59 protein-coding genes (2 of these 59 running past the window's edge) are annotated in these 57,671 nt (G+C 41.1%); 33 read left to right on the top strand and 26 right to left on the bottom strand.

Annotated elements, in window-relative coordinates:
- The 3 genes from WG989_RS12990 to WG989_RS12980 all read right to left on the bottom strand — a co-directional run.
- Positions 1–541 carry the 5' portion of a response regulator gene (locus WG989_RS12990; RefSeq protein ID WP_340429965.1) on the bottom strand. 146 nt of this gene lie to the left of the window's left edge, so the window shows 541 of its 687 coding nt (coding positions 1–541); its start codon is at positions 539–541; the stop codon falls past the left edge of the window.
- The gene (locus tag WG989_RS12985) at positions 534–1,661 is read right to left on the bottom strand and encodes a sensor histidine kinase (RefSeq protein ID WP_340429963.1); all 1,128 of its coding nucleotides are present in this window, start codon (positions 1,659–1,661) and stop codon (positions 534–536) included. Before WG989_RS12985 ends, WG989_RS12990 begins: the two co-directional genes overlap by 8 nt.
- Positions 1,662–1,778: 117 nt before the next feature.
- On the bottom strand, positions 1,779–2,765 hold the full coding sequence (locus WG989_RS12980) for a GlxA family transcriptional regulator (protein ID WP_340429961.1): 987 nt from the start codon (positions 2,763–2,765) through the stop codon (positions 1,779–1,781).
- A gap of 148 nt (positions 2,766–2,913) precedes the next feature.
- On the opposite strand from WG989_RS12980, the gene WG989_RS12975 reads away from it, so the two are divergent.
- The 10 genes from WG989_RS12975 (at position 2,914) to queG (ending at position 8,389) form a co-directional block, all read left to right on the top strand.
- Positions 2,914–3,438, top strand: a complete 525-nt coding sequence (locus WG989_RS12975; RefSeq protein WP_340429960.1) for a DinB family protein — start codon at positions 2,914–2,916, stop codon at positions 3,436–3,438.
- A 9-nt stretch (positions 3,439–3,447) separates the two neighbouring features.
- Complete coding sequence (locus WG989_RS12970) at positions 3,448–3,663, top strand: hypothetical protein (protein WP_340429959.1); 216 nt, start codon at positions 3,448–3,450, stop codon at positions 3,661–3,663.
- A gap of 45 nt (positions 3,664–3,708) precedes the next feature.
- Entirely contained in the window at positions 3,709–4,242 is a 534-nt protein-coding gene (locus tag WG989_RS12965) for an SRPBCC family protein (RefSeq protein ID WP_340429958.1), read from the top strand.
- Positions 4,243–4,247: 5 nt separating this feature from the next.
- The gene (locus tag WG989_RS12960; RefSeq protein WP_340429956.1) at positions 4,248–4,622 is read left to right on the top strand and encodes a DUF1801 domain-containing protein; all 375 of its coding nucleotides are present in this window, start codon (positions 4,248–4,250) and stop codon (positions 4,620–4,622) included.
- A 17-nt stretch (positions 4,623–4,639) separates the two neighbouring features.
- Positions 4,640–5,083: an SRPBCC family protein gene (locus tag WG989_RS12955; RefSeq protein ID WP_340429954.1), complete on the top strand. Its 444-nt coding sequence runs from the start codon at positions 4,640–4,642 to the stop codon at positions 5,081–5,083.
- Positions 5,084–5,092: 9 nt separating this feature from the next.
- Positions 5,093–5,503, top strand: a complete 411-nt coding sequence (locus WG989_RS12950; RefSeq protein ID WP_340429952.1) for a VOC family protein — start codon at positions 5,093–5,095, stop codon at positions 5,501–5,503.
- A 28-nt stretch (positions 5,504–5,531) separates the two neighbouring features.
- On the top strand, positions 5,532–5,948 hold the full coding sequence (locus WG989_RS12945; protein WP_340429950.1) for a VOC family protein: 417 nt from the start codon (positions 5,532–5,534) through the stop codon (positions 5,946–5,948).
- A 76-nt stretch (positions 5,949–6,024) separates the two neighbouring features.
- Positions 6,025–7,038, top strand: coding sequence for a serine hydrolase domain-containing protein (locus tag WG989_RS12940; protein WP_340429948.1), 1,014 nt, complete (start codon positions 6,025–6,027; stop codon positions 7,036–7,038).
- Between the two features lie 39 nt (positions 7,039–7,077).
- A complete protein-coding gene (locus WG989_RS12935; protein WP_340429946.1) occupies positions 7,078–7,419 on the top strand; it encodes a hypothetical protein in 342 nt (113 codons plus the stop codon).
- A 40-nt stretch (positions 7,420–7,459) separates the two neighbouring features.
- A complete protein-coding gene (queG, locus tag WG989_RS12930; RefSeq protein WP_340429945.1) occupies positions 7,460–8,389 on the top strand; it encodes a tRNA epoxyqueuosine(34) reductase QueG in 930 nt (309 codons plus the stop codon).
- 35 nt (positions 8,390–8,424) lie between these two features.
- Here the strand turns inward: queG and WG989_RS12925 are convergent, their stop codons facing one another.
- The 7 genes from WG989_RS12925 to WG989_RS12895 form a co-directional block, all read right to left on the bottom strand.
- The gene (locus WG989_RS12925) at positions 8,425–8,997 is read right to left on the bottom strand and encodes a hypothetical protein (RefSeq protein ID WP_340429944.1); all 573 of its coding nucleotides are present in this window, start codon (positions 8,995–8,997) and stop codon (positions 8,425–8,427) included.
- A 42-nt stretch (positions 8,998–9,039) separates the two neighbouring features.
- On the bottom strand, positions 9,040–10,290 hold the full coding sequence (locus WG989_RS12920) for an LVIVD repeat-containing protein (RefSeq protein ID WP_340429942.1): 1,251 nt from the start codon (positions 10,288–10,290) through the stop codon (positions 9,040–9,042).
- 155 nt (positions 10,291–10,445) lie between these two features.
- The gene (locus WG989_RS12915; RefSeq protein ID WP_340429940.1) at positions 10,446–12,011 is read right to left on the bottom strand and encodes an outer membrane beta-barrel protein; all 1,566 of its coding nucleotides are present in this window, start codon (positions 12,009–12,011) and stop codon (positions 10,446–10,448) included.
- Entirely contained in the window at positions 11,992–12,561 is a 570-nt protein-coding gene (locus WG989_RS12910; RefSeq protein WP_340429938.1) for an RNA polymerase sigma factor, read from the bottom strand. Before WG989_RS12910 ends, WG989_RS12915 begins: the two co-directional genes overlap by 20 nt.
- A 128-nt stretch (positions 12,562–12,689) precedes the next feature.
- On the bottom strand, positions 12,690–13,988 hold the full coding sequence (locus WG989_RS12905; protein WP_340429936.1) for a RagB/SusD family nutrient uptake outer membrane protein: 1,299 nt from the start codon (positions 13,986–13,988) through the stop codon (positions 12,690–12,692).
- A 23-nt stretch (positions 13,989–14,011) separates the two neighbouring features.
- On the bottom strand, positions 14,012–17,125 hold the full coding sequence (locus tag WG989_RS12900; RefSeq protein ID WP_340429934.1) for a SusC/RagA family TonB-linked outer membrane protein: 3,114 nt from the start codon (positions 17,123–17,125) through the stop codon (positions 14,012–14,014).
- A 36-nt stretch (positions 17,126–17,161) separates the two neighbouring features.
- Positions 17,162–17,908 (bottom strand): DeoR/GlpR family DNA-binding transcription regulator, encoded by a 747-nt coding sequence (locus tag WG989_RS12895; protein ID WP_340429932.1) that lies wholly within the window; start codon positions 17,906–17,908, stop codon positions 17,162–17,164.
- A 171-nt stretch (positions 17,909–18,079) separates the two neighbouring features.
- Between WG989_RS12895 and WG989_RS12890 the strand changes: the two genes are divergently transcribed.
- A complete protein-coding gene (locus WG989_RS12890) occupies positions 18,080–19,270 on the top strand; it encodes an anhydro-N-acetylmuramic acid kinase (RefSeq protein ID WP_340429931.1) in 1,191 nt (396 codons plus the stop codon).
- Here the strand turns inward: WG989_RS12890 and WG989_RS12885 are convergent.
- Positions 19,254–19,829, bottom strand: a complete 576-nt coding sequence (locus WG989_RS12885; protein WP_340429930.1) for an SRPBCC family protein — start codon at positions 19,827–19,829, stop codon at positions 19,254–19,256. The genes WG989_RS12890 and WG989_RS12885 overlap by 17 nt on opposite strands.
- A gap of 61 nt (positions 19,830–19,890) precedes the next feature.
- A complete protein-coding gene (locus WG989_RS12880; RefSeq protein WP_340429929.1) occupies positions 19,891–20,997 on the bottom strand; it encodes an ABC transporter permease in 1,107 nt (368 codons plus the stop codon).
- A gap of 103 nt (positions 20,998–21,100) precedes the next feature.
- Here WG989_RS12880 and folK point away from each other — a divergent pair, with 103 nt between their 5' ends.
- From folK to WG989_RS12855, 5 genes are all read left to right on the top strand, one after another.
- Positions 21,101–21,586 carry a 2-amino-4-hydroxy-6-hydroxymethyldihydropteridine diphosphokinase gene (folK, locus tag WG989_RS12875; protein ID WP_340429928.1) on the top strand — a complete coding sequence of 162 codons (486 nt, stop codon included), beginning with the start codon at positions 21,101–21,103 and terminating at the stop codon, positions 21,584–21,586.
- Positions 21,587–21,700: 114 nt separating this feature from the next.
- Positions 21,701–22,333 carry a deoxynucleoside kinase gene (locus tag WG989_RS12870; protein ID WP_340429927.1) on the top strand — a complete coding sequence of 211 codons (633 nt, stop codon included), beginning with the start codon at positions 21,701–21,703 and terminating at the stop codon, positions 22,331–22,333.
- A gap of 48 nt (positions 22,334–22,381) precedes the next feature.
- Complete coding sequence (locus tag WG989_RS12865; protein WP_340429926.1) at positions 22,382–23,623, top strand: MFS transporter; 1,242 nt, start codon at positions 22,382–22,384, stop codon at positions 23,621–23,623.
- Between the two features lie 64 nt (positions 23,624–23,687).
- The gene (locus tag WG989_RS12860) at positions 23,688–24,584 is read left to right on the top strand and encodes an MBL fold metallo-hydrolase (RefSeq protein ID WP_340429925.1); all 897 of its coding nucleotides are present in this window, start codon (positions 23,688–23,690) and stop codon (positions 24,582–24,584) included.
- Positions 24,585–24,588: 4 nt separating this feature from the next.
- Entirely contained in the window at positions 24,589–24,771 is a 183-nt protein-coding gene (locus tag WG989_RS12855; protein ID WP_340429924.1) for a hypothetical protein, read from the top strand.
- Positions 24,772–24,804: 33 nt separating this feature from the next.
- Here the strand turns inward: WG989_RS12855 and WG989_RS12850 are convergent, their stop codons facing one another.
- On the bottom strand, positions 24,805–25,362 hold the full coding sequence (locus WG989_RS12850) for a UbiX family flavin prenyltransferase (RefSeq protein ID WP_340429923.1): 558 nt from the start codon (positions 25,360–25,362) through the stop codon (positions 24,805–24,807).
- 38 nt (positions 25,363–25,400) lie between these two features.
- Between WG989_RS12850 and WG989_RS12845 the strand changes: the two genes are divergently transcribed.
- A complete protein-coding gene (locus WG989_RS12845; RefSeq protein WP_340429921.1) occupies positions 25,401–25,934 on the top strand; it encodes a thioredoxin family protein in 534 nt (177 codons plus the stop codon).
- A 344-nt stretch (positions 25,935–26,278) separates the two neighbouring features.
- On the opposite strand, the gene WG989_RS12840 is transcribed toward WG989_RS12845, so the two are convergent.
- Entirely contained in the window at positions 26,279–26,713 is a 435-nt protein-coding gene (locus WG989_RS12840; RefSeq protein ID WP_340429920.1) for a hypothetical protein, read from the bottom strand.
- A gap of 156 nt (positions 26,714–26,869) precedes the next feature.
- Complete coding sequence (locus tag WG989_RS12835) at positions 26,870–27,352, bottom strand: YkgJ family cysteine cluster protein (protein WP_340429919.1); 483 nt, start codon at positions 27,350–27,352, stop codon at positions 26,870–26,872.
- Between the two features lie 164 nt (positions 27,353–27,516).
- On the opposite strand from WG989_RS12835, the gene WG989_RS12830 reads away from it, so the two are divergent.
- From WG989_RS12830 to WG989_RS12815, 4 genes are all read left to right on the top strand, one after another.
- On the top strand, positions 27,517–27,837 hold the full coding sequence (locus WG989_RS12830; RefSeq protein ID WP_340429918.1) for an ArsR/SmtB family transcription factor: 321 nt from the start codon (positions 27,517–27,519) through the stop codon (positions 27,835–27,837).
- Positions 27,834–28,328, top strand: coding sequence for an SRPBCC family protein (locus WG989_RS12825; RefSeq protein WP_340429916.1), 495 nt, complete (start codon positions 27,834–27,836; stop codon positions 28,326–28,328). The genes WG989_RS12830 and WG989_RS12825 overlap by 4 nt, the downstream gene beginning before the upstream one ends.
- 290 nt (positions 28,329–28,618) lie before the next feature.
- Positions 28,619–31,483, top strand: coding sequence for an aminomethyl-transferring glycine dehydrogenase (gene gcvP, locus WG989_RS12820; RefSeq protein WP_340429915.1), 2,865 nt, complete (start codon positions 28,619–28,621; stop codon positions 31,481–31,483).
- A gap of 105 nt (positions 31,484–31,588) precedes the next feature.
- Positions 31,589–32,533, top strand: a complete 945-nt coding sequence (locus WG989_RS12815; RefSeq protein WP_340429914.1) for a DUF4034 domain-containing protein — start codon at positions 31,589–31,591, stop codon at positions 32,531–32,533.
- 36 nt (positions 32,534–32,569) lie between these two features.
- Here the strand turns inward: WG989_RS12815 and WG989_RS12810 are convergent, their stop codons facing one another.
- Both WG989_RS12810 and WG989_RS12805 read right to left on the bottom strand, forming a co-directional pair.
- Positions 32,570–33,373, bottom strand: coding sequence for a DUF5694 domain-containing protein (locus tag WG989_RS12810; protein WP_340429913.1), 804 nt, complete (start codon positions 33,371–33,373; stop codon positions 32,570–32,572).
- Positions 33,374–33,450: 77 nt separating this feature from the next.
- Positions 33,451–35,169: an amidohydrolase family protein gene (locus WG989_RS12805; protein ID WP_340429912.1), complete on the bottom strand. Its 1,719-nt coding sequence runs from the start codon at positions 35,167–35,169 to the stop codon at positions 33,451–33,453.
- A gap of 148 nt (positions 35,170–35,317) precedes the next feature.
- Here WG989_RS12805 and WG989_RS12800 point away from each other — a divergent pair, with 148 nt between their 5' ends.
- Positions 35,318–37,309 (top strand): T9SS type B sorting domain-containing protein, encoded by a 1,992-nt coding sequence (locus WG989_RS12800; protein WP_340429911.1) that lies wholly within the window; start codon positions 35,318–35,320, stop codon positions 37,307–37,309.
- A gap of 8 nt (positions 37,310–37,317) precedes the next feature.
- On the opposite strand, the gene WG989_RS12795 is transcribed toward WG989_RS12800, so the two are convergent.
- The gene (locus WG989_RS12795) at positions 37,318–37,695 is read right to left on the bottom strand and encodes a DoxX family protein (protein ID WP_340429910.1); all 378 of its coding nucleotides are present in this window, start codon (positions 37,693–37,695) and stop codon (positions 37,318–37,320) included.
- A 222-nt stretch (positions 37,696–37,917) separates the two neighbouring features.
- On the opposite strand from WG989_RS12795, the gene WG989_RS12790 reads away from it, so the two are divergent.
- The 4 genes from WG989_RS12790 to WG989_RS12775 all read left to right on the top strand — a co-directional run bounded on the left by WG989_RS12790 (position 37,918) and on the right by WG989_RS12775 (position 42,564).
- Positions 37,918–38,793, top strand: a complete 876-nt coding sequence (locus WG989_RS12790) for a dienelactone hydrolase family protein (protein WP_340429909.1) — start codon at positions 37,918–37,920, stop codon at positions 38,791–38,793.
- Between the two features lie 150 nt (positions 38,794–38,943).
- Positions 38,944–40,848 carry a family 10 glycosylhydrolase gene (locus tag WG989_RS12785; protein WP_340429908.1) on the top strand — a complete coding sequence of 635 codons (1,905 nt, stop codon included), beginning with the start codon at positions 38,944–38,946 and terminating at the stop codon, positions 40,846–40,848.
- 146 nt (positions 40,849–40,994) lie between these two features.
- Positions 40,995–41,498 carry a free L-methionine (R)-S-oxide reductase MsrC gene (gene msrC, locus WG989_RS12780; RefSeq protein ID WP_340429907.1) on the top strand — a complete coding sequence of 168 codons (504 nt, stop codon included), beginning with the start codon at positions 40,995–40,997 and terminating at the stop codon, positions 41,496–41,498.
- 10 nt (positions 41,499–41,508) lie between these two features.
- Positions 41,509–42,564, top strand: coding sequence for a saccharopine dehydrogenase family protein (locus tag WG989_RS12775; RefSeq protein ID WP_340429905.1), 1,056 nt, complete (start codon positions 41,509–41,511; stop codon positions 42,562–42,564).
- On the opposite strand, the gene WG989_RS12770 is transcribed toward WG989_RS12775, so the two are convergent.
- Positions 42,561–43,118, bottom strand: a complete 558-nt coding sequence (locus WG989_RS12770) for a hypothetical protein (protein ID WP_340429904.1) — start codon at positions 43,116–43,118, stop codon at positions 42,561–42,563. The genes WG989_RS12775 and WG989_RS12770 overlap by 4 nt on opposite strands.
- Here WG989_RS12770 and WG989_RS12765 point away from each other — a divergent pair.
- The 3 genes from WG989_RS12765 to WG989_RS12755 all read left to right on the top strand — a co-directional run bounded on the left by WG989_RS12765 (position 43,088) and on the right by WG989_RS12755 (position 46,599).
- A complete protein-coding gene (locus WG989_RS12765; protein WP_340431700.1) occupies positions 43,088–43,831 on the top strand; it encodes a J domain-containing protein in 744 nt (247 codons plus the stop codon). The two genes, WG989_RS12770 and WG989_RS12765, sit on opposite strands and share 31 nt — an antisense overlap.
- Positions 43,832–43,947: 116 nt before the next feature.
- A complete protein-coding gene (locus tag WG989_RS12760) occupies positions 43,948–44,502 on the top strand; it encodes a fasciclin domain-containing protein (protein WP_340429902.1) in 555 nt (184 codons plus the stop codon).
- Positions 44,503–44,670: 168 nt separating this feature from the next.
- Positions 44,671–46,599 (top strand): ABC-F family ATP-binding cassette domain-containing protein, encoded by a 1,929-nt coding sequence (locus tag WG989_RS12755; RefSeq protein WP_340429900.1) that lies wholly within the window; start codon positions 44,671–44,673, stop codon positions 46,597–46,599.
- A 59-nt stretch (positions 46,600–46,658) separates the two neighbouring features.
- On the opposite strand, the gene WG989_RS12750 is transcribed toward WG989_RS12755, so the two are convergent.
- The 6 genes from WG989_RS12750 to WG989_RS12725 all read right to left on the bottom strand — a co-directional run bounded on the left by WG989_RS12750 (position 46,659) and on the right by WG989_RS12725 (position 52,551).
- Positions 46,659–47,801: a fasciclin domain-containing protein gene (locus tag WG989_RS12750; RefSeq protein WP_340429898.1), complete on the bottom strand. Its 1,143-nt coding sequence runs from the start codon at positions 47,799–47,801 to the stop codon at positions 46,659–46,661.
- Between the two features lie 120 nt (positions 47,802–47,921).
- On the bottom strand, positions 47,922–48,356 hold the full coding sequence (locus WG989_RS12745) for an acyl-CoA thioesterase (RefSeq protein ID WP_340429896.1): 435 nt from the start codon (positions 48,354–48,356) through the stop codon (positions 47,922–47,924).
- A 122-nt stretch (positions 48,357–48,478) separates the two neighbouring features.
- A complete protein-coding gene (tnpA, locus tag WG989_RS12740) occupies positions 48,479–48,940 on the bottom strand; it encodes an IS200/IS605 family transposase (protein ID WP_340429894.1) in 462 nt (153 codons plus the stop codon).
- Between the two features lie 402 nt (positions 48,941–49,342).
- Positions 49,343–51,001: an alpha-glucan family phosphorylase gene (gene glgP, locus WG989_RS12735; RefSeq protein WP_340429892.1), complete on the bottom strand. Its 1,659-nt coding sequence runs from the start codon at positions 50,999–51,001 to the stop codon at positions 49,343–49,345.
- Between the two features lie 84 nt (positions 51,002–51,085).
- A complete protein-coding gene (locus WG989_RS12730) occupies positions 51,086–51,478 on the bottom strand; it encodes a RidA family protein (protein ID WP_340429890.1) in 393 nt (130 codons plus the stop codon).
- A gap of 131 nt (positions 51,479–51,609) precedes the next feature.
- Positions 51,610–52,551 (bottom strand): hypothetical protein, encoded by a 942-nt coding sequence (locus tag WG989_RS12725; RefSeq protein ID WP_340429888.1) that lies wholly within the window; start codon positions 52,549–52,551, stop codon positions 51,610–51,612.
- A gap of 306 nt (positions 52,552–52,857) precedes the next feature.
- Here WG989_RS12725 and WG989_RS12720 point away from each other — a divergent pair, with 306 nt between their 5' ends.
- From WG989_RS12720 to WG989_RS12705, 4 genes are all read left to right on the top strand, one after another.
- Positions 52,858–53,517, top strand: a complete 660-nt coding sequence (locus tag WG989_RS12720) for a metal-dependent transcriptional regulator (RefSeq protein WP_340429887.1) — start codon at positions 52,858–52,860, stop codon at positions 53,515–53,517.
- A 2-nt stretch (positions 53,518–53,519) separates the two neighbouring features.
- Positions 53,520–54,344, top strand: coding sequence for a ZIP family metal transporter (locus tag WG989_RS12715; protein ID WP_340429886.1), 825 nt, complete (start codon positions 53,520–53,522; stop codon positions 54,342–54,344).
- Between the two features lie 332 nt (positions 54,345–54,676).
- Entirely contained in the window at positions 54,677–55,471 is a 795-nt protein-coding gene (locus WG989_RS12710; RefSeq protein ID WP_340429884.1) for a 3-keto-disaccharide hydrolase, read from the top strand.
- A gap of 43 nt (positions 55,472–55,514) precedes the next feature.
- Entirely contained in the window at positions 55,515–56,699 is a 1,185-nt protein-coding gene (locus WG989_RS12705) for a serine hydrolase domain-containing protein (protein ID WP_340429882.1), read from the top strand.
- A 19-nt stretch (positions 56,700–56,718) separates the two neighbouring features.
- On the opposite strand, the gene WG989_RS12700 is transcribed toward WG989_RS12705, so the two are convergent.
- Positions 56,719–57,671, bottom strand: the 3' portion of a protein-coding gene (locus WG989_RS12700; protein WP_340429881.1) for a sensor histidine kinase. It continues 250 nt past the right edge of the window; the window shows 953 of its 1,203 coding nt (coding positions 251–1,203); its start codon lies off the right edge, out of view; it ends in the stop codon at positions 56,719–56,721.

The raw sequence follows: 57,671 nt of genomic DNA, 5'->3' as shown, positions 1-57,671 counted from the left end.
CTTCACGTAAGAGGTATTGATGCGTTAATACTTTACCTTCCTGTTGTGCAAAAAGGCGGAGTAGTTTATATTCTGTTGCAGTAAGTTTTATTAATTCATTCTCTTTCTTTACTGTTCTTGCTGCCAAATCAATTTGCAATGCACCGCAATCGATCAATGGATTGCTTTCTTCAGTAGCTGAACTACGCAATGCAGAACGGATGCGGGCCAGCAATTCACCAGTACGAAATGGCTTTACCAGATAATCATTTGCGCCATTGTCAAGAGCTGTTACAATATCTTCCTCTCCACTTTGTGCAGAAAGAATGAGCACGGGCTTGGTGTACCATTCTCTTAACTTCTTCAATACACTATGTCCATTCTCATCAGGCAATCCTAAGTCGAGTATAATAAGGTCGGGCGGATGACTTGCTGCAATCCGCAATCCTTCTTTCGCATCTGCAGCAGATTCTACATTAAAGCTGTTACTCTCTAATGTAATTTCCAGCAGCCTGCGTATCTGCACTTCATCATCGATTACAAGTATTGCTGCGTTATTCATTTTTCAGATTATTAATGAATGAAGTTTCTGCAGGGATCAACATCGTAAACCTGGCACCATGCGGAACATTCTCCAATACAACTGTTCCATTATGTGCTTCTACAAAACCTTTTACAATGGAAAGACCGAGACCTGTACCTCCCGTTCTTGTGTTACTTAACCTGTAGAATTTATCAAATACTTTTTCTATTTCTTCGGGAGGAAAACCGGGTCCTCTGTCTTCAATGGTGATTGAAAGGCAATTTGTTTCCTTTTTTAATGGACTGTGCTCAGTTGATGCTGTATCCAATTGATAAATACGGTCGGTAAGATTGGACACGTTGATAAATATATCGCCATAGGCCGGAGTGTATACAGCAGCATTGTACAGCAAATTATACAACACCTGTTCCATCAATACATAATCCAGTTTATAAAGCGGCAGACCCTCTTCAATGATAACAATGGTTTGGTGGTTTTTCAATTGCTGATCCAATCTGTTGATCACATCATAAATAAGTTCGTTCACATCACACCAGTCCTTTTTGGGTTGAATAAATCCCGATTCCAATCGGGACATACTCAATAGATTTTCTACCTGCTGATTCAACCTTAACGCTGCAACTGAAATTCCACTCACTAACTCTTTCCGGTTTTCTGCTGTAAGTCGTGAAGGTTCTTCCAGTAAATTATCACTTGCACCAACAATTGCAGCAACAGGTGTCTTTAATTCATGCGACAACGAATTGAGTAATGTATTGTACAGTTTTACTGTTTTCGCTTTCTCTTCTTTTTCCTGTACCTGCTTTTCGATTTTTCGGATTCGATTGGTAAGTACAGCATTTATCAACGCTATTACAAAATACATGAAGAATAGCAACACATCTTCTGCATCGCCAATATGAAATGTAAACTTGGGAGGAATAAAAAAGAAATTCCACACCAACGCACTGAGTAGTGCTGCCAGCAGCACAGGCATAATGTCGAACACAATGGCTACCAGCGAAACCGTAAGCAATAAGATAAACGCTACAACCCTGTAACCGAGATAATCTGAAAATGCATAACAAGCTGTGGCCAACAGCAGCACAAGACCTGTGCTGATCAGAAATTGTTTGATGGTTGATAAGCGGCGGAACATTTGTTACTGATTGAAAAACAAAGGTACTCCGCCGGTTATCAATATGCTATAAAATCAAGAAGGTTCGGTATAAAGATTTTATAAAGATGCCCGAACCGGAAGCATAGATGAGAAAGGTTACACTGCCACCGCTGCTTCCCGATGATATTTATTCTTATACGCTAACGGCGACAAACCGGTGATTTTCCGGAACACGGTTCGAAACGCTTTCTCATCGGAGTAACCCGTATCGTACATTACTTCGTTTACATTTTTCCGGCCACTCTCCAGTTGCTTCTTTGCTGCTTCAATTTTTACCCGTTGGATATATTCCACCACGGTATTGGCCGTTGCTTTCTTGAATCGACGCTCCAGGTTACGACGGCCAAGCGCCAACATACCTGCTAGTTGATCGACTGTTATTTTATCCTGGTAATTCCGTTCAATATATTCCTGTGCTTTTTTAATGGATTCATCTTCATGTCCCTTTTGCCCATTGAAGATGATGAAAGGCGATTGACTTTCCCGATCGATATCGATCATAAATGTTTTGGCAATACGCACTGCAATTTCACGGCCTGCATGTTTCTCAATTAAATATGCAAGCAGGTTTAAAAACGAATACGCTCCCCCGCTGCTGTACAAACCATCTTCTTCCGTCATAATACGATCGTCTACCAATTCCACATCCGGAAACATTTTACGGAAATCGTTGGCAGCAATCCAATGTGTTGCACATTTACGACCATTCATCAAACCTGTAGCTGCTAATAAAAATGCAGCAATGCATAAACTGGCTACTTCTGCTCCTTTATTGTATTGCTCTACGATCCATGGAATAAACGCTGCATTTGCCTGCATAGCTTGCGGCAGATCGCCGTGCATTGCCGGAATGATAATAATATCAGTCTTCTGCACATCCGTGATCAATACATCAGGTTGTATGGTGTACAAACCATTCCGTTGCGGAATAGTATTCGACAATCCTACCAATTGTATTTTAAACAACGGTTCCATATCCATTGCTTTGCGGATATTATTAACCTCTGAAAGTATCTGGTGTGTACCATCAATATTTGGCAAGCTGGTATGTCCGTTTGGAACAAGAATTGAAATGTGTTTCATTGAACTGATTGTTTTAATATAGCAAATCGCCTGGTTAAGAGTTGTCAAATGTATGAAAAGCATTTGTCGGAATCAACCCCAAAGAATGCCGCAAACACACCCTTTTGCTTTGCCGGTTGCGGAGTAGGTTTGTATCAGAATCCATCGCATGATTACAAGCACCATACAAACAGCAACATTGATCAACCAAATGGAACAAACCGCAAGCGGATTGATCGAAACTTTACAACACGTAAGCGACAGCCATTTCAATCGCAAACCCTCTGCCAAAAAATGGAGCATTGCGCAAGTGGCTGATCATATCTGTCTTTCGAATCAATCGATCAGTAAGGCATTGGCGTTGCATGGAATGGAAGTTGATCGTGACCCGGCAGAACGCATCGAGGAATTGAAAGATGTATTTCTCGACTTTACAAAAACCTATGAGTCGCCCTCGTTTATTGTTCCAAAAAAAGAGGCATACAACAGACAGGAGCTTATGAATGAGCTCTTGCGTTCGCTGCAGCAAATCCACCGGTTGATGTACAACACAGAATTGAATGTAGTCATCAATCATCCTGCCTTTGGCGATATCAGCAAATTAGAGATACTGCATTTTGTTTTGTTTCATACACAACGTCATTTGCGACAGATAAAACTGATCCATGAAGAACTGATCATTGAAAAAAGTTGATGCAACGTAATGAATCCGATTGAACTGTTTAAAACAAATGTAGATAAGCGAGATGCAGCAGACTGCATCATCCGGTTGCTGCAGCAAACATTTCCCGGCTGCCGGATCACGATCGATCTGCATGACTGTGATAAAGTGCTGCGGCTGGAAGGTGCATTGATCAGAACAGATGTTGTGAAAAAACTTGTGCAACAAAATGGATTTACCTGCAGCGAACTTGAATGAAATATATTATAACTTAAACAATCATTAACCTTAAACCAATCACACATGAAAATTCTAAAAAAAATAGCGCTGGCAATACTTGGCATCATTGCAGTAGTGCTGCTATTAGCACTCTTTATCGATAAAGAATTCAGCCTTACAAAAGAAGTGACGATCAACAAACCAAAACAACAGGTATTTGGCTATACAAAGCTCATCCGTAATCAGGAACAATACAGTGTTTGGGTAATGGCTGATCCGAATATCAACATCGTTTACACAGGTACCGATGGCACAGTAGGTTTTACGTCAGCATGGGAAAGTGAAGATAAAAATGTAGGTGTAGGTGAACAGGAAATCATTGAGTTACAGGAAGCAGAACGTATGAAAGTAGAAATTCGTTTCAAAAAACCATTTGAAGGCACGAATTATGCTATTACTACTTTTACAGCAGTTGGTGATAATCAAACAAAAGTTACAACCGAGTTCAGCGGCAAATCTTCTTACCCGATGAATATTATGAACCTGTTCATGAACAGTTTTGTGGGAAAAGATATGCAAACGAATCTCGACAACATGAAACGAAATCTGGAAAAATAACCTGCATGACGAAGAAAGCAAAGCCCACCGATGCAGAACTTGTTGCTGCGTATATGGACCAATTGGAACATCCGTTGAAAGCAGAGATGGAAGCTGTTCGAAAGATCATTAAAGACTGCGACAAGTCTATTCACGAACGCATCAAATGGAATGCACCCAGTTATTATACATCGGCTGATATGGTTACGTTCAATCATCGTTCGCCCGAATATGTACATCTCATCTTCCATCATCCTACAATTGTAAAAATCAAATCCACCTTATTGGAAGGCGATTACAAAGACCGACGCATGGTTTACTTCAGAACAATGAAAGAAGTAACTGCGAATAAAAAAGAACTGCAACGAATCATTAATGAACAGGTGCAGTTGATTGGATAACCTTTAAAACAATTTTTATGGAACGACTTCATTTTTCGGCAAACATCAATGCCCCTAAAGAAAAAGTATGGAATATCCTCTGGTCAAAAGGAAACTATGAAAGCTGGACCTCTGTTTTCAGCCAAGGATCAACCGCTGTTACTGATTGGAACGAAGGGAGTAAAATACTATTCGTTGATGGTAAAGGTGACGGTATGGTGAGCAAGATCGCTGTAAAAAAACTAAACGAGTATATGTCGTTTCAGCATCTTGGTGAAATTATGAACGGAGTGGAAGACACTACCAGTGAAAAAGTAAAAGTATGGCAAGGCTCTCAGGAAAATTACCGGCTCACAGCGAACGGAGAGCAAACAACACTCGATGTTGAAATGGATATTACACCCGACTTCAAAGATTACTTTCTCAAAACATGGCCCAAAGCAATGGAAGCCATTAAACAACTCGCAGAATCATCCAATTAATAAATCATCATGGCAACAGTAAAATCAATTTACGTAAACCTTCCGGTAAAAGACCTTACACTAACAAAAGCGTTCTGGACAAAACTTGGCTTCAGCTTTAACGATCAATTCAGTGATGATAAAGCACTGTGCCTGATCATGAACGATGGGCTGATCTATTCGATGCTCATTACGCATGAATTCTTTTCTACGTTCACCAACCGTTCGATCGCTGATGCAAGTTCTACGCAGGTATTAATAGCGATTGAAGTTGAGAGCAGGGAAAAAGTAGATGAAATAGTACAAAGTGCACTGGCAAATGGCGGTAGCCGTTACCGTGAGTCGGCCGATCATGGATGGATGTACTACGATTCCTTTGCAGATATTGACGGACATCAATGGGAAGTAATGTACACCGATGCTACAAAAATCCCTTCCTGATCATTTTTCAACTTTTAATTACAATCAAATGCCAAGTACACTAAACCCTTATCTCATCTTCAACGGTAATTGCCGTGAAGCAATGAATTTTTACAAAGATTGTTTTGGTGGCGATCTTTACTTGCAAACAGTTTCCGAAGCACCCATTGCGGCTCAAATGCCCGCCAATCTGCAGAATTCGATCATGCATTCGCAACTTACAAGTGGCGCCATTGTAATGATGGCATCTGATATGAACCGGGAAAAACTCAATGACGGCAACGGCACGCAGCTATGTGTTGTTTGCAGCAGCGAAGTTGAAATCAACCGCTTTTTTAATAAGTTGAAAGAAGGTGGCACCATTACTGAGCCGTTAGCCAAAATGTTCTGGGGAGGATATTATGGTTCACTGATCGATCAATATGGCAAATACTGGTCGTTCAACTATGAGGAAGCAAAGCCGTAACAGCGTTTGTTAATCTTGAAACAGACAGGCAACCGCATGCTGTTTTCAAATATCTTAGCAGCATAAAATTTCTTCTATGAAATCAATGCTGCTTTTTCTTTTTGCATCAGCTACAATTGCGACAACACAGGCACAAAATTTTGCGGATGCAGAACAGGTAATGCTCAACAACCAAAAATCGTTAGGCGATGACCAGGCACTTGTGATTTATAAGGATGGAAAGATCCTGCATCAAAAAATGCTGGGCGATTTTCGAGCCAATATACAGGCACCCATTGGAGAAAGCAGTCAATGGCTTACAGCTGCCTTGGTGATGATCATGGTGCAGGAAGGCAAACTGTCGTTGGATGATAATGTTGGTAAATACCTGCCGATTTTTCCCAAGTGGATGAAAGGCTATATCACCATTCGTCATTGTCTGAGCCACACAACTGGTATTGAAGCCGAGAAACAAGGTGCGGGAAAATTATTTCAGAAAAAAAGTTTTACAACACTAGAAGAAGAAGTGAATTATTATGCGGAGAAAAGAGCCATTGCCAATAATCCCGGTGTTTGGTTCCAGTACGATCAGATAGGACCTTCTATTGCCGGACGAGTGCTGGAAGTAATTACCAAGAAAAAATTTGACAGGCTTGCGCAGGAAAAACTATTCCGTCCACTGAACATGCGTGTTACAAGTTTCAGCAATTATACCTCAGCGATCAGTCCGTTCGATGGTGCAAAATCATCCGCTCTTGAGTACACGAATTTTTTAAGCATGTTATTGAACAAAGGCTTGTTTAATGGAAAACAGATCTTAACAGAAGCTTCGGTTGCCGAGTTAATGAAAATTCAAACCGGTGAAGCATTGAATAAATCCACGCCGGCATTTATGAATGGTTTCAGCTACGGACTTGGTACATGGCTCGAAACAAAAGATGGAACTGTCATAAACTGTGTATCACAAAACAGCCCGTTTGTATGGATCGATTACTGTCGTGGCTATGCCTGCATTCTGCTCACAAAAAAAGAACGCAGTTTGTTGAAACGGGATTTGTATGATCAATTGAAAACGGCGGTAGATGCACAACTAAAAAGCAGTTGCAAATAAGCCGGCATCTTTCTACTTTGAGCAAACGAAATTCTCACTATGTACGAACATAAAACACAGCCGCTTGTTTCAACGAAAATATTCTATCAACGTATTGGCAGAAATCTTCTGTTTTCCATCGTCACGTTACTTGTAAGCCTTGCAATTGGAGTGATCGGTTACCACAGCACAACCGGAATGGAATGGCTGGATGCTTTGTTGAATGCATCGATGATCTTAAGCGGAATGGGACCTGTTGATACAATTGCAACAACGTCGGGCAAATGGTTTGCTTCATTTTATGCACTTTTCAGCGGTATTGTTTTTATTACCAATATCGGTCTGATACTGGCACCGGCCATGCATCGTATTATGCACAGGTTGCATGTTGAAGACAAATGACAGTAATCTTTATGGTTCGTAAAACATCCGTTATCTCATTTTGCTAAACACATTCTCTTATACTTCATTCATTAAACAAACCGCCGCAACGTTGGGGTTCAGTTATTGTGGTATTGCAAAAGCCCAACGACTTGATGAAGATGCACGCAGATTAGAAACATGGCTAAGCAAAGGCATGCATGCTGATATGCAGTACATGGAAAATCATTTTGACATGCGGGTTGATCCAACGCTACTTGTACCTGGCGCAAAAAGTGTGATTACGTTAATGATGAATTATTTTCCATCGGTTGAGCAAAACGAAAATACCCCCAATATTTCAAAGTACGCATTTGGCAAAGATTATCATGAAGTGATTCGTGCCAAATTGAAAGAGTTACTAGTACACATCAATACAACGATTGGAGAAGTAAACGGCCGCGGCTTTGTTGACAGTGCGCCGGTGTTAGAACGAAGCTGGGCACAGCGAAGCGGTTTGGGCTGGATCGGAAAAAATGGAAATCTCATCAGCAAACAAAGTGGCTCTTTCTTTTTTTTGGCCACATTGATCTGCGATCTTCAACTGGACTACGATTCTCCTTTTGCAAAAGATTATTGTGGAAGCTGCACCAAATGTATTGACCACTGCCCCACCGATGCAATACTTCCCGATAAAGTTGTTGATGGCAGTAAATGCATCTCATACTTCACCATTGAATTAAAAGATGCTTTGATCGATGAAAGTATGAAAGGTAAATTCAACAACTGGATGTTTGGTTGCGATGTTTGTCAGGATGTTTGTCCCTGGAATCGTTTCAGCAAACCAACTAACGAGCAGAGCTTTACTCCTATCCCTGAAATTTTAAACCTGAGCAGCAAAGAGTGGGAAGAAATGAGCGAAGAAACATTTAAACAAGTGTTCAAACACTCTCCGCTTAAACGAACAAAATTTGCAGGTATCCAACGAAATTTGAAATTTATTCAGCAGTAAAACCTGGCCGCACAGAGCGACTTGACTTGCGCACATCAAAACATCAATCCAAATTTTATAGCAATGCGGTTGTAATGATAGTTATAATTCAAAACTGTTTGTCCGCCTGGTTGTGGCCATGGCCCCCAACTAAATCCCTCCTGCTTTTCAGCAACATGTTTGTACGTATAACCTGCACTGAATAAAAAGGCATCACCTTTCTTAGTTGCCAATTGAAATCCAACACCGGCATCGGTGTAAAGTCCCGCACTTTGCGAAATAATATTCCGCTGTTCTTTATTTTTGGTCCACGGCACATGCACACCGGCATCCGTATAAATAAAAAAAGATTTTCGTTGCTTTGAGAACTTGTACCGAACATCTGCAAACAATGGAACTCCACGCTGCATGTAAAAATCAAGCCCCGCACCAATACCTGCATACCAATTACCAAACGAAAAACCATTGATAGCCTGCACTGCGGCAGCTTCTCCTGAACTGCCTGCCAGCAAACCGCCTTGCACAATTGTTTTAAATTGAACGGGCTTTGCAATTGTTGATACTTGTTTTTCCTGTGCAACAACAGTTACGGCAAGAAAAGTAAAAAGTAAAAAAAGAGTGTTTTTCATGTGTTTCATTTTTTGCGGAATTTTATGGCTCATGTTATGCGATCATTTTTGAATAGCAATGCTGCTTCGTTGACTAATGTTATTCTGATTCGAGTAATCAAATTGCAGCAATGCTGTTTTGGTAACAACCAACGCATTGTTATTCCAGGCAATTACATCATAGGCATCAAATCCTTTGAAATGTTTTACTAAGGTCAAATTTGATGGATTCGCAGCATTGTACACACGCAACCCATCTTTTCCATCGCAGACAAATAAGAGATTACCATCTTTCGACAAACCATGCGGATTTGTAAGTGGATATGTTTTCAATAAGGAAGGTGCCTGCAGGTTTGTAATATCCAACACATCCAATTGATTAATGGATGCACGGCAGTTGGTACCACTGCGCAAAGTTACATATGCATGTGTATCATCTGCTATTACCGGATCGCAGGCAAATACATGTGAGAAGCTGCCTGTTTTTTGAGGTGCTGCAGGATTGCTTACATTAAAGATGAACATCCCTGTATTTGAGCCGATGAAAAGCTGATCCTTGAACGGATAAATGGTTTCGATTCCCCAACCAATTTGTACGGTATTTAGTTGCTGTGGCTGATCAGGATTCTGCAACCCAAAGACTTTGAGATCACTGTGAGAAACGGTATAGAGATGATCATTTCGCAATGCGAATCTCGACATAGAACCATTTGTACCCATGGTTGCAATGGAACGTGTGTTTGAAGAAAAGCTCGAACTTGCAAATGCAAGAAACCCTCTGTCGAAAAAAACAGTCGATTGATTGTTGCCGCAACTAACGGTTACGGTTGTATCTTTTTGTAACCAATCAACGATCACAAGATTGGTATCAGCAGAAAAGCCATTTGAAAATGCCCTGTGCGGAAAAACCCTTTCTTTAATATTCACAACCTGTATGCTTTGCGGATTACTGATGTCGAGTGTAACGAGATCGTTGAACAGATCAGCATACAATCTGTTTCCCTTTACAGCCAGATCAACATTACCCGGCATATCAATAAAGCTGATATTCTTAGGTTTTGATGGATCGCTGTTATCAATTACATGAATGCCTTTATCAATTTCGTTGAGAAAGATCGTTGTTCCGAATAACGTAATTTTTCCGGGATTGACGATGGGCTTTGCAGACTTGCTTTTGATATCGCTCCACACTTCCTGCTTTGTTTTGTACACAGGTCGAAGCAAGGTATAGGTTTGTGTGCATTTGTCTTTCAGGCAGCCTGATAAAAAAGATACAGTTACAAGCAGTAACGCAAAGGTTTGAAAGCGTCTCATGTGTTGTTAGTTTTGATTTTACGGTTACTACGTAGAACTGAACATCCAAATCATTGCACAATAATTTTGCGCAAGCGCCCTTTGTTCCGGTTCGTTGCAGTTTGTTCAGAAAGTTGACAAGGCACAACTCCAAACCGTTGCGTTGATCTATTAATTTACCGATTGAAATAAATGCGGTACCGTAACCCTGCCTGCAACCAATAATCTTTCTCCGATGCTTTGTAAGCGGGTCGTAAGCCATAGTTTACATATAGCCCGAGTTGCGACGAGAATGTTTTTGCTTTCCATTCATATGCAGGCGATAAATAAAGCATGGGTTGCCATACAGTAGCTTTTGTTTCATTGACGGCAAACCCTCCTCCTGAAGTACGGTCGTTGGTGGCTGTATAACGGAACGAATACAATGTATCGGTTTGGGTAGATGCAATTGCAAAATATTGATAGAGGCCTGCATTGAGCAGCAATGCTCCTTTTTTGAAACGTGCCATTTGCCATTCAACTTCAAGCGGAACACTTATGGCATGAATTTGAAATCCAACACGCTTTTCATTGGCAGAAATTGTATTGAAAAAATTACTTGTGTAAACAAACGTATCTACTTTTTGCAGCTGTGTAACTTTGTAACTGCTGTACTCGTATTGCAGTCCGGTTACAAATGCATGCTTCTTTTTAAATGGTTTACGCACTGTAATACCAGCTCCAAATTGCACCGACGGCTGCACGGTATATTCATAGCGGATGGCACGTGAAATATTGGCGAATGGTGGAATGTTTGCACCACCTGTCAAATAACTGACTGTTTCAGCTTTCAACATTTCGCCGGGAAAAAGAGTTTCCCTGATATCAGCAACACCTGCATTTACATGAAGCCCCAACTGCAGTTTTCGTTTTGGAATACTGATTTGCGGTACAGGTAATGTTGCAGCTGAAGAATCTACACTTGTAACCGCATCGGCAACAATTGTACTATCCTTTTCAAGGATAACCGGAGTTGCTGTTGCAACAAGTGTATCGGCCTGTGGTTGAGTTTTGATGGTAACTACGTCTGCTGTTCTGCTTGTATCAACGGGTGGTTTTGATTGAACAGAAATCTGATCAGTTGTTTTGATAGTAGTTGATGTAAGAATTTTTTCTTCAATTTTTGGTTGGGCAACTTCTACCGATTGCTGCTTTGTTTTCGTTTGTACAACTTTTTCGACGGAAGCAGTCTTTTGCAAAATAGTTTTTGCATTTACTTTATTTACATCAGCACTGCCTTCTGATGCTTTTACTTCTTTTGCCTGCGTTGTAGTTAAAGAAGCTGTTTTTTGTTCAGGTACTTCGTTTGACGATTTGGTAATGGTTAATGGAGAATCAGTTGTGTTTGTTGTTGTGTTTGTTGTTGTGTTTGTTGTTGTGTTTGTTGTTGTGTTTGTTGTTGTGTTTGGTTTTATAGCAGGAAGGTTTTTTGATTCGGCTGCAGGCTTATTTTCCGATACGTTTGTTGATTTATTTTCTGATACTGTTGTTGATTCATTTTTCACAGTTGATTCCGATGGCCACACAGCATACAGCATACCGCCAAGAAACAAGGCAGCGAGGGGTAATATGAAAAACCATCTCCTTCGTCTCCTGTCTTCGTTTATCTGACGCTCCACTTGTTGCCATACTTCGGCCGACGGCTTCAGTTTGAAGTCGGCCATTTGCTGGCTTAGCTTTTTTTCAAATTGATGATCCGCCATACACTTGCTTTTGGGGTTCGGAATTATATTTTTCAATCCATGTAATGAGTAAGTTCCGTGCACGCATATATTGGCTGCGGCTGGTACCTTCGCTGATGCCCAGCATCTTGCCAATTTCTACGTGTGTAAAACCTTCCACTGCATGCATATTAAAAATCGTTTGGTAACCGGTGGGCAATTGCCGGATGAGTTCGGCCAGTTCCTTACTGCGTAGTTGAATTTCTGGGTTATCATTGCTTACCGGATGTAAGGGTTCGCTGAGAAACGACATATCGTATTGATATTCCTTTTTCTTTTTAAGATAGTTGAGCGCTGTATTGACCATGATGGTACGTATCCATCCGCCCAACTCACCTTCTGCACGGTAATTTTGCAGGTTACGGAACACTTTGATAAATCCTTCCTGTAATACATCCTCTGCATCGGCCAGCGATTTGGTGTAGCGGTAACAGATACCCAACATCGATTCAGCAAACGCATCATAGAGTTGCTTTTGTGCCATGGCATTTCCACGCAAACAGTCTTTTATTAGTTGCCGCTGATCGATCATTCCGGTTTTGTAAAGGGTTGACAAAGCTATTTCGCAAATCGTTGCTCCCCTGTTAAAATTCTTTTGATAAAAAAAAGCCCTGTTAGAAAACAGGGCCGTCCACTTAAAACATAACTACTGATAAATTTTTAACCCGCAGGATCAGGAGGCGTGTTGGTATTGTTATCTCTTTCACGGAAAGGGTAAGGGAAATAATTACGCTTACGTTCTCCGGCCGGGCGACCAAAACGTCTGATATCTTCCATTTTAAATCCATGCATGTATAATTCAATACAACGCTGGCGATAAATTTCTGTAAGTACATCGGCTTGTGTTACGAGGCCAGTGTAAACCGGTTGCTCAGCTCCAACTCCAAATGGATCAGCGGCAGTGGTTTTAGTTCTGATCTTATTTAATTCAATGATCGCATTCACCAGATCAGGGGTTGATTGACGGGCATACGCTTCAGCTTTGATCAACGTCATTTCACCAGGAAGATAAACCGGCCATGGTGTTGACAATGCAGTACCAAAACCTGTGATACGCCATCTTGGTGCAACGGTTGGGTTAACGGCCATGTAAAAAGCAATCCGCTTATCTGATGGATCCGGTGCCAGCGCAGGAATTAATCCAAACGTTGAATCCAATACTTGAAATACATTGTTGGTTGCTGTAGCCACATTAAAGATCGGATTCGGACTTACTGCATCAAAATTCATGGTACTCTTTACAGTGAGGTTTACTGTGTTAGCGGAAGCTAAAGCACCGCTATAGTTTCCACTAAATAAAAGATACCTTGCTTTTAATGCCTGTAATGTATTGGGTATCTCAATACCCGCCGGCAAATTTGCCAAAAACTGGCTACTGATCGGATTGGCTGCAATAGCAGCGAGTGCTTTATCAATTGCTGCAATTGCCTTGGCAAAACCTTGCGCCTTAGGTACAAAACTTACATTAAAGCCAAGCGTATCGGGCACCTGCTCCCAGTACATTGCCAGGTTACCTAAAGCCATTGCTTTAAATATTGTTGCGTGGCCAATTAAACCGGATGCATAATTTTTATCGCCAAGATTCTGCGCATTGTTGATCACATTATTTGCATCAAAGATCACTTTCAAACTTTGCGCCCACAGATTACCCAGCACATTGTTGTTTCCATCAACACTGGTTCCACCTGTAAATAAATTTGCTTCATCTACATTACCTGCATTTTGCAAGCGGAGCTCAAAAGTTGAAAATCCGTTTGCTGTAACCAGATTATACAGTGGCGACTGACGACCAACACTGTACTGTTTTTGTACACCAATTGAAATACCTGTTAATCCAACAGAATTACTCAGTGCATCTTTTACAAGTGTTGCGTTGGGATTGCTGAAATCTTTTTTACACGATGAGAACAGCAGCACTGCCAACACCGGTAAAAGAGATGAATATTTATAGAGTTTCATATACTTTCTTTTAAATGGTTGAATTAAAATTTAGCAATGAGTGAAACAGCAAATGTGCGGGGAATAGGCACGTTACCGAAATCAATACCACGTGCAATTGTACTGCCACCACCTGCATTTGTTTCAGGATCAAAACCATTGTAATTATCCCAGCTAATAAGATTTCTTCCGGAAAGACGCAAGGTGAGATCGCTCACAAAATTTGAAATTTTACCTGCGCTGTAAGACAATGATATTTCACGAAGCTTTACAAAGCTTCCATTATCGATCCGCCATTCTTCAATTGCATAAATACTGCTTACATAACCTCTCGGCAATTGACCTCTGTGTTCCTTTTCAGCAAATTCATTTCCGTTACCAACACCTTGTCTTGTGCGGAAATCAGCATTGAATACATCCACACCCTGTACAGCATCCAGTTGTACACGCAGTGATAATTTCTGATACGTAAATGTATTGATGAGTGTTCCTGTCCAATCCGGATTGGGATCTCCGATTACTCTGCGTAATGCAGTACCGGTTGGCAATCCGTTACCATCACGTTGCGTTGTATACGTTGATGGTGATGTTTGTGTGCCACGTTCCTGTACAGGAATACCTGCGGTATTTTTGATCTGGTTACCATTTGCATCTGTTGCAAAAAAGAAACCATAAAATACACCAACAGAATAACCCGGCAACAGAGAGATAGCACCTGCAGGAAGATTATACTGGATCAACCCTTGCGGAATTTTCTCTACACGGTTTTTATTCCGGTTAAAGATCACATCTGCTTCCCAGGTAAATTTCTTTGTTTGTATTGGCGTACCACCCAGCATTAACTCAATTCCTTTATTACTTACTTCGCCAATGTTATCAAGCAAGCTTGTATAACCATTGGTTGGTGCAATAAACCGGCTGATGAGCAAATCCTGTACACGCTTGCTGTACCAGTTGAATGTAAGATTCAGTCGATTTTTAAAGAACGACATATCTGTTCCAACTTCAATTTCTTTTTGTACTTCCGGCTTCACATTTTCATTGGCTAACTCACCCGGAGATAATAACGAAGTACGTCCTACTAATGGAGATGCGTTATATACATTGAAACGTGAATAAGCTCCAATACCTGTTAAGTTTCCACTTTCACCATAGGCTGCACGGATCTTTACAAAATCCCACCATTTATCAAGTCCTGCTTTTGTCCAGAAACCTTCATCGCTCAAAATATAACTACCACTTACTTTCATGTACAACTGCCGACGCTGGTCTTCACCAAATACAGAAGATTCATCTACACGTAACGCACCTGTAAGGAAGTATTTGTTTTTGAATTTAAAATTCTGTTGCAGGTATCCACCGGAAATAGAAATTTCACTTCGTTGATCAATACCCGGCAGTACCGTACTTGCACCTGTAACTGTTTGAACAAACGGTGCCATACCACGACCTTGCAAAACGGAGAACACACCTTTTTCATACTGCAAAGAATATCCAACCTGTGTTGTAGAAACCAATTCGCTGGCGATATTTTTTGTCAGTGTTGCATTCACCTCATGGTTGATCAAAAACTGCTTGTTATTTCCTACACTCGCATAACCGTTCAGTGTTGGATCAAGCGTTAAACCACCACCCCAAAAATCGGGGCTTGCATTATAGGTGTAAGGAGGAATATACGTATTACCAAACTGCGATACATTGTCGATACCCATTGTGTAATCAACCGTAAGATCTTTCATCGGTTTTAACTTCAATGCGAAGGAAGATATGATCCGGTTTGTTTCCTGCTTTTGTACAAAATCTTCAATGATACTTACGGGATTGATACGGCCCCGCTCTCCCACTGCCTGCAAATTACCATTGGCATCTCTTGCAAAAATATTATGGAAGTTTCCAATAATGGTAACACTGTTAATGGGAGAAAAGAACGAGTTGCCATCAGGCTTTTCATTCGAATTGCTGTTGATGTAATTCAAACCTGCTGAAAACGACAACCACTTATTTAATTCCTGATCAAGATTTACTCGAAAGCTGTACCGTTTAAAATCGGTGTTTTTAATAATTCCTTTGTTATCAAAATAAGAAGCAGAAACAAAGTATTTCGTTTTGTCTTTTCCGCCACGAACGGAAATATTGTTATCGGTACCAATACCGGTTCTGAAAATATAGTCCCAGTAATTGTAACGAGTAACGTTGGTGGTATTGGTTAATGCAGGCGTAAGAATATCCTGTGTTTGTGCACCGGGTCCATCAGTAGGGCCGCCAAATTTTGTTGGCGATTGGTTGACGCCAACCTGTTTGCGTAATTGATTTACCGTTACTGTTGTGCTGAACGTTACAACGGGTGCACCTGTACTTCCACGTTTCGTAAAGATCTGCACCACACCTGCATTCGCCCGTGAACCATAAATAGCTGCGGCTGCTGCACCGTTGAGCACCTCCACACGTTCAATATCGTTTGGATTAATATCAACAAGGCGATTCGGCGCAGGAGAGATCAATCCGTCATATGCACTTTGTGTATTTGTTACACGGCGTGAACTGTTTGTTACAATTACACCATCCACAATATAAAGTGGTTCGCTGGAAGAGTTAATTGTACTGATGCCTCTTAAACGAACACTCATGCTGCCACCGGGATCACCACTGTTTTGAATGATCTGTGCACCGGGTGTTTTTCCCTGTAAAGCTGCCAATACATTTCCAGTTGCGCCTTTATTTAATTGTTCTGCTTTTACGGTGCTGATATAACTTCCCAATTGACGACGGGTAGTTCCCTGGCTTGTACCTGTTACCACTACTTCATCTAAACCTAACACGTCGTCCGTTAATACAACATCAGCCGAGTACGTATTGGTTCCGCTGGCAACATTCACTTCGGTTGTTTTTGTTTTGAGTCCAACACCGGAAAACTCCAGTGTATAACGACCCGGCTTCAAATTGGCACTGATGCTGTATTCGCCGTTTGCATCAGTGGAGGTTCCAAAGTTGGTATTCAATATTACCACTGAAACATTTGGTGCGGCTGAATTATCAGCAGCCGTCACTTTACCTGAGATGGTTACCTGTGCATGAGTTGCCGCAGACAAAAGCAGCATCAACATGAGCAAAGGCAATTGCAGCCATTTGCCTGTTTGTTTTTTTACGCTTCGTTTCATTTTGCAGTTTTTAGTTTGAATAATCGGTTCTGAACGTTAGAGAATGTCCATGCCGGCTTTTTTATAAGGGTCAAAAATTTTATGATCGGGTGCTAATTCGGTTATCAGCAGATCGAGCTCATTTGCTTTACATACCTGTATATTTTGTACGGTATTTATTTTTTCGGAGATAGAAAGCGCTACTACTTTTGATGCTGATCCCAGCATTGCTTTCTTTACCTGTACAACATCGTAATCGTTATCTGTTAAACCATGTTCCAGATCAAGTGCATTGATACCCAAAAAACAGAGATCAACTTTAAATTGCCTTATTTTCAGAATGGCATCGGCACCAATGGTGATCTGCGAACTTTTCGAAAGTTTATCACCAATAAAGATCACTTCAATTTTTGGATGATGAATGTATTCCAATGCAGCCGGTAGACTTCCGGTAATAAACGTGGCTTGCAAATTTTCAGGCAACGCCTTTGCCAATTCAATAATCGTTGTACCACCGGTACTCATTACAAACATGCCATCCTGTATAAGTGAAGCGGCTTTTTGTGCAATGGTTTTTTTTGCATCGATGGAATAAACATTGGAAGAATTGATGGAACTGCTGAACGATTTTGATAAAGCACCGCCATGCACTTTAATGATCTTGCCTTTATCTGCCAGCTCCTGCAAATCCCGGCGGATCGTATCTTCTGATACATTTATTTGTGAACTGAGATCTGATGAGAGTACACGATTGTGCAGGTTTACCTGGTGTACAATAAACGCTTGACGTTCCTGCTTAAGCATGCTGGTTTTGGCGGTTGAGTGATTGGTAATAGACAAACCTAAAGTACAAAAGTTCATTAAACCTGCAAAAAAATGCATTAATTTTAACAAAGACCTGCTAAAAACCGCAAAAATTACTAAACTGAGCATGCCTGCTTTAACAACAGTTATTTTTATAGTATGAACCGGAACATGCAACAACTCACAGCCATTGCGCAAAAAGCACAACGCCACATTATTGGTTTAATGAGCGGCACCTCTGTTGATGGATTGGATATTGCTTATTGCCGCATTTCAGGTGAAGGCCATAATACTAACATTGAGTTATTGGCATTTGAGACCATTTCTTATCAACCCGATTTTAAAGCGGAGATCAAATCGGTTTTCTCAAAAAAAGAAGTAGATTTTGAAAAACTTTGTTTGCTCAATCCATGGGTAGCGCAACAACAAGCTGCGATGATCAATACCTTTTTACAAAAGCATAACATCGCAAAAGAAGAGGTGGATCTTATCGCCAGTCATGGACAAACCGTTTATCATGCACCACAAGCATTGCATCAACAGGAAAAATTTGGCAATGCTACGTTGCAGATCGGTGATGGCGATCACATGGCAGTTGATACAGGCATTATTACCATCAGCGATTTCCGGCAGAAACATATTGCAGCAGGTGGCGAAGGCGCACCATTAGCTGTGTATGGCGATTATTTTATTTTTTCGAAGAAGGGTGAAGACCGCATTATGCTCAACATGGGTGGTATTGCAAACTTTACTTTTCTTCCCGGCTCAATGGATGCTGATAAAATTTTCAGTACCGATACGGGCACAGGTAATACATTAATGGATGCGTTGATGCAGCAACAATTTCCCGAAAAGTATTTTGATGAAGACGCAGCTGTTGCAAAAAAAGGAACGGTCAACGGATCATTACTAAATGCATTAAAAGATCATCCGTTCTTTCAACAATCGTTTCCTAAAACAACCGGGCCGGAATTGTTTAATCTGCAGTACTTACAAACTGCAAAAGAACGATCGGGAACAACTGATTTGAATGTGTATGATACAATAGCAACACTGAATGCATTTTCTGCGCAAACAATTGCGGAAGCGATCATCAAAACAATGCCGGCGAACAGTAATTTCCATTTATATGCAAGTGGCGGCGGCATGCACAATCCGTTGTTGATGGAGCAGATCAAACAACTGTTGCCAAACATCCCTATTCATTTAACCGGTGAATTAGGTATTAACCCCGATGCAAAAGAAGCGGTATTATTTGCAATACTTGCCAACGAATGTATTGCAGGAGGTAATATGCAATTCAGTAAAGAGTTGAAAGGAATTCCTTCTGTAACAATGGGCAAGATCAGTTTCCCGTGGTAATGAAAGCAGTTGTGTTATCAGTATCTTGCTGCTCGGCATAATTTTTTAATTGCTCCAACCCTTTTTCGAACGCCGGGCCAATGATATGATCCACAAAAATACCGTAAAAGCGTTCCCATGGATACCACCTGAGTTTGTATTCCATATACCATAGCACTTCTGTTACTTCGCCTTTGGCACCTGTGCTTCTTACACGAAATCCTCCTTTTGCATCATTCATATCTTTCAACTCGTGCAACAATAAAATTTCATCAGGATTGATCTCTTTGATCGTAATGGTTCCTGCACTGTTATACTTCACCCCCTGCCAACGAAAAAACGAACCGGGTTGATTGGTAACCGCTGACAGTTGCACAATGGCACCACTATCAGCCGTGATCCATGGCAACCATTGATTCCAGTTCTTTACATCGCTCAATTCACGATACATTGTTGTACTGTCTGCGTTTACAATAATTCCTCTTGAAATTTTTACAGAAGATGGAATAAATAAACCGATGATCGTTACAACTCCAAACAATCCTAACAACACAAACAAAAACATTTTTATTAAACGCATAAGAACAAGTTACTAATTAATAGTTCATGGTTCATAGACAGATACTTCTTACTTCAAATTCTCATTCCCATCTAAACACTTTAATGGCGATTGCATAGATGCCGATTCCCCATAAGCCGAGAATACCTAATTGTTTGCCACAGTCGATCAAATGACTTCCTTCAAAAGCCACATTCCTCATAGCATCGTTCAAATGTGTTAATGGCAACACTCTGCAAATCGGCTGTAACCACTTTGGAAAAGTATCGATTGAAAAGAATGTACCTGCCAGTAAAAACTGCGGCAATGTAAACATATTTGCAAAGGGAGGAATGGTACTTTCATTTTTCGCCAAACCGCTCACCACAAAACCAAAGCCCATAAATACGATCAACCCAACCAGACTCAATACCAGCATTTCAAGGAAGGTAACAACACCGTGCACCAATGTAAATCCAAACACAAAACGACCGATCAATAAAATGACAACAGCAGTGATCAATTGAAACAACACCCGGCTGATACCTTCACCAAATAAAATATATCCCTTGCGGATAGGTGTTGCAAAAAAACGTTTCAACACCAATTGCTGACGCAGATTAAAAAATAAAAATGCAACGCCAAACACGCCGGCACTCAACAACGAAAAACCTAACTGACCCGGTAAAATAAAATCGATTGTTTTATACACACGGCCCGGCATCGGTGGCGGCAGATCAATAGTTGCATAGGTTGGTGCATCGGGTGCAGCACGACGGTCGAGATTTACAATTACATCTTTCAAGGTTGATTGCAGAATTGCCAACCGGTCAACACTGGCGGTAGAAGTTTGAATACTGATCTTATACAAAGGAAATGAACCGCTGCTGTTGGGCTGCATATCAAGGATCGCTGTGATTCTTCCTTTCGACAAATCATTCCGCAATTCTTCTTCCGGCTTTTCCACCACACGAATGGTTTTGTACTTCAGCAATTGTTGATAAACGGCATTGTTCAGTGAAGTATCGGTTGAAGTTGTAAATCCAACACGTACTGTTGGGCTACCGCCGCCAATAAATCCAAATACCAGAATAAAGATGAGCGGAAAAGCGAAACTGAAAATAACAGCCGACGGACTTCGGAAGATGGCCCGAAAACTTGCTTTGGAAATAGCCAGCATTGCTTTCCACTGGCTGTACGATTGACTCATGCCGCAAAGCTATTTGTTTTAGTGTTGCCAACCGTAAGCCGTACAACGAAAAGTAGTCACGCTGCAAAAAGGTTAGCAACTGTATCTGCCCTATTTTTACAGCATGCCGCTGCATCATGTTTTTATTTTACTCGGAAGTAATCAAGGCCAACGGAAACAGTTCCTTCAAAAAGCTATGCAACAAATACAATTGTACTGCGGCAGCATTGTAAACGAATCATCGATTTACGAAACGGCCGCCTGGGGCAATACCAAACAGGCTTCTTTTCTTAACAAAGTCATTTCGATCCGTACCAAACTGCCGCCCGATGATCTCATGAAAAAACTGTTGGAGATCGAGCTGAACCTGGGCCGTGTACGCATCGAAAAATATGGACCACGCACCATTGATCTTGATATTTTATTTTACGACGCACTTATTTATCATTCAGCAATTGTTACACTACCCCACCCTGCTATTCAGGATCGAAAATTTGTATTGATACCGCTGGCAGAACTGTCGCCCGGAAAAATTCATCCTGTTTACAAAAAAACGATCAACACATTGCTGAAAGAATGCGCCGATCAATTGGCTGTGATAAAACATTGATAAGTTGATGTTTTTCGTCGTACAGCCCGGAGCAGCCGAAAGTAAAACATACTTTTCCACAAACTGTATAAATTGATGTGAGGATTTCTGTGCTTGCTTTAATTTGCCACCCGGATGAAGTACAACTTTGTAACTATAGAAGGAAATATTGGCGCTGGTAAAACCACACTGGCACACTTGCTCAGTAAATATTTTAATGCCCGGTTGATACTAGAAGAATTTGCAGACAATCCATTCCTGCCCAAGTTTTACGAAAACCCGCAGCAGTTCGCCTTTCCGCTGGAATTGTTTTTTATGGCTGAGCGCTACAAACAGTTGAAAGATCTGCTGCATACGCAAGACCTTTTTAACTCCATTACGATTTCTGATTATCTATTCACAAAATGCCTGTTGTTTGCAAAGGTGAATTTACCGGCCGATGAATTTCGATTGTACCAGAGTTTGTTTGATATCATCCATCAGCAATTGGTGCAACCGGAAATTCTTATTTACCTCCATTCACCCGTTGACCGTTTACAACAGAACATCAAACGAAGAAACCGCAGCTACGAACAGCAGATCGGCGACGACTACCTGCTGAGTATCCAGGAAACATATACGCAATACATCAAACAGCATAATATTAAAACACTGTTCGTTGATGCCAGCAATGCCGATTTTTTGAGCAATGAAAAACATTTGCAGGTAATTATTGATGCGCTGGATCAGGAATACGAACAAGGGCAACATTACATTACACTTCCCTGAACGTTCCGCATTTTATTAAATTGAGCGATTAGTTCATAGATTTGTTTTGTGACAACTCCATTACCAACCGATCCATTTCAGGCTGTGCGTATTACCGAATTCAGAAACTTTGCCATTGCAAGGTTTTTGTTCATTATGGGTTTACGAATGATGGGCACCCTGGTTGGCTGGTGGATGTATGAACTTACCGGCGATCCGTTGGCGCTGGGTTTGATTGGTTTGGCAGAAGTGATCCCTGCCGTTTCAATGGCGTTATATGCTGGTCATGTGGTTGATCAAAGCGATCGTCGCAATATGATCATTCGCTCTGTCTTATCGTATGGCGTTTGCGTGGCACTGTTAGTATTCATTTCCACTGCCTATTTTGAACAGCAGTTTGGGAAAGCAACAATTATCTCACTGGTGTACGTTGTAATTTTTGTAACCGGTATCATCCGTGCTTTCAGCGGACCATCGTTCGGAGCAATTATTTCGCAATTGGTTCCAAGACCCGTGCTTCCAAACGCTGTAACGTGGAGTCAGGGTACATGGTTAACAGCTTCGGTAACAGGACATGCATTGGCAGGTTTTCTCATTGCCGGTTTTGGTATTACGGGCACCTTAACAGCCATCATTTTATCGATTGCGTTGGCCCTACTCATCTTCACAACTGTTGACAATAAACCAGCACCTGCACAGGCCGAAAAGAAAACATGGGAAAGTGTGAAAGAAGGCATCCGGTTTGTGTATAAAACAAAAGAAGTATTGAGCGTATTAGTACTGGATATGTTTGCCGTATTGTTTGGTGGTGCCGTAGCCATGGTGCCGGTGTTTGCAAAAGACATTTTGAAAGTAGGGCCCATTGGTTTTGGATGGTTGAATGCAGCAGCAGATTTTGGAGCCATCGTAATTGTCGTATTACTAACGGTGTTCCCTCTGCGCAAACAGCAAGGAAAATTGCTGCTTTATGCAGTTGCCGGCTTTGGAGTATGCATCATCATTTTCGGCATCTCTCAATTATTCTGGCTATCGTTCATGGCCTTGTTTCTCGCAGGTTTGTTAGATGGCATCAGTATTGTAGTACGTGGTACTATTTTGCAATTAAAAACGCCGGATGAATTGAGAGGCAGGGTAATGAGTGTAAACAGTATGTTCATCAACAGCAGTAACGAACTGGGCCAGTTTGAAAGTGGTATTGCGGCACGACTGATGGGCGTAGTTCCATCTGTGATCTTTGGTGGATGTATGACGGTTGCTGTGGTTATTGCTACCTGGCTAAAAGCACCCCGTCTTCGAAAGTTGGAATATTGATAACTTCAACAACAAAATACTAGATTGAACTGTATAGCATTTACAACTTCACAATTGCCATAACATGAACAGAAAATTCTTTCTTCAATCAGCCACACTCGGTATTGGTGCATTGGCTTTTCAACAATCATTACTTGCACAGATCTTTCAACAGGAAGCATGGAAAATAAAAATGCTCACCGATAATATTGGTGTGTTTACAGAACGTGGAGGCACCATTCTGTTTTATATCAGCAAAGAAGGCATGGTGGTAGTTGACACGCAGTTCCCCGAACAAAGCAAGCACTTGATCGATGAATTGAAAAAGAGATCGGAGCAACCGTTCAAACTACTCATCAACACTCATCACCATGGCGATCATAGCGGTGGTAATATTTCGTTCAAAGGTTTGGTTGAAAATGTATTGGCGCATGAAAATTCAAAAGCAAACCAGGAACGTGTAGCCAAACAAAGTAAAACAGAAGACAAACAATTATTTCCTAACCAAACATTTGGCAAAACATGGAGCCAAAAGATAGGTAATGAAAAAATTACGTTGCATTATTTTGGTGCTGCACATACCGATGGTGATGCATTGATCCATTTTGAACATGCAGATATTGTACACATGGGCGACCTGATCAACAACCGTCGTTATCCGTTTATTGACCGCACAGCAGGTGCTTCCATTAAAAGTTGGATTGAAGTGTTAGAAAAAACAATCAAGCATTTTAATAAGAAAACAACATTTGTGTATGGTCATGCTTCCGAAGGATTTGAAGTGTATGGAAAAGCAAATGACATCAAAGCCATGCAGGATTATTTTGAGAAGCTATTGGTATTTGGCGAAACAGAAATAAAAGCCGGAAAAACAAAAGAAGAATTTTTAAAGAACAAATCAATTCCCGGTGTTACTGAGTGGATCGGCGGCGGTATTGAACGATCGCTTACGGCTGTGTATGATGAGTTGACGATCAAATAATAATATGTGGATCGGTATTATCATAGCAATTGTTGTAACCATTCTTTTCTTCAGTTGGGGAAGGAACAGGAATACAGCACTTCAATCAACCGACAAAAATTACTCCAGTGATGGTGGAAGTTATAATTCGTATGATGATGGAGGAGATAGTTCCGATGGCGGAGATGGTGGCAGCAGTTCTGATTAAGTTTACTCATCATTCATAGCTCATAATTCAGCATCACTTCCCCCAACGATACGTTTTAATATCGATACCCGCCAGATCCAATACACGATCAACAACAGTAGCAGCAACTTCTTCAATTGTTTTGGGCACGCTGTAAAAACTTGGAGTAGCAGGACAAATAATTCCACCGGCCAATGTAACGGTTTCCATATTCCGGATATGGATCAAATTGTACGGCGTATCACGCACCACACAGATCAGTTTTCTCCGTTCTTTCAACACAACATCAGCAGCACGTGTGATCAGATCGTTTGATACACCTGTTGCAATACGTCCCAACGTACCCATGCTGCAGGGAATAATGATCATAGTATTGTATTGTCCTGAACCCGATGCAAACGGTGCAGAAAAATCAGTTGTTGAATATACTTTGAAGGGAAGGTCCTTGTATTCTTCGTCCTGTAACTCAGTACGCCATACTTCTTTCGCATTCTCCGTCATTACAACCGACACTTCTGTCCATTGCTCTTTTACGGCTGAAAGCTTTTGCAATAAGAGTTTCGCATAGATCGATCCACTGGCGCCGGTAACAGAAATAACAATTTTATGCACGTGAAAGCGTTTAAATTTGTACAAGTAACAAAAATACTATGCAAAAGTTGCGTTTTTATTCCACCCTGTCTATTCTTTTCATCTGCATCAGTTCTTTTCAGCAACTACAGCCAAAAGAAAAATTGCAGTGGATCAGTCTGGAAGAAGCTGAGCAAAAAATGAAAGTTGAGCCACGCCCGCTTCTCATTGATCTGTACACAAACTGGTGCGGCTGGTGTAAAGTAATGGATCGCAAAACTTACACAAACCAGGAGCTGATTCAATACCTCAACACAAATTTTTACACGGTTAAGTTGAACGCCGAAACAAAAGCCGAGGTAAAATGGAAAGGCAAGATCTATAAGTTTAACCCGTCCTATAAAACCAATGACATTGCAATTGCATTTACAAACGGACAACTTTCATACCCCACAACAGTGATCATTCCCTCCATAAATGATGATCCACAGCCTATTGCAGGGATGTTGGAAGTACATGAAATGGAAATGGTTACAAAATATTTTGCTGAAAAAAAATACGGAAACGTGAGCTTCGACAGGTATGCAAAGAATTTTAAACCTGCATGGAAATAATTTAACGTTTCAACAATAATTCAAAAAAATTCTCTATTTTGCCAGCGATGATAAGGTTTAATGGTTAATGGTAACTGATTAGCGCCTCTTCCTTTTAGGAAGAGGTTTTTTTTTGCCCATAAAATTTCATTTTTTCCGGCACTCCCAACTCCTTGCAGATTTATGACAATTGCATGCAACTCGATAAAACAGTATTCAGTCTATTTGAGTGATGATAAGGTTTAATGGTTAATGGTAACTGATTAGCCAAATCCCCTCCTTTCCAGGTGGGGATATTTTTTTTACAAAAAACTGTAAACGAAAAAGGCCCCGAAAGGGCCTTTCTAAAATCGATCAGTAAAAACTTATTTCATTTCAATAACAGAACTCGCAAAGATCATATACATCGGACCGGTAGGAACAAACGATGCAGGCATATGCCCGTTCTTTTCTTTCGGGATACTCACAATAGTTCTGTTGCCGAAAGTGGCTACTTTGTAAAAATTATATTTCGCCATTGTTGTACGGCTGTTGAGGCGATCATCCAATGTATTTACACCGTCAGGCCAGGTTGTTTCTTTTGAATAGCGGATAATTTCATCGAGCAACGCTTTGTTATTTAACTGAGCACTTACTTCTCTGCGTTCTGCATCCGACATGTTATAGGTTGAATACATTTCGCCCAGATCAGTAACAGCAACCTGTTTTGCTTTTTTTCCATCGATCATAAATGATTTGGAGCAAGCTGTAAAAACGGATACAAGTAATAAGAATACAAACGCACGTTGAACTGTTTTCATACTATAAATTTATTGTTTTGATGAAGATCGATTGATACCACACAACAGAACGGATACTCGGTCGTACACATCGTTTTGTTTAACGATATGAAAATAAAGATTAATTCCCGACCATCAAGAATTTAACTGTGAGTACATGTTAAAAGCACAACAATTTTATTTTTCAGCAATTAACTTTTCCAGTACATAATACGTGATCGGACAAAAAGTACTGTTCTTAAGCGTTAGCTGCGGACGTTTCAAGATCACATCTTCATCGGTATAAGGGAAACGTTCACAATCGGATGGACGCACATCATAAATACCACAATAATTATCAGCACCGAGAAAAGGACATGGCTTGCTTTTCACAACATAATCACCCTCACTATCGAGATAGAGATATGTTTCGATAAAAACACTTTCTTTCATCCGCAGGTGTTTGCTGATTCGTTTGATATCCGGCGTTTTAAATCGTGGTGAATAATTTTTGCAACAGTTGGCACATTGCAGGCAATCAATTTTTTCAAACGCTTCTTCGTGCAGATCGGGCAATTGCTTCAACACCTTATTCTTGTTGGCACGTTTTAAAAACTGGCCATACAGTTTTTGATGCTCAGCAGATTTTTTTTCCCAATTCTCTAGTAATTCATCAGCCATACTGCAAATGTAATTGTTAGGCGAAAGCGGCAAGCTATTTGAACCGGCAAAGAGAAGCTGCCGCTTGAATTCGATTCATTCAAAAAAATCAATAAAAAACTTGCGAAACCAAATGATTGCACATATATTTGCAACCGAACGGTTTCTTAAAGCCGTCTTATAAAATGAGAAGAGATGTATTTCAAGCGATTGCCGATCCAACAAGGCGGGCCATTATTGTTTTGATAGCCACCCAGGCAATGACGCCCAACGCACTTGCCGAATGTTTTGATACCAGCCGCCAGGCAATATCGAAACACTTACGCATTCTTACTGAATGCCAGTTGGTAAAGCAGGAACAAACAGGCCGTGAGATCTATTACCATTTCAACCCAAAAAAAATGAAAGAAGTGGCTGACTTTATTGAGCCTTTCAGGCAAATGTGGGACACAAGGTTTAATCAATTAGACAACTTATTATCAACTATAAAACCAATAAAAAAATGAGCAGCAATCAAACAAACATTACAAAAGATTTTCAGGAAAGATCAATTGTAGTATCAAGAGAATTTAACGCTCCGCTTCCATACGTATGGCGTGCTTTTACTGAAAGCGACTTACTTGACAAGTGGTGGGGGCCTTCACCCTGGCATGTTGAAACAAAATCGCAGGACTTTAAGCCGGGCGGATCATGGGTGTATGCGATGGTAGGTCCTGAAGGGCAGAAACATTGGGCACGTATGGATTATATTTCCATTACACATCATAAAGGATTTGAAATAAAAGATAGTTTTTGCGATGAAAACGGTGCAATCAATCAAGAGCTTCCTGTTTCTACCGGCAGCAACACATTTACTGAAACAGCAGGAGGCACCAAAGTAGCATTCAAAATGATCTACCCAACTGAAGCAGCGTTGCAAACAATTGTTGATATGGGCTTTGAACAGGGCATTTCAATGTGCTTTGATCAACTGGAAGAATTACTTAAGGATAAATAAACGAAGTTTCAAGCTTTTAGCTGCAAGCAAATACAATGCATCATGGTTTTTATTTTAGTGAATTTAAAAGATGCAGAAGCAAGCTTGCAGCTTGTAGCTAGTGGCTAATAGCCTTCTACCCCTGCTCAACCGATTTCACAGTCTTTCCCCACCTGCTAACATGCGTTTATTTGAATTGGTTCTACCCGTAACTTTGCACGTCTTTAATTTTCAGCTCTCACAAGGTTAAATTAAAGTCAACTGTAACCCAGTTTTTACTATTCCAGACCTGAATAAACGTAAAAAAGCACATGAATCTTTTTGAAGCGCAACAAAACGAATTTTCCCGTCGCCACATTGGTACCACCGGAGCTGAAGCAAGTCTGCTCAAAACCGTTGGAGCAAACAATATGGAAGAGCTCATCAGCAAAACAGTACCAGCCTCTATCCGCAACCATGAGAAAATGGATATCCCGGATGCAATGAGTGAAGCTGACCTGCTGAAGCACCTGAAAGATGTTTCACTCAACAACAAACTGTTTAAAAATTATATCGGTCAAGGGTATTACGATACCATCACTCCTTCTGTGATCTTACGTAACGTTTTTGAGAACCCGGGTTGGTACACACAATACACGCCTTACCAGGCTGAAATTTCACAAGGCCGCCTAGAAAGCTTGTTGAACTTCCAGACAATGGTGAGCGACCTTACCGGTTTGCCCATTGCAAATGCTTCCTTGCTTGATGAAGCAACTGCAGCAGCTGAGGCAATGAACATGCTGTTTCACCATGTAAACCGCACAGATGTTATCAATGCGCCTAAGTTTTTTGTAGATAACGAAGTGTTCCCGCAAACAAAAGATCTGTTGATCACACGTGGTACGCCCATGGGCATCGAGATCGTGTTTGGTGATTACAAAGAAGCGTCTATTGATAAAACATATTTCGGTGCGTTGGTTCAATACCCAAACAATATTGGTTCGGTAGAAGATTATCGCCAGTTTATTCAGCGGGTACAGGCTGTTGGTGGTTTTGTAGCAATGGCAACTGATCTGTTGGCATTAACGCTGTTGACTCCTCCGGGCGAACTGGGTGCAGATGTTGCGTTTGGTTCAGCTCAACGTTTTGGTGTTCCTCTTGGTTATGGTGGGCCTCATGCTGCGTTCTTTACTTGTAAAGATGAATTCAAACGTTCCATCCCCGGACGTATCATCGGCGTAAGTATTGATGCACAGAACAACCGTGCCTTACGCATGGCCTTACAAACACGTGAACAACACATCAAACGTGAAAAAGCAACTTCAAATATTTGTACTGCACAGGCATTGTTGGCTAACATGGCAGCGATGTATGCAGTGTATCATGGTCCGCAGGGCTTGATCAACATTGCAACACGTATAGCATTGCTTGCACAAACTGTTGCTGACAGTTTAAAAGAAAGAGGCTTTGCATTAGCAAGCGATTTCTTCTTCGATACCATTGCAGTAAAAGTAAAAGATATTGCAACTGTAAAAGCAAAAGCAGAAAAGCAGGAAATCAACCTGCGTTATGTTGATGGCAGTACAATTGTTATTTCATTGGATGAAACAACTAATATTGACGACCTGTATGACCTCATCAATTGTTTTGTAAATGATGTTGATCCTGTAAATTTTGCAGTGGAAGACGAAGTTGTTCTCCAACACATCCCTGTTGTATTGGCAAGAACAAGTGCGTTCCTCACACATCCTAACTTCAACACGCACAACAGCGAAAGCCAGATGATGCGTTATATCAAGCAACTGGAGAATAAAGATCTTTCGTTGAATACTTCCATGATCTCGTTGGGAAGTTGTACAATGAAGTTGAACGCTGCAACACAAATGATGCCGTTGAGCTGGGCACATTGGAGCAAGATCCACCCGTTTGCTCCTGCTGATCAAACAAAAGGTTACCAACAGATTCTTGATGAATTGGCACAGTACTTAAATGTGATCACCGGCTTTGACGCATGCAGTTTACAACCTAACAGTGGTGCACAAGGTGAATATGCAGGTTTACTTGCTATTCGTGATTTTCATTTAGCAAATGGTCATGCAAACCGCAATATCATTCTTATTCCTATTTCTGCACACGGCACAAATCCTGCAAGTGCAGTAATGGCGGGCATGAAAGTGGTGGTAGTGAAAGCGTTGGAAAATGGTTACATTGATGTGGCTGATTTTAAAGCAAAAGCTGAACAACATAGTGCAAATCTTGCAGGTGTAATGATCACTTACCCGAGCACCTACGGCATCTTTGAAGAAACAGTAAAAGAAATTTGTGAGATCGTTCATCAGCATGGTGGACAGGTTTACATGGATGGTGCAAATATGAATGCGCAGGTTGGTTTAACATCACCCGGATTGATTGGCGCAGATGTTTGTCATCTTAATCTGCATAAAACATTCGCTATTCCTCACGGTGGTGGCGGCCCCGGCATGGGACCCATTTGTGTGAAAGCACATCTCGCTCCTTATCTGCCCGGACATATAAACCAAGGCACTAAGGGTGCTGTTAGTGCTGCTCCTTATGGCTCTGCTTCTATATTGCTTATCAGTTATTCATACATACGTTTACTAGGTGCTGATGGTGTAAAACGTGCAACAGAGTATGCTATCCTCAATGCAAACTATATGAAGGCAAGACTGGATAAAGATTTTGATATTCTTTACACCGATGAGAATGGCACCTGTGCACATGAATTTATTGTTGATCTGCGTCCGTTTAAAAACACAGCCGGTATTGAAGCAGAAGATGTTGCCAAACGTTTGATGGATTATGGTTTCCATGCACCTACCATGAGTTTCCCTGTACCGGGTACCATCATGATCGAACCAACAGAAAGTGAGGACAAAGCCGAGTTGGATCGTTTTTGTGATGCAATGTTGAGTATTCGCCAGGAGATCCGTGACATTGAAGAAGGCAAGTCAGACAAAGCAGATAATCCGTTAAAGAATGCACCGCATACACAACATGTAGTTACGGCTGATGAATGGAATCATGCCTATACAAGACAGCAAGCTGCATTCCCATTGTATTATGTAACGCTGAATAAATTTTGGCCAAGTGTGAGCCGCATCAACAATACATATGGTGATCGTAATCTCATTTGTACCTGTGAGCCGGTGAGCAGTTATGCAGAAGAAGAAGCGTAATTCAATAAGCAATAGATAATTGGTAATAAGTAAACGTCCCGCTCAGTTAGCGGGACGTTTTTTTTAACAGAAAGATTCAATATTTTCATATCTCAAACTGATGCAATGTTTAAAAAGTTATTTAAAGTATTTAATTCAGGCAATGAAGCAAGCGATATTGATCTCTCGTTAGGCTACCACCGCTTACACGAGTTCAAGCTACTTCTTGAACAAAAAAATTACACTGCGTTTGAAAAAGAATATGAAAAACTTGAATGGGATGCAAAAACTTTATTGTGTGAAGGCATTGGGTTAAACCCATCCTGCGAGCAGAGTATAGCAGCTTGGGCAATGACAAATCCTTCTTCCTACATAGCAAATTTATTTGCCGGAGTTTCATTTACATCGCAGGCATGGATTGCCCGTACCGGTGCACAAGGCTCAGAAGTCTCAGAAGAAAGAGCCCAGCTTTTTTTCGATTTTCTGGAAAAAGCTGCCAATCATTTAAAAATTGCAGACGAAATAAATCCTGACGACGCTGAAACATGTGCCCGAACGATCAGGGTTTATATGGGTTTAGGCGTTGAGAGAGAAGTAACGGAAGGATACTTTATTGCAGCTAATAATATTCAAGAAGGGCATTTTATGGCGCATATGATGATGATCAATTATCTCACTCCAAAATGGCGTGGGTCGATTGAAGAAATGTATGATTTCGCAAACAATCAATTTGCTGAATCCAATAGTACCTTATTGATGACCTTGCCACTGTTTGCTATTATCGAAGAATGGCTTTACTATGGCATGACGGACGAAAAAGACAGTGAAGAACAGGTTTTCAAAAACGAAGACTTAAAAGAAACAATAAAAGTAATGTATAGTGATTACCGTGAAGAAGCAACAAACAGTCTGCTGATTCCTTATTTATACAACTATTTCGCTTTTGTTTTTCATATGTTTAAAGAGCCGGAGCTTGCAAGAGATGCGGCTTCAAAAATACAAGGCAAAATGACAGTATATCCGTGGGCGTATATCGGTCTCGACAAGAACAAGCAATTGCAAGAACTTTAACTAAAAAAGTCCCGTTCAGAGAGCGGGACTTTTTTTTTATTTCAACACATCTGACAATGGCACTAATTCAATTTTTTGATTGTACTTCATCATTTCATTCAACAAAGCCGTATGTCCTGATCCGAATAATATTAAGATACGTTCCTCTTTCCCATCTAAACGTTTCAGTATATTTTCATAAATAATCATGTTTCTTCTCCACCACTCGCTTGTGAGATACGAACCCACATGATTACCTTTCTCGCCAGCAATAAGAAATTCATAGTACATCCCTACTGCCAATTGTATATAAGCAGGCGAATTATGATGCAACAGAATTTCTTTCACTGTTTTTGTTTTCAGTGATTCGTTAAATTCTTTTTCAACAGCTTCAATGGTTTGTTTGATCATTCCTAAAAACTCAAACTGCTTTGCGGCAGTTGCCGACTTCATTAAGCTGTCGAATGGAAAATTTGCTTCCGTATAATCCACCGCATACAGACCTGCGTGATTCAGCTCTTTTGCCACACGGTAAGCAATTTGATGTGTTTCTGAAGCACCGAGTTTAAGTTCACCTGCTTTGTATTTATTAAAGCTGCTGTCCAGTCGCTGTTGTCGTTCCACAGGCATCTCAATAAAAATCTTATCGGGTCTGAATTGTTTGATCTTCTCTACTACTTCCACCACTTCTGCCTGCCGTTTGGCAGACAGGATATTGGCGTTCTCAAATTTCGCCACATCCAGTCCCGGGTTATCAAAATGAAAACTTCCCAACAATAACACCTTGGTTTTCTTTTGTTGTGCATTGCCCGCTGTTGCAACAAATGAACATAAGAGGCAGAGAATAAATAGCTGTTTCATATAAACGTTTTGCGTATTACGATAAAGCTATTTTAAACGTTACAGTTAAACACATTTTTCCTGCTGAAGTGTAGCAATTATTCGATGAAGCGTACTTTACTGATCTTATTTCCTTCGATTGTATAAACAGCAATGGCTCTTACAGGCTTAGGACCAAACCCAGTTACACTTTCATAATCGATGACGGTATTTCCCAGCACCATCCGGTTTACCAGTTCGCAATGAAGATTAGTAACTTCTTTAAAAAGACGGCTGTACATCTCACGCATTTGCGCTTTGCCCTTACCAATCAATTTATCAGGATACTCATACAATTCAATACTATCGCTGTATGGAGTAAGAAAAGCATCAATATTTCGGGCGTTATAAGCATTGAGTTGCTGCTGCACCAACAGCTCTGCTGTTACCTTCAACAGTGTATCTCGTTTAATAATCTGACCACGGTTGATGACGAAAGCAATATCATTTACGTGTTGTAAACTGTCGAACGGATTTTTATTCAACAGTAGCAGGTTAGCCAGTTTCCCGTTTGAAATGGAACCCATTTCTGTTTCCTTGCCAAAGGCGATCGCCGCATTCCACGTACAGGAACGAAGAATTTGCGCATTGGTTAAACCGGCATCTTTCATTGCAAGCAACTCTGTATAAAACGAAGACGCATGTTGTGTACCGATGTTGCCGGCATCGGTTCCTGCAACCACATTTATACCTGCGTCTGCAACAAGCTTCATATTGCGGGAAATGATACTGTCTTCCTTTGAGGGGATCTGTACCTGTTTACGTATTGACATATAACTGAACCCGATCTCCTTTTCAGGCAAATGCTGTAAATCGAACAAAGTACCGAGAGCAAACGGATTGGCATACGTAAGATCATGCGCACTGATGCGATGTTGCTGACTAAACACTTCCCTGTATTTTGCAGCAACAATAGCAGTAGGAATATAGGTTACTTTCTTCTGCTTCATCATCTGTAAAAACGATGCATCAAGCAATTGGTCATCCACACTATGCACCAAAATATCAGCACCGGCTTCCACCGAAAGTTTTGCTGTTTGATATTCGGTTGCATGTACACAAACCTTCAAACCATTCTTATGACTTTCATCAATTGCCGCTTTTACAATTGGCAGCGTGCTTGCTGCAGATTGGTTGGGCAAAACAATATACCAAATCTTGATAAAGTCAGGCTTATAAGGCAGTTGTTTGCGCACAAGCTCCCTCGCCTCTTCTTCTGAATTTACTTTTACGATCGGTGGATCTTTGGGATCAAGGTTCGGAGGCTGGAACGTAGAGATCAACGGACCTGTTACCCACGCATTTGGCATAAGCGTACTACTTTCGTTTTGCGTTTTTACTTCATAGTTACTAAACGGACCGCCCACATCTGCAACAGTTGTAATACCACAGGCAAGGTAGCGACGCATCAAATCAGTATGATTATCCCTGATCCACTGTTGATCTTTTTCATATGAATAGAACTTACCAAGATTCACGGCATCAGGTCTTGTATACAAACCACCGCTTTGAAAAAAATGAATATGTCCATCAACCATACCGGGCATCAGGTACTTACCGCTGCCATCAATGAGTTGCACATTGTCAGGAATTTTGTCGCCTGCTTTATACTTTATCAACTGTTGAATACGGTCGCCCTTCAGCACAACTGTCATTCCGGGTTGTGTATTTCCATCTTTTGTGTTGACGATTGATACGTTCGTGATCCAGGTTGTTTTTTGCTGGGCAGTTAAACTAAATAAGAGCAAAAAGAAACAGAAGGAAAGAAAAAATTTCATATAATTTGTTTTGGTTGGCATAGTCTAAGTTAGCCAAAAGAGAGTAACGGCCAAAAGTGTGACATCCGTTTCCCCATAGGTGATGGAGTGACAACAGTAGATAAACAAACATAAAAAGACACAAACAAAATATTTAAATTTATGGTTGATGTTTCAACGATTACTTATTTGCCTGCTGCTGTTAACTGTTACGGAACTGCGGGCACAGGTATGCACGCTTCCCGGCCAAACACCTGCCACTGCTTTCCTGATTTGCGGGAATGGAAGTTATGAACACGCAACACTGGCTCCCTGCAGAAACAATGGTTTTTTTGTTGCCGGTTGTACAAATTCAAATACCAGCTATGGAGACAACAACCCGGTTTACTATAAATTCACTTGTAACACATCAGGTACATTTTCTTTCAGTATTATTCCGAAAAACAATGTTGATAATTACGATTGGTTTCTGTTTGATATTACGGGCCGTGATCCACAGGATATTTTTTCAGACAGGAGTTTGAGTATTATCGGCAACTGGTCGGGCAGTACCGGACCAACAGGTGCGTCAGCATCAGGTGTCAGTTTTACACAATGCAGATCGTTACCGCAAGACGGACTGAAACCAACATTTGCAGTATCACCGCAACTGCAAGCAGGCCGAACTTATTTGTTGATGGTGGGAAATATGGATAACACACCAGCCGGATTTACATTGGCAGTTGGTGGTGGCTCGGCCGATATCAGTTCACCGGCTGCAGAACTTACAAGCATCAGCAACAGTTCCTGTATTAACAACGAATTGGTTCTTCGCTTCAGTAACAACATACGCTGTAACAGCATTGCTGCTGATGGAAGTAATTTTCGTATTACACCTGCTGCAGCTTTTTCAATCAATACAGTCAGTTGTACGGGTAATGCTGAAACGGATTCGGTCATTCTTCGTTTTACAAACACGTTAACGTCGGGCAGCTACAGTATCAGTTTACAAACCGGAACCAATGGAACTACACTCACGGATATTTGTGGCAATACGATTCCAAACGAAACACGCACATTCGATGTGTATCCTTTTTCTACGATCACATCTGCAGAACCTGAAAGTTGCCGACCAAAAAAAATAAACATCCGTTTAAGCAAAGAAGTTTCCTGTAGCTCTGTATCAGTTAATGGCAGCGACTTTACGATCACCGGCCCATCATCTGTTACTGTTATAAAAGCAACAACAATCTGCACAACAAATTATACAAACGCTATTGAACTAGAACTGCAACAACCACTCGTAACCGGCGGCCTTTATACAATTTCAATCAACAATGGTAGTGATGGTAATACATTGATCAACGCCTGTAACGATGTAACACCTGCCACCACTTCATTCAGCTTCGAATTAAAAGACACTGTGAATGCATCGTACACGTATGCCATTGCAGCAGGTTGCACTGAAGACAGCGTTTCTTTTTCACATCCGGGTGGCAACGGCATTAACAACTGGTATTGGGATTTTGGAAATAATCAAATCAGCAAAGAACAATCACCGGTAATATTGTTTGCTAACAGCGGTTACATACCTGTTCGTCTGGTAGTCAACAACGGATTTTGTGCTGATACAAGTACACAGGAACTTTTTCTTCAGGAGAAAATGAATATTGACTTTGAATTCGCCGATACAATTTGTGCAGGAGAGCAATTATTAATTGTTGATAAAAGTACAAATGCAAAATCCTGGCTTTGGGATCTTGGCAATGGCAACAGCAGTACATTAAAAAATCCGCCGCTGCAGAATTATCCGCAATCGAACAGCTCCTACCCGATCACACTCACCATTAGCGACAGCATCTGCGCTCTTACAGTTACCAAAAACCTCACCGTTCAATCATCGTGCAGCATTATAATGCCCAACGCATTTACTCCAAACAGCGATGGTATTAATGATTCGTTCGGGCCACTGCAAACCGGCTTGGCGAATGGTATGGAACTGCTTATCTATAATCGTTACGGTCAGCTTATCTTTCAATCGCAGCCAAACAATCTGAAATGGTTTGGCACTATGAACGGCAAAAAACAACCGCCAGGTTTATATAGCTGGCGGTTGAAATATACTGATCAATTATCAGGCAAAACATTCCTTCAAACAGGAACAGTTTTACTATTGCGTTGATGCACTCATTACAAAGCTGTCTTCTTTTTCCAGAAATAATATGAAAGTATTCCCGGCACGATCCACATCAACATCCCCAGCATTTGCGGATCAAATTTTCCAGCCACAGCAATGCCCGAGTAAACGGCTGCAGTAAGATCAAAGAACAAACCGGCATAGGCCCATTCTTTAATCGTTTTGTAACCGGGAACAAGCAGAGCGATGGCTCCAATAATTTTTGCCCAACTGATGAATTGAATAAAATAAATGGGATAGCCCAACATCTTATGAAAAATTTCAACGGTTTGTTCATTCGGACCAATACCGCCTACAGATGAAAAAATCATCAGGCCGCTAAACAGAATTGTAAATACCCAATACAGAATGTTGATTGTTTTTGGTTTCATACTAATTGATTAAAGGTTTACAAGAAAGGTTGATTGTTTGTGTTTCGGTTAAAACAAAAGTAAACGCTCTTTTGGTAGCAACGCCTGTCCTCATACGACAATTTAAAGGGTCAATTGCGACCATCTTTACAACGGATGAGTGACTATCTTTTCAAATCCTGTTGCTTCAACAAACATAATTCCATAAACGGCAGAACAATTCCTCTTAAAAGATTGTAACTTATGCATCTAAAAATCAACATGCAGATGGATCAGCAAATTATTAATCTCTACGACGAGTACACACACAAACCACTTCCACGCAAAGACTTTATGAAGCGGTTGGCTATTTTAACAGGCAGTACTGCAGCAGCAGTAGCTATTCTTCCTTTTTTGGAAGGCAATTATGCCAAAGCAGCTGTTACACCAAGTGATGACCTGTTTACAGAATATATCACGTATCCCGGCGTAACAGGTGAAATGAAAGCATATGTAGCCCGCCCAAAAAAAGAAGCGAAGTATGGAACAGTTGTGGTGATACATGAGAACCGTGGATTAAACGCACATATTGAAGATGTGGCGAGACGTGCAGCAACGGCAGGTTTTTTAGCGATCGCTCCCAACGCATTGGCTCCGCTGGGTGGCACTCCTGCCAATGAAGATGAGGCAAGAACACTCTTCACTAAACTCAATCAACAGGAAACACAAACCAATTTCATCAACATCTTCAACTATCTCAAAACAAGAAAAGACAGCAATCAAAAATTTGGCTGTGTTGGTTTTTGTTGGGGCGGTGGCATGGCAAATACTTTAGCAGTGAATGTTCCTGAATTAAAAGCAGCTGTTGCATTCTATGGCCGGCAGGCAGCTGTGGCCGATGTGCCTAAAATAAAAGCAGCCGTGCAATTACATTACGCATCACTTGATGAACGTGTAAACGCAGGAGCGGCAGCATACGAGCAGGCATTGAAAGATAACAAGGTGACGTATGAATTACACATGTATCCCGATGTGAATCATGCATTCCATAATGATACTGCTCCTACACGTTATAACGAAGCGGCAGCAAAACTTGCATGGCAACGAACCATCGATTTTTTCAAAAAACATTTAGGATGATCTTTTCACTATAGATTCATTTTTAAAAGGAAGCCGTTGGCTTCCTTTTTGTATACAAGCAACATTACAACAACTAATTTCTTCTTAATAGTTACAAAGAGCGAACGATCCTCTTCAAAAAATCTTATTTTGCGTACCTATCAACATCTTATGAATCGACTGATCATTTGCTTCCTGAGCCTTTTAATTTCTATTTCTGTTGCTACCGCACAAACTCCACCAAAAAGAGAGTTACGGGCTACGTGGTTCTCTACTTTTTTAAATCTCGACTGGCCAAGCACCGCAACAAGATCGGTACAGCAGGTAAAAGATTCGATAGTGAACATGCTGGATCTGCAACTACAAACTGGTATTAACGCCATTTATTTCCAGGTACGCAATGAGTGTGATGCGGTTTATCCAAGTGACATTGAACCTTGGAGTGCATCAGTTACCGGAACACAAGGCATGGCTCCGGCAAATAATTTCGACCCATTGCAATTTATGATCGACGAATGCCGCAAGCGTGGTATTGAAATACATGCATGGTTCAATCCTTATCGTGCAGTAAATAACTATTACCTGATTAGCAGCTATGCTTCCAATCATGTAGCAAAAACACATCCTGAATGGCTGTTGTCGCAAGGCAGCTTGCGCATTCTCAACCCCGGCATTCCTGCTGTGCGTGATTATGTTCTTTCGGTTGTGATGGATGTGTTGCGTCGCTACGATGTTGATGGTATTCATTACGATGACTATTTCTATCCTTACCCCGGAGCAGGCGGAACAAGTGCACGCTTTAATGACAACGCAACCTTTGCAGCGTATGCAAGAGGCATCTCCAATCAAAACGATTGGCGAAGAGATAATATCAATCTTTTTATTCAACGCAGTTACGACAGTATTAAAACTGTAAAGCCCTGGGTAAAGTTTGGTGTTTCACCATTTGGCATCTGGCAAAATCAACGCAGCGATGCAGCCGGTTCAGCTACCAACGGTTTACAGAGTTACAGCGATGTGTATGCCGATACAAAAAAATGGCTGCAACAAGGTTGGGTTGATTATGTAACACCACAGATTTACTGGAGCACCGGTTTCAGCACGGCCAGCTACAGCGTATTGGTCCCATGGTGGAATAATAATGCACATGGAAGACATGTTTATGTTGGTCATGCGTTATATAAGATCAATGCAGATGCAGACCGTGATCCAAACTGGTACAACTCTTCGCAGATCAACAAACAGATCCGTTTAAACAGAAACTACAGCAATATTCACGGGAGCACTTTTTTTCGCTCACAATATTTCAGCAGCAATCCATTAAAGTTCAGAGACTCACTCACCGAACATTTGTACACAACACCTGCTTTACTTCCAACGATGCCATGGCGACACAATACAGCTCCGCAACCTGTAAAAAATGTTACTGCAACCATCCGCAACAATCATGTGCAACTTAGCTGGAGTGCAGCTCCTCTTGCAACCAGTGAACTGGATAAGGTGCGGCAGTTTGTTGTGTACCGTTTCAACAGCGATGCTATCGATCTCAATGATGCGGATGCGATCCAGTTGATCACCGGCAATGCACAAACTACTTCCTATGTCGACAGTAATCTTGTTCCTGCCGAGTATTATTATGTTGTTACGGCATTGGATCGTTTTCATAATGAAAGCGAACGTGGTACTGTTGTAAAAGCTTCCTTTATTCCTATTACGCAGGTGATCGTTACACCGCCGGAGCCTGTTACAAATCCAGTTGTTGCAAAACCGACAACAGAAAAACCAACACCATCTGTTGAAGTCCCTGCTGTTACACCTGAATTTGTTTTGCTGGCCGAACCAAACCCTGCAACTTCGTTCACCATCATCAGTTATACATTACCGAAACGAATGCAGGTAACACTCAGCGTACTTGATAATAACGGAAAAGAAGTGATGAAACTGGCCGATGCGATTCAATCGACCGGGAAACAACTGATCCGTTTTAATACAAGTACGTTAGCAGCCGGAACATACCAGATCAAGATCAGTGCAGAAAAAATTGAGAAGACGATACAGGTTGTTGTGAAGAAATAAGGCTGCAATAAGCAATTTGCAACAGACAATAGTCAAGAAGCAATTAACAATAAGGTTTGTTTTGCGTATTGCACATTGCCTATTGGCCATTGACTATTAACGATTGCCTATCACCCATTCTCCTACCTTTGCAGAAATCATTTCCCATGGCAGAAGATCTCCTCATTATACAAGGCACCAAGGAAGAACAATACCAACAATTAATACCACAGATCAAGGGATTGCTGGAAGGTGAACCCGATCTGGTTGCCAATCTTGCCAACATATGCGCCGCATTGAAAGAGCAATTTGGCTGGTTGTGGGTTGGGTTTTATCTGGTAAAGCCAAGTTCGGCGAAAGCATTTTCTGATAAAAGTGAAGAACTGGTACTGGGACCGTTCCAGGGACCTGTTGCCTGTACCCGCATCCGCAAAGGGAAAGGCGTTTGTGGCACATCGTGGGCCGAAGCAAGAACCGTGATCGTTGAAGATGTAGAACAATTCCCTGGCCATATTGCCTGCAGCAGTTTAAGCAGATCAGAAATTGTAATACCTATCATCCGCAATACAAAAGTAGCAGGCGTATTGGATGTGGACAGTGCTGATTTAAATACGTTCGACGAAACAGATCAACAATACCTCGAAGAAATTATTGCACTGATCGAATTCTAATTTCACATCAATGCATAAAATTCAAGTGCTGCTTTATGGCGCCAATGGATATACCGGCGAATTGATTGCACGTTATGCAAAAGAATACGGCATAACACCTGTGCTTGCCGGACGAAATGAAACGCTGATCCGTTCAGTAGCGGAACGGCTACAATTACCTTATCGTATTTTTTCATTGGATGATGTAAATCAATTGCAACAACAACTACAAGATGTACAATTAGTAATTCATGCGGCAGGACCATTTGCCAACACCTGCAAACAAATGGTGGAAGCATGTATTGCTACTAACACACATTACATCGACATCAATGGCGATATTTCTGTTTTTGAACGCATCAAAAAATATGGTGCTGCAGCAAGGCAGGCCAATGTGATGCTGATGCCCGGTGCAGGGTTTGATGTTATTCCGACGGATTGTACCGCATTGCATTTGAAAGAACAACTGCCGGATGCCACGCATCTGCAGTTAGCGTTTCTTCCAAAAGGTGGACAGATCAGTCATGGTACTGCTACCACCATGGCCAGCCGGCTAGGCGAAGGTGGTACTGCCAGAGAAAATGGAAAGCTGGTAAGCAAACCGCTTGGTCATAAAAGTTTATCAGTTGATATCAATGGAAAGAAATTGTTTACGATGACCATTCCGTGGGGTGATATTTCAACAGCCTATCATACAACTGGTATTGAAAATATTGAAGTGTACACCGGCATGAAACCTACGGTGTATCGTTTCCTAAAATTTCAATTTCTGTTCAACTGGATACTGCGTAAACAATTTGTGCGTAGCTGGATCCAGCAAAAGATCAACAGCCGGCCAGCCGGACCAACCGATGAACAACGGGCAACTGCAAAAACAACCGTGTGGGGTAAAGTGTGGAATGCAAAAGGCGAAACAAAAACAAGTGTACTCGAATGTGCAGATGGATACAGCGTAACAGCATGGGGCTGTTTACTCATCACACAAAAAATAATGAAAGGCGACTTGAAAACAGGGTATCAAACACCTGCTTCCTGTTACGGTAAAGATCTGATACTTGAAATTCCCAAGAGCAAACGCATCAGCTAAGGTTGTACATAATAAGCATCTGCATTATACGTCACCAAAAATGAACGTGCAGAAGCCGGAGCCAGCAAACGAAATACACGGGTAATAAATTCATTCTTCCATTTCCGTTTTCCTTTTTTCTTTTTATCAAAGTCGTAGAAATCAACAAACGAAACAAAATCGTTTTCATTTGCTTTATAAATAACAGTGAGGTTACCTACACCCCATCCAAAATAATCATCATCGTGCAGATCCACATACTTCACACAATAGCCCTGTTGATTTGCATCTGCAGGTTTACATTCAGTATTATTGATGTATAAAGGGACAGCTTTTTGCAAACGCTGAAAATCTGTTTCAGAAACGGTATAGGTTTCGCCAGTGCCTAACAGGTAGTGTTGCAGCAATTCTCTTTCGAGTGGAGAATTCAAACGAGGATGCAATGCAACCAGTTTGTAAAACAGGTTACGGTATCCTTTTAGCTTTTTTTGCTTTGCAACAACAACAGCCGTTGAATCGCCGGAAAAAAGACAGGCCGGAATAAATAATAACAGGAACAGACAGCAATGCTTCATTCGGCGTTAAAAATAACAATTTTACACATGCTGTATTTCTTTTCGTCTGGCAGCTTAGTTTTGCGGCTCTGAAAGATTATTACGCCATACTGGAAGTACCTCCTACCGCTACGGTTCCGGAAATCAAACAGGCTTACCGCAAGCTGGTGATGATCTATCACCCCGATAAAAACAACGATGATCCGTATGCCATATCACGATTTAACGAGATCAAAGAAGCGTATGAAGTATTAATGAATCCCGGCAGAAAAGAATTGTACCTGCAGGAACGCTGGTTAAAAAAAGCCGGTGGACAAAAAATTGGTGAGGAACTGATCACTGCACCGGGGATTCTCAAAAAAAGTCTGGAGCTGAACAAACAGGTGGCGGCCATGGATGCCTACCGTATGAATTATGCAGGCATGGCAGCACGCATTAACGAACTCATCAACGATGATGTAATTGAACAATTGATCGCACAAAAAGAAACGGAAGTGCATCGTTCGATCATACAAGCATTGTTAAACAGCACCAGGCCATTTCCCTACAACGACACCTACGAGGTTTGTAAGCAACTACGCAAATTGGCAAAGCAGCAACCATCGCTCCTGCAACAAATTGATCAAGTGCTCCAACAGAAACAAAAAGCTGAGAATTGGAGCAGATTTAATGGATTGTTCATTTTCCTCTTAACTATTTTACTTTGTTTACTCATATATTTTATGGGTAAATAAGTTTTGTTGAACGATCAACCACCTAACTCCACCGTTGCCTTCACATAAAAAATTATTATGATGAATGGTTGAACCATTGTTTGAAATGCATGTTCTATTGCGAAACAAACATTTTTATGAAGAAGACATTTTTCTCTTTAATGACAACTGCAGCGATTGCAGTAGTAATGACTTCATGCGGTGGTGGCGAATCAACTGCAGAAACAACAACTGACAGTGCTGCAACTGAAGCTGCTGCTCCTCCTGCACCGGCTGCTCCTGCAACTGTAGTTGACATTGCTGTAGGTTCTGCTGATCATTCTACATTAGTAACTGCTGTAACAACTGCAGGTTTAGTAGAAACATTAAGCGGTGCTGGTCCTTTCACTGTATTTGCACCAACAAATGCTGCATTTGCTGCTTTACCTGCAGGAACTGTAGAAACATTGTTGAAGCCGGAAAGCAAAGCTGATCTTACCGGTATTTTAACCTACCACGTAGTAGCTGGTTCGTTGAAAGCTGCTGATCTTACAGATGGTCAGAAGTTAAAAACTGTAAACGGTGCAGAATTAACTGTGTCGATCAAAGACGGTAAAGTGATGATTGATGGTGCAAACGTAACTGCTGCTGATCTCGTAGCTGGTAACGGTGTTGTGCATGTGTTGGATGCAGTGGTTATGCCTAAAAAATAATCGTATCCTTTTTCATTCTTCAGCAATTGCTTCCCAAATGGGGAGCAATTGTTGTTTATTACTGAAATTTGCCTCTTTCTTCAAACTTTCTATTTCGTGCTTCGTACCTCATACTTCCCACTCCCCACTTTCCACTTCCCATTCTCCCGTTAAGATTATCTTTGCGCCATGCATTATGTTTCTGCTGAAGGTTTGACGAAGAGTTATGGCATTACGCCCCTATTTTCGAATATTTCATTTCACATTGAAGAAGGCGATAAAATTGCACTGGTGGCCAGGAATGGTTCAGGCAAATCGACCCTGTTAAAAATATTGGCTGGCAAAGAAACTGCCGATGATGGTAAATGCTGGATCAATAAAGATGTTGACATTGCATTGTTTGAACAGGAACCACATTTTGATGAAAGCAAAACCATTTTGGATAATATCTTTCAACACAATCATCCAGTTATCAACGCCATCAAAGAATACGAAGCCATTAGTGAAGATCACGACATGGAGAAGTTGAATGCGGCCATCATCAAAATGGATGAACTGGGTGCATGGGATTTTGATACAAAAGTGAAACAGATCCTTGGCAAGCTCAACATCCATCAACTGCAACAGGCCGTTGGCACATTATCCGGTGGTCAACGCAAACGGGTGGCACTTGCCCGAACATTGATCGACATTGGATTTGATCATAAACATATTTTACTGATCATGGATGAACCCACCAACCACCTCGATGTTGAAATGGTGGAATGGTTAGAGCATTATCTCAGTAAAGAAAAAATCACACTCTTACTTGTAACGCATGATCGTTACTTCCTGGATACGGTGTGTAATGAAATATGGGAACTCGATGGAAGTAATTTAACTGAATACAAAGGCGACTATCAGAATTATCTGGAAAAGAAAGCGGCACGTATTGAAAGCGAACTGGCAAGTATCGACAAAGCAAAAAATACGTATCGCAAAGAATTGGAATGGATGCGCAAGCAACCAAAAGCACGAACAACAAAAAGCAAATCACGACAGGATAATTTTTACGAAGTAGAAGCCAAAGCAAAACTCCGCATTGAAGATCAACAGGTGCAACTGAGTATGAAGATGAACAGACTTGGTGGCAAAGTGGTGGAGATGAAAAAAGTGTACAAGAGTTTTGGTGAGAAACAAATATTGAAAGGATTTGATTACACATTCAAAAAAGGTGAACGTGTAGGTGTGGTTGGGCAGAATGGTGCAGGCAAATCCACCTTTATTGATATTATACAAGGCATTCAGCAACCGGATAGTGGAAAGATCAATATTGGTGATACCATCATCTTTGGAAATTATTCGCAGAAAGGTTTGGAAATAAAAGAAGACCTGCGTGTAATTGAATATGTAAAAAATATTGCAGAGAATTTTCCATTGGCAAGTGGTGGTTCGTTGAGTGCTGCACAGTTCCTGCAATTGTTTTTGTTTGATCCGGATAAGCAATACACTTATATCTCCAAATTAAGTGGTGGTGAAAAAAGAAGATTGCATTTGTTATCAATTCTCTTCCGCAATCCCAACTTTCTGGTACTGGATGAACCTACGAACGACCTTGATCTTCCAACACTTGCTGTATTGGAAAATTTCTTAAGCGATTTCCCCGGTTGTTTATTGATCGTAAGTCATGATCGTTATTTCATGGATCGTTTGGTGGATCATTTATTTGTATTTGAAGGTGATGGAGAGATCAGGGATTTCCCAGGCAATTATGCACAGCTACGTATATGGCAAAAGGAACAAGAGAAGTTGGGAGCCGATAGTCGGGAGTCGGGAGTAAATACAGATCGAAGTACGGTGCAGGAATTACCAAGTGCTGCTGTCCCGAATGGGTCGGGAGTCGAGGGACCTACTGTAGAAAAAAAACGTTTCAGCTTTAAAGAAAAACGTGAGTTTGAATTATTGCAAAAAGAAATTGAAGCACTCACTGCTGAAAAAGAAACGATTACAGCCAAACTCAACAACGGCAATATTCCGTTTGATGAATTACAACAACTTTCCAACCGCATTGGTGAAGTAACCAATTTATTGGATGAAAAAGAATTCCGCTGGCTGGAGCTGAGCGAATACAACGATTAAAAAAAATCCCCGTTATACAACGGGGATTTTTCACCAAAATCAAAACCTTACAACAACGTTTATGGCAGTAACACGTCACCAATAACGTGGATTACACCATTGGTGCAAAGAATATCACCGGGTTCAACTTTTGAATATTTCGCATTGGCATTTCCTTTCACAAAACCAACCGGCATTCCGATGATTGTACGCACTTGATTTTTCGGTGCATCAGCCAATGTGGTTTGTTTATTCAACACACCAAAATCCCATCCGAAATAACGCTCACCCAATACATGATAACGGAGAATATTTGAAAGGGCCGTGATTTGCGCTGCATCTGTAATAGCGCCGATGTTTGCAGCATTATTAAATGGTGCAGGCAATTTTGCAAATGCATCATCTGTTGGTGCAAACACTGTGAAGTTACCTTCGCCTGCAAACACACCTACCAGATCAGTTTTTACCAATGCAGCAACTAATGATGTAAAGGGAGCATTCGGAGCAGTGGCAACTGCTGCAATTGTAGCAGTTGGTGGAAGCAACACATCATTGATCACATGAATTACACCATTGGTGGCATCCACATTTGCCATGATCACTTCTGTTTGTCCATTCACCTTAATGACGTTGAATGCTTTTGAAACATAGATCGTATTATCGTTTCCGTTTACTTGCGGCTTTAACGTTGGAAGTGCTGTACGTCCAACAGGGACTTTAGGCGATAATATTTCCTGCCCTACGACATGATACAATAATACATTGCGTAGAAAATCAATTTGTGTAACATCGTTGATGGCTGCAATATTTTCTGCCGTATTAAATGGGGCAGCCAGTTGAGCAAAAGCAGCATCTGTTGGTGCAAATACAGTTAATGAAGCAGAAGCATCACTTACTGCACCAACCAATCCTGTTTTTACAACAGCAGCTACCAATGCACTGAAGTTGGGATTACCGATTGCAATTTCAGCAATGTTTTGCGTAGCCTTACGACCACCAATTGTTGCATCAGCAGCAGTGAAACCGGTGCTGTTGCCCTGGCGTTGAATGTTTGCTGCAGTGCTTTCCTGAATCTCTTGTGCGTTTCGAAGCAACGACTGTTCTTCGTTCAATTCATTCGATAAACTGTTTTCTTTTTGACAGGCGATCATTACCAGCGAAAGAACAGCAAAAGCCATTACCGCTTTAATGCCCTTAAGCATGAATACTTGTGTACGTCTCATAATATAAGTTTGATGATGAATAATGAGAATACAACAAGCCGTTGCATCAACAGATGTGAAAACGGAGCCAACCGGCAAAACCCGGGCGTGAATTGTAGAAAAAGAAAAGTGAACGGGAGATCAGTCCTGCCAGTTGAATCCTTCAATACGGGGCATATCGGCAATCAATGCTGCTGCAAGAGCAGGTATTGTAAGTTTTCGTTCGGTCAAATCGATCCAGGCAAGGTCGGCATTGATGACAGCAGCAATTGTACCATCTGCTTTTATAATTTCATGCAAAGCGCTCCAGCGTGATCCGTCTTTACGGGCTTTTGAGAGTTTCAAATTTATTTGCACTACTTCGCCGACATTTAATTCACGGCGAAAAATACATTCTTCCCGAAACAGGATCGGACCAATGTTCAAGGCAGTCATTTTATCAAGTGTAAATCCATGTTCCATAAAATAACTCATACGGGTATGGGCCCCCAACTCATAATATTTTGAATGGGTTACATGTTGATTGGAATCCAGATCGCCCCAACGTAGCTCTACCGATTTGATGTATTCGTTCATACAATGAATGTAGGAAATGATCCAGCAAAAAGTTCATTGATTTTGGAAGATCAAAAAATGCAGTTAGCCGAGTGCAAATGAAAAACGATTTCATTATCAATTATTACAGATATCATTACATGTTAGATCAGCGCTTGAAAAATATACTTGTCGTCGTACACTACCTCAAACGCATCAAGTAATTCTTTATACTCTTGCATGAATGTAGTGGTTCGATGATGTTCTTCCTGTTGTTGAATGTAGTTGATAACATTCGGCAGATCAGACTTTGCATAAGAGAATGCACCGTATCCCTCCTGCCATTGAAATTTTCCGTTGACAAAACCACGATCATTGATCCATTTTGAAGAATCACCTTTAACCTGTTTCATTAATTCTGATACCGATTGTGAAGGTCTCACACCAATCAACAAATGCACATGATCGGGCATGCCATTCACGATCAACAATTTGTGTTCGTAATGCTGTACAATACCCGTCATGTATTTATACAATTCCTCTTTCCACGAAGGTTGAATTAACGACAATCTGTACTTCACAGCGAACACAAACTGTAAATGAATTTGTGTGTAGGTATTTGCCACGGTTTACTGTTTTCTCAAATGTAAAAATCAATTATTGCATTTGCAATACCGAAATCAATGTACCGTCCCTACGGGACTGAACAAAACGCTTACGATTTTCTACCGGTATTATGTCCCTACGGGACAGGGCTAATTAAATTTAAATCAGTAGCAGAATTGCATTTTACTTTTTCGGGTATTTTATAATGGTTGGTAACTTTATCGCTATCTTAAAAATATTACAATGATGCTCGTTTTCTACTTTACAACACCGCAAAACTTACAACTGCATCTTGTCCCGTAGGGACGCAATATCGGTAGCTCCCGCAATACAGAGGGTCACCGTGCCGTAGGTACGGAATATATAAAACAAAAATCCCCCGATAAAAATTACCGGGGGATCGTATCAAAAAAATTGATGTTTTACTGTTTGTTGTACATCATCTCATAATATTCGTGTGCCATCCGGTTACTGTCGAACTGGAAACGAACATCACGCATACCATTTTGTGTGATCTGGCGCCACACCGGGAAATTATCGTAGTACAACGGTAAGATCTGGCGTTCCAGAATTTCATACATCTGATCCAGATCGTATTGATCCTGTTCCTGCACATGCATGGCGCTGTAATCAACTGGTGGAACAATGAAACTGTTGTTACCATGATTGGCAAACTCACAGATCCAACCATCGAACGTACTGAAGTTAACAGCACCATTCATGGCTGCCGTCATACCACTGGTACCACTTGCTTCACGTGGTACACGTGGATTGTTCAACCACACATCGGATGCCTGTTTCAAACGCTTGCTGAGTGCCAGTTCATAACCGGTACACACTGCAACATTTTTATAATTCTTACTTAAATGAACAAGATGATTGAAATCGCTGATGGCTGGATAATCAACCGGGTAAGGTTTACCTGCCCAAATGATCTGCACCGGATATTTTTTATTGCTCATCAACGCATTGAAGCGATCAAGATCTCGGGTGATCAACTCTGCACGTTTGTAACCGGCAAAGCGACGTGCCCAAACGATCGTCAATACATTGGGATCAAATAATTTTCCTGTTTGATCGGCCACAAGGTCAAATGCCCGGCGTTTCAAATATTGTTTGCGATCATCAAAGCGTTCTTCGTTGCCTTCATCCATCGAAAAATACAATTGCTTATCGGCCCAGTAACGCCAGTTCTGTGCATTGGTTACATGGGTGATGGGTGCAATGTTTTCATAATGACTCCACATTTTGCGACTCACTTCACCATGCAATGCACTCACACCATTTGAATGACGTGCAAAACGCAACGCTGCCAATGAATGATTGAACTGATCATCATAAATACCCGTGAGCTTACGCACTTCATCCAAAGGGATGCCGCAGAAATAACTCATCTTCTCACACAAATAAATATCATGCTTTTCGTTACCGGCTTCTTCGGGTGTATGTGTTGTAAACACCAAACGCTTTTTCACTTCTTCCGCATTACCGAATTTATTGTAGAGATAAAATGCTGCAGAAATAGCATGCGCTTCATTCAAATGATATACATCCGGTTTAAATCCTAATTCATCGATCAACTTGGCACCACCTACACCCAGCAAAATAAACTGAGCTACTTTGGTTGCAACATTCGCATCGTACAAACGATGACAAATGGTTTGTGATACATAATCGTTCTCCGGCAAATCAGTGCTCAACAAAAACATCGGTGCACTTTTGAATGTTTCCGGATTTAGATACCACACTTTCACCCATACCGGATGCTCGTGAATATTGATCTGGAATTTAATGCCCGTATCTTCTAAAAAATTATAGATCTTTTCGTTCCATTGCACCTGCAGGGTCTGATCCTGGTTACGTGCCTGATCGTAGTACCCATATTTCCATAAAATACCGACACCAATTAAATTCTGTTTGAGTTCGTACGCACTCCGCATATGGGAGCCTGCGAGAAAGCCCAATCCGCCACTATAAATTTTGAGAGGCTGATGAACTGCGAATTCCATTGAGAAATAAGCGACCTTTTTTGTGTACGCATTTTCGGTTGCATATGGAACCTTGAAATGATTAAACGTCATAATACAGTTGTTCGTTTGCTTAGGGTGCGCAATATAACGGGAAAAATTTAAAACAGCCTGTTTTGGCAAACGGGTTTATGCACATCAAACGGTTGGTATAATAGCAGTAACTTCTATTTCAATTAAGAGGTGTTCCTGGATCAAAGCAGACACTTCTACCATCGTAGAAGCCGGTTTGATGTTGCCAAACACTTCACCATGAGCCCTGCCTGCATCTTCCCACAGAGAAATATCGGTGATAAACATGCGTGTACGTACCACATGTTCCAGCGACGAGCCTGCCTGCTCCAATGCCTTTCCTATTTTTTGTAAGATGAATTGTGTTTGCAGATAAACATCCCCTTTACCGATCAATACATCCCCGTCAACAGCAGTGGTGCCTGCCACTTCAACGATATTTCCTACCCGCACGGCACGTGAATAGCCCACCACATCTTCCCAAGGAGAACCGGAACTGATCAATTGTTTTTGACTCATATGTTGTTAAATAAGGTGAGTGTTGAATAGTCAATGGGCAACGAGCAATCAGCAAAATCAACTGTCAATCTCTGGTGGTCTGTCGTCTATCGACCGTGGTCACTTGTATTTTATGAACTATCGGTTAATACCTACTTCTTCTTCGCTTCTTTCTTCCTTGGATAACTGCCTTCAAAGAAACAGGTGATGCCACGATACAATCCGCAGTTTTGTTCTGCTATGCGAACGGAGGATGTGGTGAAATCAAATGTGATCACACAATCGCTGGCACCATCTCTGAAAATACCTTTTCCCTTCCCGATCCATTCGCCGGTTCCTTTCAATTCACCAATACATTCGCCATTCTGTTTACTGAAATGAACAAAGAATTCAAATGTTTTTTCAGTTGCGCCGTCACGTATCGAAACCAGGTTCTTTTTATCTGTTCCATAATCTGCCGTGTATTTCTGTTTGCGGCTTAAGGTATCAATGGGATTTCCCATAATGATATCGCTGAGATCTTCGGTGCTGTTCGTCATGGCAATGATGAACTTGCCACTATCGTTCATGAAATAGATCGTTTCATTCGTCCATAATTCACCCGTTGGTGTTTTCCGTTCCTGCACAAAACTGATGCTGTGCGATTTATCGATCTTACAATAGCGGGGCAGTTTCCCCTTGGGCAGCTTGGCACCAATATTCAACGAACCTAAGTATTGCGATTTTTTAGTGAAGTAGAGTAATTGTGCGCCACGCTCTTTGCCCAGCACCGATTTCACCAATACATAATTCCCTTTTTCTCCATCGGCCGATTTACCAAGCAGATAAAGTTTGAGATTTTTTGTTTTGGGATAGAGTTCCTGATAGACTGTGTCAGGCAAAAAGGTTTTATAGGTTTCAAGATTGATCTGTAAGGAATCTTTTTCTTTCCGGTTCAGCAATGTATCGTTCACCATGATGGGATACGATAAATTGTCGGCCAAAGCAATAAAATCTGCAGCTGTGAGATCTTCATCCGTAATCATTTTGGGTTGTTTGCTTTTACAAGCAAGCAATACCAGCAACAGCAAACAGGTAACGTGGAATAACTTCATGTGGTAGTTATGAATCTTAAAAATAGTGGTTTTGCGTTGGTTTCAAAATTTAAGCCAGAATTAATCAGATGTACGAGGTACGATGTAAGATGTACGAATGGCGTGTTTTTGTAAGCTGCAAGTAAACGTTCTGACATCTCCATGATTTGCCAACACGGAAAACTATTCCAAACATCGGAGGCCCCGTACATCGTACTTCGTACCTCGTACATCGGCTTTCTCCCTCCGTTTATCAAACATTCTTTATAAAATTGGCTCCGTATTGAAAAATATTTTAGTTTCGCCTAAATTTTAATTTCATAGTCAATGAATTTTTCTACAGCCGAGGAGAATTATATCAAAGCCATCTGGCGACTGCAGCAAGCAGACAATAATGTTACTACCAATGAATTGAGTGCGGAGCTGCAAACCAAACCGGCTTCAGTTACCGATATGCTCAAACGCCTGAGTGAAAAAAAACTTCTTCACTACGCACCTTATTATGGAGTTACGTTAACTCCTGAAGGGAAAAAACTGGCGCTCAGCATCATTCGCAAACACCGGCTTTGGGAGTTCTTTTTAGTGGAGAAATTACAATTTGAGTGGGATGCCGTTCATGACATTGCCGAAGAACTGGAACATGTGAGCAGCCCCGAACTGATCGAACGACTGGATGCTTTTCTGGGTTATCCGAAAGCTGATCCGCATGGTGATCCTATTCCCGACAGCAAAGGCCGTATGACCAGCACCAGCAACGTTACCCTTCAACAACTGCCAGAAGCACAGCAGGCAATTGTAACTGGTGTTGGTGATCAAAGCAGCAGCCTGCTGGAACTGCTACGTCAAAAAAATATCGGTATCGGCACCAAACTCGAGATCAAACAACGGCATGCCTTTGATGGATCGGTGGAGATCAAGATCCGCAACCAGGCCCTTATTAATCTCAGCGAACAATTAGCTAAAAACATATTCGTCAAACCTATTTGATCATGGATGCAATCGTACAGTTTTTTACAGAGATACACCCCGTTTGGGCCGCCCTTATTGCAACCACATTTACCTGGCTGGTAACAGCCGCAGGAGCTTCGTTGGTTTTCTTTTTTAAAACAATGAACAGAGGCGTATTGGACCCTATGCTCGGATTTACCGGCGGCGTAATGGTAGCGGCCAGTTTCTGGAGTTTGCTCAACCCCGCTATTGAAATATCAGAGAAATTATATCCAGGTTACAGCTGGATGCCGGCTGCCGTTGGTTTTTTGCTGGGAGCCTTATTTATCTTTTTTCTGGATAAAGTAACGCCTCACCTCCATCTCAATTTTGGATTGGCAGAAACAGAAGGTATCAAAACAAAACTGCACCGTACTACACTTCTCATACTTGCCATTACACTTCATAATATTCCTGAAGGTCTGGCTGTAGGTGTTCTCTTTGGTGCAGCGGCATTGGGAATGGAAGACACATCAATCACTGGTGCCATTGCCTTAGCCATTGGTATTGGCTTGCAAAACTTTCCCGAAGGTTTAGCTGTTTCAATGCCGCTGCGCAGACAAGGTGTAACAAGGTTCCGGAGTTTTTGGTACGGACAATTATCTGCCATTGTTGAACCGGTAGCAGGTGTAATTGGAGCGCTTGCTGTTATTTATATGCAACCTGTGTTGCCATTTGCATTAGCATTTGCTGCAGGTGCTATGATCTTTGTAGTGGTGGAAGAAGTGATCCCCGAAACACAACGTGATAAATACACCGATCGGTCAACACTTGCATTTATTGGTGGTTTTTTAGTAATGATGATCTTGGATGTGGCGCTTGGCTAAATGAGTAGTAAGTTTTTCGTCACTAAAACTCAAAGTCATAAAGAAACAGAAAGAAGACTTGCTGTTGTCTGTTCACCTGCAAGGTGACCGCACAACCGAGGAAGAAATATAGCCACTGATTAAACGAATTAACACGAACAAAAAACAACGGTCTTCTCACAATTTGCTTACACGAGGCCCAACTCAAAATTTACAACAAACAACTTCCGTCTACATTCTCTGAACAGAAAATAACCGTTGGTCATCATCAAAAATTAAACTGTTTTCAATACTTTTAGTTGCAGCATTTGCTTTCTTGAAATAATTCGATCGAAACCATATAATTCTCAGCAATGAAATCAACAACAACCATGGTCACCTTGTTGACCATTTTTCTTTTGTCAACATCTGTATCAATTGCTCAAAAAAAATTTGTAACCACGCCGCCTGACGTATCGCCCATGCCCATGAAACCGGAAATGACGGAGATATGGAATCCTGAAGTAAAAACGATTTCACCCGGTAAAAAAAACAGCGATGCACCTTCGGATGCCATCATTTTATTTGATGGAAAGAATCTCGACCAATGGGTGAGCCAGCGTAACAAATCCAAAGCTGCTGCCTGGAAAATTGTGAACAACGATTATATGGAAGTTGTGCCCGGTACAGGTGGCATCGAAACCAAACTTACATTCGGCGATTGTCAGTTGCATATTGAATGGAGCGCACCCGACAGTATTGAATATGGCGGACAAGACCGCGGCAACAGTGGTATCTTTTTTCAAAACCGTTATGAGCTGCAGGTACTTGATTCGTACAACAACAGAACCTACGCCAATGGGCAGGCGGGCAGTATTTACAAAGATCATCCTCCATTGGTAAACGCTATGCGTAATCCTGCTGAATGGAATACCTATGATATTATTTACACTGCACCACGTTTCAAAGCCAGTGGTGAATTAGATGCTCCTGCACGCATTACGGTGTTGCACAATGGTGTGCTGGTACAAAACAATGCAACCATTAACGGACTTACAAATTACATTGGCCTTCACCGTTATACAACAGCACATGGTGAAGATGTAATTTCGTTACAGGATCATAGTTGCAAAACACAATTCAGAAATATCTGGATCAGAAGATTGTAAAAGACCCCGTTGTTGATTTGATGTTACATGCAAACAGATTCAAATGATCATTCCACAAACGAATTCAGTTGACATGAAGAAAGCATACATCTTACTGCCGCTTTTACTTGTTTTCATTTTCGCATCGCAGCAAAATGTTGCACAAGCAGCAAACGCAGAAGCCGGTATTCAACAGATTATGCAACAAAACAATGTGATCGGTCTGTCGGTAGCGGTGGTAAAAAAAGGGAAGATTATTTATACCCATTCGTTCGGCAGTAAAGATGTGGAAAGCAATACAGCTTTAACAGATGATTGTTTGTTCCGCATTGCATCTATTTCGAAATCGTTTTCTGCAACATCCATCATGCAATTGGTGGAAGCAAAAAAACTTTCACTGGATGATGATATCAGCAAACTTGTTGGCTTTACCATCCGCAATCCAAAATTTCCTGAAACAGTTATTACGTTGCGAATGATCTTATCGCATCGCTCAAGTATCAACGATGGTCAGGGTTACTTTACACTGGATGTGATCAACCCTGCAAAGAATCCTGATTGGGCCAAGTGTTTCAGCGATTACGAACCGGGCACTGGTTATCGTTATTGTAATCTTAATTACAATATGGCGGGAACGATTATTGAAAAAACATCAGGCGAACGTTTTGATCAATATGTAAAACATCATGTTCTTGATCCGCTGGGATTATATGGCGGCTATTGTGTTGATTCGTTAGATAATTCACGTTTTGCAACAATTTATGAATACGATGGCAATGCTAAAAAATTCAATCCTTCACCCGCAGCTTATGCACCACGCAGAGAGGAGATCGCCAATTATACAATGGGCTACAGCACGCCGATCTTCTCTCCCACCGGCGGCATGAAAATTACTGCAACTGATCTTGCCAAATACATGACCATGCACATGCAACTGGGTCGTTATAAAAAAACTAAGATCATTTCAAAGAAGAGTGCCAAGCAAATGCAAACCAAACTATCTGAGAAAGAAGGATACGGCATGGCTATCGCAACAGTTGAAAACCTGATACCTGGTAAAACAATGAAAGGACATACAGGATCGGCATACGGACTTTACAGTACCATGTTCTTTCATCCAAAAGAAGAGTTTGGGTTTGTGGTGATCAGCAATGGATGCAATCCCGGTTATACTGATGGCATAAATACAGTGATGCGCAAAACCATCACTTGTTTGTACGATTCGTTTATCGCCACAACGAACAAATAAAAGACGACTATTATTTGGTTTAACCTAACGACAATTCAATAACAGAAGTCTCAAATTCACCATCCATTTTTTGATGAACAACTCCGTTAAAATAAGTGATACGGTTATTGATGCTGCTGTGTGTCGAATGTTGGATTGCTTTTATCACATTAAACTGCCGATCGTTTTGACGGAGAACAAGAGTGATCTGTAATGGCTTATACTGCAGCTCTAATTCAACTTCTGTGGCTTTCGAATTCGTCAACACAATGTCTAAATAATCTTGTAAAATTCTGAATACAGAAAGCTTATCGTTTTGGCTGATGGATTCAACTTCAAGGTCGTCGTATTCAAACTGAATATGTAGGTTGTTTACTTTTTTCAACTCGATAATATACTCACGTGTGCCCTCAACTAAACCGATATCGGCAATAACAGCAGGATGCAGTTTAATACAAAGAATGGTTACTGCGTTAATGGCATCGCTTGTTAGCGAATAACTTTTTGCTAGCAGTTCTTTGTTATCAGTTTTTGCTACTGCCTCCTCTTGATACATTTTTGATGCCGCCAACAGTTGATTGACGCTGTCCCGTAATTCATAAACGATATTCTGGTTAGCTGTCTCCTGTTTTTCAATCACTGAACGTAACTCCTGTTTTCTGTCAGAGGCTTCCAACGAAAGAATACGGCTGTAGAGTTTTTCCTGATAATTATAAATCAGAATAAAGTAATAAACAGTTAAGGAAAAAGAGATGAAGAACGAAAGGTAGAATGTACGCTTTGCTTCAAGTAACTGATCGGCGGGAAATTGAAAATTTGTATCGGCAAAAACAAGTGAGCATATCAAAAACAAAATGGTAACTACTGAGAAAAGCACAACATACCGTCGTTTGCCTTCTGTGCGGAACAAATAGATATAAGCAAGTATGAGCGGGAAATAATAAAGATATGTCGCACTTCGTACTCCCAGTTTAAGGTTAATGAGTAAAAAAG

Source organism: Lacibacter sp. H407, from assembly GCF_037892605.1.
Lineage (GTDB): Bacteria > Bacteroidota > Bacteroidia > Chitinophagales > Chitinophagaceae > Lacibacter.
This window is presented reverse-complemented; position numbering and strand designations above follow the sequence as displayed.

What these genes read in the sequence shown, in the direction of transcription:
- WG989_RS12805 (WP_340429912.1), bottom strand. Translation starts at nt 35,169, where the DNA reads ATGAAATTTTTTCTTTCCTTCTGTTTCTTTTTGCTCTTATTTAGTTTA.
- WG989_RS12790 (WP_340429909.1), top strand. Translation starts at nt 37,918, where the DNA reads ATGCATCTAAAAATCAACATGCAGATGGATCAGCAAATTATTAATCTC.
- WG989_RS12840 (WP_340429920.1), bottom strand. Translation starts at nt 26,713, where the DNA reads ATGAAAACAGTTCAACGTGCGTTTGTATTCTTATTACTTGTATCCGTT.
- WG989_RS12770 (WP_340429904.1), bottom strand. Translation starts at nt 43,118, where the DNA reads ATGAAGCATTGCTGTCTGTTCCTGTTATTATTTATTCCGGCCTGTCTT.
- WG989_RS12760 (WP_340429902.1), top strand. Translation starts at nt 43,948, where the DNA reads ATGAAGAAGACATTTTTCTCTTTAATGACAACTGCAGCGATTGCAGTA.
- WG989_RS12785 (WP_340429908.1), top strand. Translation starts at nt 38,944, where the DNA reads ATGAATCGACTGATCATTTGCTTCCTGAGCCTTTTAATTTCTATTTCT.
- WG989_RS12950 (WP_340429952.1), top strand. Translation starts at nt 5,093, where the DNA reads ATGGCAACAGTAAAATCAATTTACGTAAACCTTCCGGTAAAAGACCTT.
- WG989_RS12905 (WP_340429936.1), bottom strand. Translation starts at nt 13,988, where the DNA reads ATGAAACTCTATAAATATTCATCTCTTTTACCGGTGTTGGCAGTGCTG.
- WG989_RS12715 (WP_340429886.1), top strand. Translation starts at nt 53,520, where the DNA reads ATGGATGCAATCGTACAGTTTTTTACAGAGATACACCCCGTTTGGGCC.
- WG989_RS12750 (WP_340429898.1), bottom strand. Translation starts at nt 47,801, where the DNA reads ATGAGACGTACACAAGTATTCATGCTTAAGGGCATTAAAGCGGTAATG.
- WG989_RS12855 (WP_340429924.1), top strand. Translation starts at nt 24,589, where the DNA reads ATGTGGATCGGTATTATCATAGCAATTGTTGTAACCATTCTTTTCTTC.
- msrC (WP_340429907.1), top strand. Translation starts at nt 40,995, where the DNA reads ATGGCAGAAGATCTCCTCATTATACAAGGCACCAAGGAAGAACAATAC.
- glgP (WP_340429892.1), bottom strand. Translation starts at nt 51,001, where the DNA reads ATGACGTTTAATCATTTCAAGGTTCCATATGCAACCGAAAATGCGTAC.
- gcvP (WP_340429915.1), top strand. Translation starts at nt 28,619, where the DNA reads ATGAATCTTTTTGAAGCGCAACAAAACGAATTTTCCCGTCGCCACATT.
- WG989_RS12975 (WP_340429960.1), top strand. Translation starts at nt 2,914, where the DNA reads ATGATTACAAGCACCATACAAACAGCAACATTGATCAACCAAATGGAA.
- WG989_RS12705 (WP_340429882.1), top strand. Translation starts at nt 55,515, where the DNA reads ATGATCATTCCACAAACGAATTCAGTTGACATGAAGAAAGCATACATC.
- WG989_RS12910 (WP_340429938.1), bottom strand. Translation starts at nt 12,561, where the DNA reads ATGATCGATCAGCGGCAACTAATAAAAGACTGTTTGCGTGGAAATGCC.
- WG989_RS12830 (WP_340429918.1), top strand. Translation starts at nt 27,517, where the DNA reads ATGAGAAGAGATGTATTTCAAGCGATTGCCGATCCAACAAGGCGGGCC.
- WG989_RS12725 (WP_340429888.1), bottom strand. Translation starts at nt 52,551, where the DNA reads ATGAAGTTATTCCACGTTACCTGTTTGCTGTTGCTGGTATTGCTTGCT.
- WG989_RS12915 (WP_340429940.1), bottom strand. Translation starts at nt 12,011, where the DNA reads ATGGCGGATCATCAATTTGAAAAAAAGCTAAGCCAGCAAATGGCCGAC.
- WG989_RS12880 (WP_340429929.1), bottom strand. Translation starts at nt 20,997, where the DNA reads ATGAGTCAATCGTACAGCCAGTGGAAAGCAATGCTGGCTATTTCCAAA.
- WG989_RS12980 (WP_340429961.1), bottom strand. Translation starts at nt 2,765, where the DNA reads ATGAAACACATTTCAATTCTTGTTCCAAACGGACATACCAGCTTGCCA.
- WG989_RS12825 (WP_340429916.1), top strand. Translation starts at nt 27,834, where the DNA reads ATGAGCAGCAATCAAACAAACATTACAAAAGATTTTCAGGAAAGATCA.
- WG989_RS12870 (WP_340429927.1), top strand. Translation starts at nt 21,701, where the DNA reads ATGAAGTACAACTTTGTAACTATAGAAGGAAATATTGGCGCTGGTAAA.
- WG989_RS12925 (WP_340429944.1), bottom strand. Translation starts at nt 8,997, where the DNA reads ATGAAAAACACTCTTTTTTTACTTTTTACTTTTCTTGCCGTAACTGTT.
- WG989_RS12985 (WP_340429963.1), bottom strand. Translation starts at nt 1,661, where the DNA reads ATGTTCCGCCGCTTATCAACCATCAAACAATTTCTGATCAGCACAGGT.
- WG989_RS12935 (WP_340429946.1), top strand. Translation starts at nt 7,078, where the DNA reads ATGTACGAACATAAAACACAGCCGCTTGTTTCAACGAAAATATTCTAT.
- WG989_RS12955 (WP_340429954.1), top strand. Translation starts at nt 4,640, where the DNA reads ATGGAACGACTTCATTTTTCGGCAAACATCAATGCCCCTAAAGAAAAA.
- WG989_RS12890 (WP_340429931.1), top strand. Translation starts at nt 18,080, where the DNA reads ATGCAACAACTCACAGCCATTGCGCAAAAAGCACAACGCCACATTATT.
- WG989_RS12745 (WP_340429896.1), bottom strand. Translation starts at nt 48,356, where the DNA reads ATGAACGAATACATCAAATCGGTAGAGCTACGTTGGGGCGATCTGGAT.
- WG989_RS12960 (WP_340429956.1), top strand. Translation starts at nt 4,248, where the DNA reads ATGACGAAGAAAGCAAAGCCCACCGATGCAGAACTTGTTGCTGCGTAT.
- WG989_RS12710 (WP_340429884.1), top strand. Translation starts at nt 54,677, where the DNA reads ATGAAATCAACAACAACCATGGTCACCTTGTTGACCATTTTTCTTTTG.
- WG989_RS12815 (WP_340429914.1), top strand. Translation starts at nt 31,589, where the DNA reads ATGTTTAAAAAGTTATTTAAAGTATTTAATTCAGGCAATGAAGCAAGC.
- WG989_RS12810 (WP_340429913.1), bottom strand. Translation starts at nt 33,373, where the DNA reads ATGAAACAGCTATTTATTCTCTGCCTCTTATGTTCATTTGTTGCAACA.
- WG989_RS12920 (WP_340429942.1), bottom strand. Translation starts at nt 10,290, where the DNA reads ATGAGACGCTTTCAAACCTTTGCGTTACTGCTTGTAACTGTATCTTTT.
- WG989_RS12835 (WP_340429919.1), bottom strand. Translation starts at nt 27,352, where the DNA reads ATGGCTGATGAATTACTAGAGAATTGGGAAAAAAAATCTGCTGAGCAT.
- WG989_RS12965 (WP_340429958.1), top strand. Translation starts at nt 3,709, where the DNA reads ATGAAAATTCTAAAAAAAATAGCGCTGGCAATACTTGGCATCATTGCA.
- WG989_RS12845 (WP_340429921.1), top strand. Translation starts at nt 25,401, where the DNA reads ATGCAAAAGTTGCGTTTTTATTCCACCCTGTCTATTCTTTTCATCTGC.
- WG989_RS12895 (WP_340429932.1), bottom strand. Translation starts at nt 17,908, where the DNA reads ATGCTTAAGCAGGAACGTCAAGCGTTTATTGTACACCAGGTAAACCTG.
- WG989_RS12755 (WP_340429900.1), top strand. Translation starts at nt 44,671, where the DNA reads ATGCATTATGTTTCTGCTGAAGGTTTGACGAAGAGTTATGGCATTACG.
- WG989_RS12720 (WP_340429887.1), top strand. Translation starts at nt 52,858, where the DNA reads ATGAATTTTTCTACAGCCGAGGAGAATTATATCAAAGCCATCTGGCGA.
- WG989_RS12970 (WP_340429959.1), top strand. Translation starts at nt 3,448, where the DNA reads ATGAATCCGATTGAACTGTTTAAAACAAATGTAGATAAGCGAGATGCA.
- WG989_RS12860 (WP_340429925.1), top strand. Translation starts at nt 23,688, where the DNA reads ATGAACAGAAAATTCTTTCTTCAATCAGCCACACTCGGTATTGGTGCA.
- WG989_RS12800 (WP_340429911.1), top strand. Translation starts at nt 35,318, where the DNA reads ATGTTTCAACGATTACTTATTTGCCTGCTGCTGTTAACTGTTACGGAA.
- WG989_RS12795 (WP_340429910.1), bottom strand. Translation starts at nt 37,695, where the DNA reads ATGAAACCAAAAACAATCAACATTCTGTATTGGGTATTTACAATTCTG.
- WG989_RS12885 (WP_340429930.1), bottom strand. Translation starts at nt 19,829, where the DNA reads ATGCGTTTAATAAAAATGTTTTTGTTTGTGTTGTTAGGATTGTTTGGA.
- WG989_RS12945 (WP_340429950.1), top strand. Translation starts at nt 5,532, where the DNA reads ATGCCAAGTACACTAAACCCTTATCTCATCTTCAACGGTAATTGCCGT.
- WG989_RS12900 (WP_340429934.1), bottom strand. Translation starts at nt 17,125, where the DNA reads ATGAAACGAAGCGTAAAAAAACAAACAGGCAAATGGCTGCAATTGCCT.
- WG989_RS12940 (WP_340429948.1), top strand. Translation starts at nt 6,025, where the DNA reads ATGAAATCAATGCTGCTTTTTCTTTTTGCATCAGCTACAATTGCGACA.
- folK (WP_340429928.1), top strand. Translation starts at nt 21,101, where the DNA reads ATGCCGCTGCATCATGTTTTTATTTTACTCGGAAGTAATCAAGGCCAA.
- WG989_RS12775 (WP_340429905.1), top strand. Translation starts at nt 41,509, where the DNA reads ATGCATAAAATTCAAGTGCTGCTTTATGGCGCCAATGGATATACCGGC.
- WG989_RS12730 (WP_340429890.1), bottom strand. Translation starts at nt 51,478, where the DNA reads ATGAGTCAAAAACAATTGATCAGTTCCGGTTCTCCTTGGGAAGATGTG.